Source organism: Moraxella sp. DOX410 (assembly GCF_032248735.1).
Taxonomy (GTDB): Bacteria; Pseudomonadota; Gammaproteobacteria; order Pseudomonadales; family Moraxellaceae; genus Faucicola; species Faucicola tetraodonis.
In genome coordinates, this window is record NZ_CP135138.1 from 2,131,453 (window position 1) to 2,187,755 (window position 56,303).

General features: G+C 43.6%; 61 protein-coding genes and 2 tRNA genes (1 of these 63 running past the window's edge). 33 read left to right on the forward strand and 30 right to left on the reverse strand.

Annotated elements, in window-relative coordinates; all coding sequences use genetic code 11:
- Positions 1–7: 7 nt before the first annotated feature.
- The 3 genes from RNZ41_RS09505 to pilG all read right to left on the reverse strand — a co-directional run bounded on the left by RNZ41_RS09505 (position 8) and on the right by pilG (position 1,545).
- Entirely contained in the window at positions 8–544 is a 537-nt protein-coding gene (locus tag RNZ41_RS09505) for a chemotaxis protein CheW (protein ID WP_065254123.1), read from the reverse strand.
- Between the two features lie 5 nt (positions 545–549).
- Complete coding sequence (locus RNZ41_RS09510) at positions 550–912, reverse strand: response regulator (protein ID WP_050324979.1); 363 nt, start codon at positions 910–912, stop codon at positions 550–552.
- A 246-nt stretch (positions 913–1,158) separates the two neighbouring features.
- Positions 1,159–1,545: a twitching motility response regulator PilG gene (gene pilG, locus RNZ41_RS09515; protein WP_050324978.1), complete on the reverse strand. Its 387-nt coding sequence runs from the start codon at positions 1,543–1,545 to the stop codon at positions 1,159–1,161.
- 488 nt (positions 1,546–2,033) lie between these two features.
- On the opposite strand from pilG, the gene RNZ41_RS09520 reads away from it, so the two are divergent.
- The 7 genes from RNZ41_RS09520 (at position 2,034) to RNZ41_RS09550 (ending at position 12,190) form a co-directional block, all read left to right on the forward strand.
- Positions 2,034–3,284, forward strand: a complete 1,251-nt coding sequence (locus RNZ41_RS09520; protein ID WP_314027171.1) for an efflux RND transporter periplasmic adaptor subunit — start codon at positions 2,034–2,036, stop codon at positions 3,282–3,284.
- Between the two features lie 79 nt (positions 3,285–3,363).
- Positions 3,364–6,546, forward strand: a complete 3,183-nt coding sequence (locus tag RNZ41_RS09525; protein WP_314027172.1) for an efflux RND transporter permease subunit — start codon at positions 3,364–3,366, stop codon at positions 6,544–6,546.
- Positions 6,547–6,848: 302 nt separating this feature from the next.
- Positions 6,849–7,586, forward strand: coding sequence for a response regulator transcription factor (locus RNZ41_RS09530; RefSeq protein WP_062332572.1), 738 nt, complete (start codon positions 6,849–6,851; stop codon positions 7,584–7,586).
- A gap of 112 nt (positions 7,587–7,698) precedes the next feature.
- Positions 7,699–9,378: a sensor histidine kinase gene (locus RNZ41_RS09535; RefSeq protein WP_404932322.1), complete on the forward strand. Its 1,680-nt coding sequence runs from the start codon at positions 7,699–7,701 to the stop codon at positions 9,376–9,378.
- A gap of 178 nt (positions 9,379–9,556) precedes the next feature.
- The gene (locus RNZ41_RS09540) at positions 9,557–10,294 is read left to right on the forward strand and encodes a methionine ABC transporter ATP-binding protein (protein ID WP_076775052.1); all 738 of its coding nucleotides are present in this window, start codon (positions 9,557–9,559) and stop codon (positions 10,292–10,294) included.
- A gap of 67 nt (positions 10,295–10,361) precedes the next feature.
- Complete coding sequence (locus RNZ41_RS09545; RefSeq protein ID WP_314027173.1) at positions 10,362–11,051, forward strand: methionine ABC transporter permease; 690 nt, start codon at positions 10,362–10,364, stop codon at positions 11,049–11,051.
- 161 nt (positions 11,052–11,212) lie between these two features.
- Positions 11,213–12,190, forward strand: coding sequence for a MetQ/NlpA family ABC transporter substrate-binding protein (locus tag RNZ41_RS09550; protein ID WP_314027174.1), 978 nt, complete (start codon positions 11,213–11,215; stop codon positions 12,188–12,190).
- Positions 12,191–12,336: 146 nt separating this feature from the next.
- On the opposite strand, the gene RNZ41_RS09555 is transcribed toward RNZ41_RS09550, so the two are convergent.
- The 5 genes from RNZ41_RS09555 to rpmI all read right to left on the reverse strand — a co-directional run bounded on the left by RNZ41_RS09555 (position 12,337) and on the right by rpmI (position 16,989).
- Entirely contained in the window at positions 12,337–12,654 is a 318-nt protein-coding gene (locus RNZ41_RS09555) for an integration host factor subunit alpha (RefSeq protein ID WP_007117206.1), read from the reverse strand.
- A 123-nt stretch (positions 12,655–12,777) separates the two neighbouring features.
- Positions 12,778–15,192 (reverse strand): phenylalanine--tRNA ligase subunit beta, encoded by a 2,415-nt coding sequence (pheT, locus tag RNZ41_RS09560; protein WP_314027175.1) that lies wholly within the window; start codon positions 15,190–15,192, stop codon positions 12,778–12,780.
- Positions 15,193–15,201: 9 nt separating this feature from the next.
- Entirely contained in the window at positions 15,202–16,272 is a 1,071-nt protein-coding gene (gene pheS / locus RNZ41_RS09565) for a phenylalanine--tRNA ligase subunit alpha (RefSeq protein ID WP_065262705.1), read from the reverse strand.
- Positions 16,273–16,386: 114 nt separating this feature from the next.
- Entirely contained in the window at positions 16,387–16,746 is a 360-nt protein-coding gene (rplT, locus tag RNZ41_RS09570; RefSeq protein ID WP_007117209.1) for a 50S ribosomal protein L20, read from the reverse strand.
- Positions 16,747–16,794: 48 nt separating this feature from the next.
- Entirely contained in the window at positions 16,795–16,989 is a 195-nt protein-coding gene (rpmI, locus tag RNZ41_RS09575) for a 50S ribosomal protein L35 (protein WP_036604595.1), read from the reverse strand.
- 499 nt (positions 16,990–17,488) lie between these two features.
- Between rpmI and RNZ41_RS09580 the strand changes: the two genes are divergently transcribed.
- The 7 genes from RNZ41_RS09580 to RNZ41_RS09610 all read left to right on the forward strand — a co-directional run bounded on the left by RNZ41_RS09580 (position 17,489) and on the right by RNZ41_RS09610 (position 23,581).
- Complete coding sequence (locus RNZ41_RS09580) at positions 17,489–17,932, forward strand: acyl-CoA thioesterase (RefSeq protein ID WP_007117211.1); 444 nt, start codon at positions 17,489–17,491, stop codon at positions 17,930–17,932.
- Between the two features lie 88 nt (positions 17,933–18,020).
- On the forward strand, positions 18,021–18,878 hold the full coding sequence (gene hisI, locus RNZ41_RS09585) for a phosphoribosyl-AMP cyclohydrolase (protein WP_314027176.1): 858 nt from the start codon (positions 18,021–18,023) through the stop codon (positions 18,876–18,878).
- Between the two features lie 202 nt (positions 18,879–19,080).
- The gene (tatA, locus tag RNZ41_RS09590; RefSeq protein ID WP_007117213.1) at positions 19,081–19,311 is read left to right on the forward strand and encodes a Sec-independent protein translocase subunit TatA; all 231 of its coding nucleotides are present in this window, start codon (positions 19,081–19,083) and stop codon (positions 19,309–19,311) included.
- Positions 19,312–19,365: 54 nt separating this feature from the next.
- Positions 19,366–20,088, forward strand: a complete 723-nt coding sequence (gene tatB, locus RNZ41_RS09595; protein ID WP_284034528.1) for a Sec-independent protein translocase protein TatB — start codon at positions 19,366–19,368, stop codon at positions 20,086–20,088.
- 92 nt (positions 20,089–20,180) lie between these two features.
- Positions 20,181–20,906 (forward strand): twin-arginine translocase subunit TatC, encoded by a 726-nt coding sequence (tatC, locus tag RNZ41_RS09600; protein ID WP_081454577.1) that lies wholly within the window; start codon positions 20,181–20,183, stop codon positions 20,904–20,906.
- A gap of 154 nt (positions 20,907–21,060) precedes the next feature.
- Complete coding sequence (locus RNZ41_RS09605) at positions 21,061–22,575, forward strand: UvrD-helicase domain-containing protein (RefSeq protein WP_314027177.1); 1,515 nt, start codon at positions 21,061–21,063, stop codon at positions 22,573–22,575.
- Positions 22,568–23,581, forward strand: a complete 1,014-nt coding sequence (locus tag RNZ41_RS09610; protein WP_096488417.1) for a tRNA dihydrouridine synthase — start codon at positions 22,568–22,570, stop codon at positions 23,579–23,581. The genes RNZ41_RS09605 and RNZ41_RS09610 overlap by 8 nt, the downstream gene beginning before the upstream one ends.
- Positions 23,582–23,585: 4 nt before the next feature.
- Here the strand turns inward: RNZ41_RS09610 and RNZ41_RS09615 are convergent, their stop codons facing one another.
- Entirely contained in the window at positions 23,586–24,008 is a 423-nt protein-coding gene (locus RNZ41_RS09615; protein WP_007117218.1) for an MAPEG family protein, read from the reverse strand.
- 11 nt (positions 24,009–24,019) lie between these two features.
- Positions 24,020–24,466: an OsmC family protein gene (locus RNZ41_RS09620; RefSeq protein WP_096488416.1), complete on the reverse strand. Its 447-nt coding sequence runs from the start codon at positions 24,464–24,466 to the stop codon at positions 24,020–24,022.
- 344 nt (positions 24,467–24,810) lie between these two features.
- On the opposite strand from RNZ41_RS09620, the gene RNZ41_RS09625 reads away from it, so the two are divergent.
- Complete coding sequence (locus RNZ41_RS09625; RefSeq protein WP_036596083.1) at positions 24,811–25,329, forward strand: RNA pyrophosphohydrolase; 519 nt, start codon at positions 24,811–24,813, stop codon at positions 25,327–25,329.
- A 141-nt stretch (positions 25,330–25,470) separates the two neighbouring features.
- Here the strand turns inward: RNZ41_RS09625 and RNZ41_RS09630 are convergent, their stop codons facing one another.
- The 5 genes from RNZ41_RS09630 to RNZ41_RS09650 form a co-directional block, all read right to left on the reverse strand.
- Positions 25,471–25,731: a type B 50S ribosomal protein L31 gene (locus tag RNZ41_RS09630; RefSeq protein WP_007117222.1), complete on the reverse strand. Its 261-nt coding sequence runs from the start codon at positions 25,729–25,731 to the stop codon at positions 25,471–25,473.
- 145 nt (positions 25,732–25,876) lie between these two features.
- Complete coding sequence (locus RNZ41_RS09635; RefSeq protein ID WP_135888601.1) at positions 25,877–26,293, reverse strand: hypothetical protein; 417 nt, start codon at positions 26,291–26,293, stop codon at positions 25,877–25,879.
- A gap of 29 nt (positions 26,294–26,322) precedes the next feature.
- Positions 26,323–28,116: a M61 family metallopeptidase gene (locus tag RNZ41_RS09640; RefSeq protein WP_314027178.1), complete on the reverse strand. Its 1,794-nt coding sequence runs from the start codon at positions 28,114–28,116 to the stop codon at positions 26,323–26,325.
- Between the two features lie 139 nt (positions 28,117–28,255).
- Positions 28,256–28,972, reverse strand: coding sequence for a M48 family metallopeptidase (locus tag RNZ41_RS09645; protein WP_312536295.1), 717 nt, complete (start codon positions 28,970–28,972; stop codon positions 28,256–28,258).
- Between the two features lie 12 nt (positions 28,973–28,984).
- Positions 28,985–29,608, reverse strand: a complete 624-nt coding sequence (locus RNZ41_RS09650; RefSeq protein WP_095356740.1) for a PH domain-containing protein — start codon at positions 29,606–29,608, stop codon at positions 28,985–28,987.
- A 172-nt stretch (positions 29,609–29,780) separates the two neighbouring features.
- Between RNZ41_RS09650 and RNZ41_RS09655 the strand changes: the two genes are divergently transcribed.
- Entirely contained in the window at positions 29,781–30,035 is a 255-nt protein-coding gene (locus RNZ41_RS09655) for a hypothetical protein (protein ID WP_076775026.1), read from the forward strand.
- Positions 30,036–30,188: 153 nt separating this feature from the next.
- Here the strand turns inward: RNZ41_RS09655 and hemH are convergent, their stop codons facing one another.
- On the reverse strand, positions 30,189–31,208 hold the full coding sequence (gene hemH, locus RNZ41_RS09660; protein WP_314027179.1) for a ferrochelatase: 1,020 nt from the start codon (positions 31,206–31,208) through the stop codon (positions 30,189–30,191).
- Positions 31,209–31,333: 125 nt separating this feature from the next.
- Positions 31,334–31,678: a hypothetical protein gene (locus tag RNZ41_RS09665; RefSeq protein ID WP_309596894.1), complete on the reverse strand. Its 345-nt coding sequence runs from the start codon at positions 31,676–31,678 to the stop codon at positions 31,334–31,336.
- Positions 31,679–31,853: 175 nt separating this feature from the next.
- Here RNZ41_RS09665 and metX point away from each other — a divergent pair, with 175 nt between their 5' ends.
- The 4 genes from metX to RNZ41_RS09685 all read left to right on the forward strand — a co-directional run bounded on the left by metX (position 31,854) and on the right by RNZ41_RS09685 (position 36,101).
- Complete coding sequence (gene metX, locus RNZ41_RS09670; RefSeq protein WP_314027844.1) at positions 31,854–33,020, forward strand: homoserine O-succinyltransferase MetX; 1,167 nt, start codon at positions 31,854–31,856, stop codon at positions 33,018–33,020.
- Between the two features lie 45 nt (positions 33,021–33,065).
- The gene (metW, locus tag RNZ41_RS09675) at positions 33,066–33,674 is read left to right on the forward strand and encodes a methionine biosynthesis protein MetW (protein WP_007117232.1); all 609 of its coding nucleotides are present in this window, start codon (positions 33,066–33,068) and stop codon (positions 33,672–33,674) included.
- 358 nt (positions 33,675–34,032) lie between these two features.
- Positions 34,033–34,614, forward strand: a complete 582-nt coding sequence (locus RNZ41_RS09680; protein WP_050324939.1) for a tetratricopeptide repeat protein — start codon at positions 34,033–34,035, stop codon at positions 34,612–34,614.
- A gap of 239 nt (positions 34,615–34,853) precedes the next feature.
- On the forward strand, positions 34,854–36,101 hold the full coding sequence (locus tag RNZ41_RS09685; protein WP_050324938.1) for an MFS transporter: 1,248 nt from the start codon (positions 34,854–34,856) through the stop codon (positions 36,099–36,101).
- On the opposite strand, the gene RNZ41_RS09690 is transcribed toward RNZ41_RS09685, so the two are convergent.
- Together RNZ41_RS09690 and RNZ41_RS09695 are read right to left on the reverse strand one after the other, a co-directional pair.
- A complete protein-coding gene (locus tag RNZ41_RS09690) occupies positions 36,091–36,900 on the reverse strand; it encodes a DNA-methyltransferase (protein ID WP_007117236.1) in 810 nt (269 codons plus the stop codon). The genes RNZ41_RS09685 and RNZ41_RS09690 overlap by 11 nt on opposite strands.
- Positions 36,897–37,112, reverse strand: a complete 216-nt coding sequence (locus RNZ41_RS09695; RefSeq protein ID WP_007117237.1) for a hypothetical protein — start codon at positions 37,110–37,112, stop codon at positions 36,897–36,899. The genes RNZ41_RS09690 and RNZ41_RS09695 overlap by 4 nt, the downstream gene beginning before the upstream one ends.
- Positions 37,113–37,178: 66 nt before the next feature.
- Here RNZ41_RS09695 and RNZ41_RS09700 point away from each other — a divergent pair, with 66 nt between their 5' ends.
- A complete protein-coding gene (locus tag RNZ41_RS09700) occupies positions 37,179–37,391 on the forward strand; it encodes a helix-turn-helix domain-containing protein (protein WP_007117238.1) in 213 nt (70 codons plus the stop codon).
- An 8-nt stretch (positions 37,392–37,399) separates the two neighbouring features.
- Positions 37,400–37,924 carry a hypothetical protein gene (locus RNZ41_RS09705; RefSeq protein WP_007117239.1) on the forward strand — a complete coding sequence of 175 codons (525 nt, stop codon included), beginning with the start codon at positions 37,400–37,402 and terminating at the stop codon, positions 37,922–37,924.
- Here the strand turns inward: RNZ41_RS09705 and RNZ41_RS09710 are convergent.
- Together RNZ41_RS09710 and RNZ41_RS09715 are read right to left on the reverse strand one after the other, a co-directional pair.
- Positions 37,898–38,800, reverse strand: a complete 903-nt coding sequence (locus RNZ41_RS09710; protein ID WP_007117240.1) for a type II restriction endonuclease — start codon at positions 38,798–38,800, stop codon at positions 37,898–37,900. The genes RNZ41_RS09705 and RNZ41_RS09710 overlap by 27 nt on opposite strands.
- 2 nt (positions 38,801–38,802) lie before the next feature.
- Positions 38,803–39,693, reverse strand: coding sequence for a DNA adenine methylase (locus RNZ41_RS09715; protein ID WP_314027180.1), 891 nt, complete (start codon positions 39,691–39,693; stop codon positions 38,803–38,805).
- Positions 39,694–39,822: 129 nt separating this feature from the next.
- On the opposite strand from RNZ41_RS09715, the gene ispE reads away from it, so the two are divergent.
- The 7 genes from ispE to panD all read left to right on the forward strand — a co-directional run bounded on the left by ispE (position 39,823) and on the right by panD (position 44,316).
- Positions 39,823–40,728 carry a 4-(cytidine 5'-diphospho)-2-C-methyl-D-erythritol kinase gene (gene ispE / locus RNZ41_RS09720; RefSeq protein WP_076775009.1) on the forward strand — a complete coding sequence of 302 codons (906 nt, stop codon included), beginning with the start codon at positions 39,823–39,825 and terminating at the stop codon, positions 40,726–40,728.
- 99 nt (positions 40,729–40,827) lie between these two features.
- A tRNA-Gln gene (locus RNZ41_RS09725) sits at positions 40,828–40,903 on the forward strand.
- 123 nt (positions 40,904–41,026) lie between these two features.
- Positions 41,027–41,102 (forward strand) — tRNA-Gln (locus tag RNZ41_RS09730).
- 128 nt (positions 41,103–41,230) lie between these two features.
- A complete protein-coding gene (locus tag RNZ41_RS09735) occupies positions 41,231–42,181 on the forward strand; it encodes a ribose-phosphate pyrophosphokinase (RefSeq protein ID WP_065254102.1) in 951 nt (316 codons plus the stop codon).
- Positions 42,182–42,370: 189 nt separating this feature from the next.
- Positions 42,371–43,096, forward strand: a complete 726-nt coding sequence (locus RNZ41_RS09740; RefSeq protein ID WP_007117245.1) for a 50S ribosomal protein L25/general stress protein Ctc — start codon at positions 42,371–42,373, stop codon at positions 43,094–43,096.
- Between the two features lie 37 nt (positions 43,097–43,133).
- Entirely contained in the window at positions 43,134–43,721 is a 588-nt protein-coding gene (gene pth / locus RNZ41_RS09745) for an aminoacyl-tRNA hydrolase (RefSeq protein WP_314027181.1), read from the forward strand.
- A gap of 214 nt (positions 43,722–43,935) precedes the next feature.
- Positions 43,936–44,316: an aspartate 1-decarboxylase gene (gene panD / locus RNZ41_RS09750; RefSeq protein ID WP_036589204.1), complete on the forward strand. Its 381-nt coding sequence runs from the start codon at positions 43,936–43,938 to the stop codon at positions 44,314–44,316.
- Between the two features lie 315 nt (positions 44,317–44,631).
- Here panD and RNZ41_RS09755 read toward each other — a convergent pair whose 3' ends face one another.
- On the reverse strand, positions 44,632–45,258 hold the full coding sequence (locus RNZ41_RS09755; protein WP_314027182.1) for a superoxide dismutase: 627 nt from the start codon (positions 45,256–45,258) through the stop codon (positions 44,632–44,634).
- A 525-nt stretch (positions 45,259–45,783) separates the two neighbouring features.
- Here RNZ41_RS09755 and rdgB point away from each other — a divergent pair.
- The 4 genes from rdgB (at position 45,784) to clpX (ending at position 50,254) form a co-directional block, all read left to right on the forward strand.
- Positions 45,784–46,434 (forward strand): RdgB/HAM1 family non-canonical purine NTP pyrophosphatase, encoded by a 651-nt coding sequence (gene rdgB / locus RNZ41_RS09760; RefSeq protein ID WP_314027183.1) that lies wholly within the window; start codon positions 45,784–45,786, stop codon positions 46,432–46,434.
- Between the two features lie 303 nt (positions 46,435–46,737).
- A complete protein-coding gene (gene tig, locus RNZ41_RS09765; RefSeq protein WP_065254097.1) occupies positions 46,738–48,102 on the forward strand; it encodes a trigger factor in 1,365 nt (454 codons plus the stop codon).
- Positions 48,103–48,239: 137 nt separating this feature from the next.
- A complete protein-coding gene (gene clpP / locus RNZ41_RS09770) occupies positions 48,240–48,914 on the forward strand; it encodes an ATP-dependent Clp endopeptidase proteolytic subunit ClpP (RefSeq protein WP_256999118.1) in 675 nt (224 codons plus the stop codon).
- Positions 48,915–48,970: 56 nt separating this feature from the next.
- A complete protein-coding gene (gene clpX / locus RNZ41_RS09775) occupies positions 48,971–50,254 on the forward strand; it encodes an ATP-dependent protease ATP-binding subunit ClpX (protein ID WP_096488392.1) in 1,284 nt (427 codons plus the stop codon).
- A gap of 63 nt (positions 50,255–50,317) precedes the next feature.
- Here clpX and RNZ41_RS09780 read toward each other — a convergent pair whose 3' ends face one another.
- The 8 genes from RNZ41_RS09780 to RNZ41_RS09815 all read right to left on the reverse strand — a co-directional run.
- Complete coding sequence (locus RNZ41_RS09780; RefSeq protein WP_096488391.1) at positions 50,318–50,905, reverse strand: HD domain-containing protein; 588 nt, start codon at positions 50,903–50,905, stop codon at positions 50,318–50,320.
- A 36-nt stretch (positions 50,906–50,941) separates the two neighbouring features.
- Entirely contained in the window at positions 50,942–51,517 is a 576-nt protein-coding gene (locus RNZ41_RS09785) for a hydrolase (RefSeq protein ID WP_096488390.1), read from the reverse strand.
- 89 nt (positions 51,518–51,606) lie between these two features.
- Entirely contained in the window at positions 51,607–52,149 is a 543-nt protein-coding gene (locus RNZ41_RS09790) for a hypothetical protein (protein WP_007117255.1), read from the reverse strand.
- A 126-nt stretch (positions 52,150–52,275) separates the two neighbouring features.
- Positions 52,276–52,533, reverse strand: coding sequence for a YfhL family 4Fe-4S dicluster ferredoxin (locus RNZ41_RS09795; protein WP_007117256.1), 258 nt, complete (start codon positions 52,531–52,533; stop codon positions 52,276–52,278).
- Between the two features lie 379 nt (positions 52,534–52,912).
- Positions 52,913–54,358: a prephenate-dependent tRNA uridine(34) hydroxylase TrhP gene (gene trhP / locus RNZ41_RS09800; RefSeq protein ID WP_312116614.1), complete on the reverse strand. Its 1,446-nt coding sequence runs from the start codon at positions 54,356–54,358 to the stop codon at positions 52,913–52,915.
- Positions 54,359–54,468: 110 nt separating this feature from the next.
- The gene (locus RNZ41_RS09805; RefSeq protein ID WP_083106454.1) at positions 54,469–54,939 is read right to left on the reverse strand and encodes a flavodoxin family protein; all 471 of its coding nucleotides are present in this window, start codon (positions 54,937–54,939) and stop codon (positions 54,469–54,471) included.
- Between the two features lie 119 nt (positions 54,940–55,058).
- Positions 55,059–55,931 carry an SPFH domain-containing protein gene (locus RNZ41_RS09810; protein ID WP_065254089.1) on the reverse strand — a complete coding sequence of 291 codons (873 nt, stop codon included), beginning with the start codon at positions 55,929–55,931 and terminating at the stop codon, positions 55,059–55,061.
- Between the two features lie 30 nt (positions 55,932–55,961).
- Positions 55,962–56,303, reverse strand: the 3' portion of a protein-coding gene (locus RNZ41_RS09815; RefSeq protein ID WP_065254088.1) for an NfeD family protein. 117 nt of this gene lie beyond the right edge of the window; the window shows 342 of its 459 coding nt (coding positions 118–459); its start codon lies off the right edge, out of view; its stop codon occupies positions 55,962–55,964.

Below are 56,303 nucleotides of genomic sequence, written 5' to 3' on the forward strand. Positions count from 1 at the left end.
AATTAGGTTATAACGCTGCTTCTAAATAACGCGTGTCTTGCGCCAATAAGCTTGGCATAAACACATACCAAATCTGCTCGTTTTGTCTAAAACGACCATGCGTATACTGCGCGAGCGGCGAATCGTTCGGCATCTCGATAGGCTGATATTGCCCACGACTAAAGGTTTGGATACCCAATACCTCATCAACTTGTAAGCCACTAAACAGCTTGGGTTGATCAATCACCAAAATCTTTTGATTGCCTGATTGGTAATTTAAGCCTGATGGATGTAAACCTAAGAAGTTCGACAAATTGGTAATCGGTAATAACCGTCCCCGAACATTGGCAATCCCTAGCAGCCAAGGTTTTGACAAAGGCACCGAGGTATAGGCAGGCAAAGATAGTACCTCAGCCACATCACCGAGTGGGGCTACCAAGTGATGGCCACCTAACGAAAACGCGACCCCTAGCCACTGATTTCTTTGGTCAAAGTGGGTACCTTTTTGTCGTTTGATACCGCGGTTAGCGAGTCGTAAAAGCTCGATAAAGCCGTTTGAGGACACGAAACCTACTCCATCACGGCGCAGATTACAGTGATTAAGGCTTCTTCTGTAATCGGCTTACTGAGATAATCCCGTGCGCCTTGGCGCTTGCCCCAGACGCGGTCAGCTTCTTGATTTTTAGTACTGATGATGATGACAGGGATATGACTGGTTTTTGGGTCACGGGTAAGTTTGCGGGTTGCTTGGAAGCCATTCATCTCTGGCATGACCACATCCATCAAAATCACATCGGGGAAAAACTCATTGGCTTTTTGAATTCCATCCTCGCCTGTATGCGCTTCAATGACTTCGTGCTGATGACGAGTCAAAATATCTCGAAATTTTGCCATTTCTGATGGTGAATCATCAACTACTAAGATTTTGGCCATACACTTACCCTTTTACCTAATTATTGATTGCATTAATATTTTACTGTTTTGTATGTCGATGGGAATAAAAACCCAACAGCACAACGGTTAAACTAAACACGCATCCCAAATCTACGTCTAGCTAGGTTGCAATCTGGGCTTATATTTCAGTCATATCGAGTGATTGCAGACTTTAGGGGTTAACAACAGTTGCAAGCAATGGCATGCTGTTTAGCTTCAACCCAGCGTATAAAGAAGCACAGCGCATTAAGACGCAGGACGATGACGTTCAATGGTATCAAATAGCTCTTCTTTACTAAATGGTTTGGTCAAGTACTCATCTGAGCCGACGATACGACCGCGCGCTTTATCAAACAAGCCATCTTTTGATGACAGCATAATCACGGGCGTGGCAGCAAAATCTGCGTTGTTTTTGATTAGTGAACAAGTCTGATAACCGTCGAGGCGTGGCATCATGATATCGACAAAAATCAAATCTGGGTTGGTATCCGCAATTTTTGCCAACGCATCAAAGCCATCAACGGCAGTAGTCACCTCACAGCCTGCTTTGGCAAGTAACGTCTCTGCGGTACGACGAATGGTTTTTGAATCGTCAATAATCATGACTTTTAGGCCTTCAAAATTTGCATCCATAATATTTTCCTAATGGTTGTTTCGCTATGATTTTGCTACCCATTGTCCTATAGCGATTGCTCAAAACTTTAAGTTATAGGCGTTGGGGCAACTATCAAATGATGCCTCAACCCTCAAAAGCAACTGGTACAATTTTTGACAACTAAACAAAGCTATTCTAAATAATTTTTATAAGATTTAACAAATATTTCATACAGTATAGTTACAAACCAACTGTATGGTGATATTTTTAAAATACTACCATACTTTTTTGCTGCAAAGTATGCTTAAATCGATGCACTTACCGTTCATTTTTAACATCCTATGATGATTCAGGTTCGATCTATTGACTGTTTTGTAGATTGCCCATACACCCATGTTAATATACACGGATTCCATGAGATAGTGACACATCTTGAGATAAGCTTAGAAAAGTTTATTGCACTGGCTATTTCTACATCGTTTTATATTTTTTTAAGTTGATTGTTTGCGCTGAGGACGTCTCATTCATGATAACATCGAAGTTTATCACCAAAGTTCTACCATTAAGCCTAGCCGTGGCTAGCGCTGTTATTAGTTTGAGCGGTTGCCAAAAACAGCAAAACGATAGCAAAAGCCCGCTGTCAACCCAAAACACTCAAGTTACCACCGCGTCAGCCACCACGCAAATCGCCAATAACGAGATTCAGCTATTAGCCGCCGATGTCATCACCGCCAAAGCAGACCGATTTGAACCGAGCGTCACCGTGACAGGGACACTGCAGCCTTCAGACCACACAGTGGTACAATCAACCGTGAATGCACAAGTGCAGCAAGTGCTGGCCGATGTGGGTAAAACGGTAGCAAAAGGTGAGCCACTGGTGCGACTTGATATCAGTGATAGTAAAAACCAACTCGCTCAAGCGCAAGCCGATGTTGCCGCCGCCCAAGCACAAGCAATCGTCGCCAATAAACTTGCTGAGCGCAACAAAATTTTGCTCGAGCAAGGCTTTGTCTCACAAATAGAGTATGAGCGTAGTGTGGCAGACAGCATTGCCCAGCGTGAAGCCATCAAAGCCAAACAAGCCCAATTAAGTAGCGCACAAAAAATGTTTGGTGATACCACGATTTATGCGCCTACCACTGGGATTGTCAGCAGTCGCAGCGTCAATGTCGGACAGGTAGTCACGCAAAACCAAGCCTTGATGGAAATCATTGACCCCAATAAACTTGAGTTTGCCGCCAATGTCCCTAGCGAAGCACAAACACAGCTACAACTTGGTCAACAAGTGCCTTTTACTATTAGTAATCAAACCAATCAGTACATCGGACAAATTAGCCGCATTTCGCCCCAAGTCGATGCCGCCACTCGCCAGCTGACGATTTATATCGCGGTTAAGCCTTCTCAGCGTAATCGTGGACTTCGCCCGGGCATGTATGCCACAGGCAAGCTTAATTATGGGGTTGCACAAGTTGGGGTCTTGGTGCCGATGTCAGCGGTAATGCTGGAATCTAAAGCACTCGAATCTAGAGCCCTCGAATCTGGGGCAAAAGGCGCAGCCAATAAATCTAGCGACCCATCCGCCACAAGTCCAACTTTAGAAGCAGGCACGATTTTGGTGGTCAGTAAAGACAATGTGATTACCAAACAGCCTATCAAGGTACTCAAACACCTTGACGATACCAGTCAGTATTTAATTACTGGCATCGAGCCTAACACCACAGTGATTGTGGCAAATCTTAATGCCAATGACGTGGGTAAAAAAGTCGTGCTCAAATAACCTACTGATAGTGTTTCATTCACTCATTCTATATTGTTAAAAATTTCACTGTTAAAAATTTTAGTATTAGGAATTTGCTATGTGGCTCACCCGCGTCAGTATCAACAATCCTGTGTTTGCCGCCATGATCATGCTCGCGCTAATGGTCATTGGACTACTAGCAACATTTCGCATGAAAGTTGAGGAATTTCCTAATATTGAATTCCCATTTGTGGTGGTCAATACCGTTTATAGTGGTGCTTCACCTGAAGTCATCGAAACCGACATTACCAAAAAAATTGAAGACCAAGTCAATACCATCGCCGGTGTCAAAGAAGTGACCTCCGTCACCCAACAAGGCCTGTCACAAGTCATCGTGCAGTTTGATTTAAATATCCCTTCCGATGTTGCCGCACAAAATGTGCGTGATAAATTGGCACTGGTGACCCCCACCTTTCGGGATGAAGTCACCACGCCTATCGTTGCGCAGTACAATCCTGCCGATGCGCCTGTGGTGTCCGTCACGTTTCGCTCTGACAAAATGTCGCTTCGGGAGTTATCCACTTACTTAGACAACACGGTCAAAAAACAGCTACAAACAGTCACAGGTGTGGGTCGTGTTGATATATTGGGGGGTCGGCAGCGTCAAATCCGTGTGCTGCTCAATCCCACCCAAATGAATGCCTATAAAGTCTCAGTCAATCAAATTAGCAATGCACTACGCTCAGAGAACGTCGAATTACCTGTCGGTACCATCAACAATCAAAACCAAGAAATGGTGATTCAAGTCAACGGGTTGGTCAAAACACCCAATGAGTTTAACCAAATCATTGTCGCCCAAAATCGCTCAAGTACGGGTGCTATCGTGCCTGTGTACTTATCGCAAGTTGCCGAAGTCATTGATGGGCAAGCCGAGGCTGAGTCAGCGTCGCTACAAAATGGTCAACCTGCGGTGGCAATGGATATTATCAAAATGTCGGATGCCAATGTGATTGATGTGGTTGATAAAACCCAGCAGCGTCTGGCAGAAATCCAATCGACCCTACCCCCAGGTGTCACCATGACGGTGGTGGCTGATAGCTCAAAAAGTATTCGCGGCTCGTTAAATAATGTGGTGCGCACCTTGATTGAAGGAGCGATATTGGCGGTGTTTATTGTTTGGTTGTTCTTAGGGTCGTGGCGTTCGACCATTATCACAGGATTGACGCTACCCATTTCGCTGCTCGGTACTTTAGCGGCGATTTGGACGTTTGGTTTTTCCATCAACATGATGACCCTACTGGCGCTGGCATTATGTATCGGACTATTGATTGATGATGCGATTGTGGTGCGGGAAAATATCGTACGCCATATGGGTATGGGCAAACATCACCGCCAAGCGGCGCTTGATGGCACCCAAGAAATCGGGCTTGCCGTGCTAGCGACGACGCTGGTGATTGTGGCGGTATTTTTACCCGTGGCTTTTATGGGCGGGATTATCGGACGCTTTTTTTATCAGTTTGGTGTGACCGTTTCCACCGCTGTGTTGCTGTCGTTATTCGTTAGCTTCACGCTTGACCCGATGTTGTCTTCGATTTGGCCAGACCCAGATGCCGCGCACCAACATGACCGACTCAATGGGCGGGTATCGTTTCGCAAACGACCAATTGCTTGGCTATTAGCGGGTTTTCAGCGGCTGTTAGATCGGTTGACCAATCTATACAGCCATATTCTTGCGTGGAGTTTACGCCATCGTTTGATAACTGTGCTTATTGCAATTGGCTCACTGGTTGCCGCATTTTTTGCCGTGGGGTTGGTGGGCAAAGAATTTGTCCCGCAAGCGGATATGAATGAAATCAAAGTCAAATTTGAAACACCTGTCAATGCCAATCTTGACTACACCCAACAAAAAGCAGCACAAGTCAACGCGGTATTACAAAGTTTTCCCGAGGTTACCAATACTTATGCCACGGTTAATGCGATGTCCTATAGCGGTAACAATCGGGTACAAGTGAATGTATCGTTAGTACCCAAAGATGAGCGCACGCGCGGACTAGATGCCTTAAACCGTGCCATGCGTGAGCAATTGCAGCAGGTAGGCGGTATTAAAGTTACCTCAGTGGCAGCCGCTGCCATGGCGGTCAGCGGTGGCCTTAAGCCGATTATGATATCCATCAAAGGCAATGATTTAAATGAGCTGCAACGTTTATCCAATGAGTTTATGCAAAAACTCTCAAACGTCAATGGCTTGGTAGATTTGGAAAGCACGCTTAAACAGCCCAAATCAATGGTCAATGTCACCATTAACCGAGAAGCAGCAAATGACGCCGGTCTTTCGATTGGGCAAATCGGACAAGCATTACGCCCGCTGCTGGCCGGTGACAATGTGAGCACCTTTAAAGATGACAACGGCAACAATATCGATGTCAACGTGCGCTTAAATGACGACAACCGCCAGACCATCTCGCAACTACAATCCATGTACTTGTCATCAAGCCGTACGGATCAAAATGGTCAACCAGTGCTAGTGCCGCTATCGCAAGTGGCGAATTTTAGTGAAACCTTAGGTGCACCGCAAATCAACCGGCGTTCGCTGTTTCGTGAGGTGGTAGTCCAAGCCAACACGGACGGCAGACCGGCAGGTGATATCGGCGCGGATATCACAAAAATCCAAAACGAGATGAAACTGCCGCCCGGTTACAGCTTTGCGGTACAAGGCTCTAACAAGGACATGGCAGAATCCATCGGCTACGCAACAACCGCGCTTGGACTGGCAATTGTATTTATCTATATGTTGTTAGGGTCACAGTTTAATAGCTTTTTATACCCTGTGGCGATTATGGCATCGCTGCCGTTATCGCTGATTGGGGTGTTCTTTGCGTTATTTTTATTTGGCTCTAGTCTTAATATGTTTTCTATCATCGGCATTATCATGCTGATGGGATTGGTGTGTAAGAATGCGATTTTACTCATTGATTTTATTAAAGAATCTTTATCAAACGGTTTGAGCCGTAATGAAGCTATTATGCTGGCAGGGCAAACGCGCCTGCGCCCAATTTTGATGACTACCGCTGCCATGGTGATGGGGATGATACCGCTGGCATTGGGCATTGGTGAAGGGTCGGAGCAGCAAGCACCGATGGCACACGCCATTATTGGCGGGGTGATTACTTCAACCTTATTGACCTTGATTGTGGTGCCTGTGATTTATACCTATTTAGATGACGGCAAACAGCGGTTTTTGCGATTATTTGCTAAAAAGAAAGCAACAACCCTTGCCATAGAGCGCCACGACTCATTTTAAGCAATAATTCATTACAATTTTATACAGTGTAAAGAAACTTAAGAATGAGTAGCCCGGTACAATTTTAAATTGGGCTATGCCTTAATTAGATTAATTGGGCTGCGTGATTGATAGCTGTATGATTGGCAGCTAAGAAGTTTTATAAATCTGTGTAAGACACTATCATATTGGCAGTCTCTTGCTTTATGATAATAATCTCTTGCTTATGATTATAGGCTCTTGATTGATGATAGAAGCCTGGCTTTGATGAGCAAAAGCAATAATAACAACTGATTTATTTTAGAGAATTTTTGGAGTTGGTAATGGAAGAAAATAACAGTGGTACTAAAACCGTACTATTAATTGAGGACGATCCAGATTTAGCCGAGTTGATTAGCGAATATTTGGGCATGAACTACTATGAGGTTCAGCATGCGCCAACCGCGACAGAAGGGTTAGAGACGCTATTTAACCCTGCCAAATCCATTGATTTGGTGATTTTAGATTTGATGTTGCCGGATATGGATGGTATGCAAGTGTGTCAACGTATTCGACAGCACAAAGATAGCCGTCTGGCGCAAACGGCGATTATCATGCTTACCGCCAAAGGTGACACTACTGATCGTGTACTGGGCCTTGAGATGGGCGCGGATGATTATGTCTCAAAACCATTTGAACCGCGTGAACTATTGGCGCGTATCCGTGCGGTCATGCGTCGTCACGACCTGCCGCTTCACCAGCAAAAGGAAGATAACTTAGTATTTGGTCGCTTAAAGGTTTATCCAGATAGCCATGAAGTGACGATTGATGATGAGCCGGTACGTTTGACCACCCACCAGTTTCAGTTATTACATTACTTTGCTACTCACTCAGGTAAAGTATTGAGCCGTGAACAGCTCTGGCATGCGATGCCAAACGATGACAGCAGTGATAACATCGACCGTGCCATTGATGTGCATATTTCACGTCTGCGCGCGTTGATTGAAGATAATCCTCGTCAGCCAAAACGCATTATCACGGTGCGTGGTGTCGGTTATCAGTTTGCCACTGACCAAGTGTAAGAATGTAAGATTGCTTGACAAATTTAACACGCAAAAGGTCATCATCCTTGGTTATTTATGCTAGCAAAGCTATTATAATAGCCTGTGATGACCCACAATTTTTGGATTCTGTGTGCGATTGAGCGGCATAAAATTTAACAGTGTATTTAGTAAGTTATTTGCCAGCGTTATGCTGGCATTGGTCATTTTTGCAGGGGCAATGGTAGTTTTAAGCCATTTGGTACACGATACTTCTGCCAACACCCGTCACCAAGTCATTGCCAGCCAAGTCACCCAGCAGCTAGATCCGCTACTAGTTGAGCTGCGTACCGCTCAAGACCAACAAAAAAATCTCGAAACCCGCTATTTACTTGCCCTCGTACGCCGTAGTTTTAATATCTATAGCGATTCACTCAACGCTAAATTTGGTCTATACGATGGCAAAAGTGGCGAAGCAATTATGATTATGCGTGGGCTGCCTGCCACCTTACCGCCAAACCCGCCATTTTTTTTATCCTTGTTTCCTAGAGATGATCCAAAACACCCGACCGAAATTCAAGTCAATAGCCAATCAGGTTATGTACTGCTATACCAATCAAAACTTAGTAACCGCCGTGCGATTTCGCCCGCGATTAATTTACTGACAGGCACCTTGCTACTGCTGCTCATCATGTCGGGCATGTTATGGATGATTGCGCGCACCATGACATGGCGTATCAATCAGCTAAGTCGGCAAATCACCCAACTGGGTGATGGCGATTTCTCTGCCCGTGTCACACCCGTGGGCAACGATGAAATTACCATTTTGGCACGTGGTTTTAACCAAACCGCTGAACGTATCGAAACCTTGATGAATGCCAATAAACTGCTGTTAGCCCATGCCTCGCATGAGATTCGCACACCAATTACCCGTATTCGTCTACAAGTTGAAATGATGACGATGCTGGCAAGTCAGTTTGACAAAACAATACAAGATAAGGTACAAAAACGTGCTGATGCCATCAACCGTGATTTGACGGGTCTTAATGATTTGGTGGAAAGTATTTTGCTCGTCAGTCGTATGGATGCCGGTCATGCGATAGAAAAAGTAGAAGACGTCGATTTATATGAGTTAATTAAAAACGAGATTCAGCACTACCCACAAGCTACATTTGCGGGTGGTCACGTTATCATTCAAGGACAAGCCAAACTTCTCACCCACCTCGTGCGTAATTTGCTCGACAATGCCCATCTTCATGGCGTCCCACCTGTGAGCGTACAGCTGTATGCCATTGATGATGCGGGTAATCAACTGGCAATTGATGCCCTACCTACCATCCAAAAGAGTACAAAAGATACCCATGCAGAAAAACATAACGATGTTCAAAAAGATAAAGTGGCTTTGCCCGCCCCTATAAAAGATACCACCAGTGACCCCAAAAACGGCGATGACATCACCGTTGACCTCGAAATGTCATCGACAAATAGTCTCGCCGCAACGGACACAGCAGATAGCGAGGCAACTTCGAGCAAACTGGCTAACAAACCAAAAAATAAATCGTCTATTTTTTCACGTAAAAAATCTGACATTGTGCACCTGCCAGAATTTCATCAGGTGTGTATTGCGGTTATCGACCAAGGTACAGGCATTCCTGAAGACAAACGCACCGATATTTTCAGTCCATTTGTACGGTTACAACAAGAGAAAAAAGGTTCAGGGCTCGGGCTATCTCTGGTTGCGCAGATTGTCAAAGCCCATGGCGGTAGTATTATCACCGACACAGTGCATGGTCATACCCGCTTTTTGGTCACATTGCCAACCACACAATCATAACCGCTTTTAACTCTGCTCTGCCTATAGTATGGTTTTGTCACAATTTTTTTGGTTTTCCCCTCTATTATTTAATTAAACCCACCATTCGGCATTTATTTATTCGTTAAAGCGACTAAACGCTGACGACGAGCTGTGCTAAAATTACCTTCTTTTAGCCACTGCAAAATTTTTTATTATCATGATTACCATTGATAACGTTACCAAACGCTTCCAAACCCAAGATGGCAACTGGTTTACCGCGGTAGAGCCGACATCGCTCTCAATCCAACAAGGCGAGATTTTTGGCTTGATGGGTTATTCGGGCGCAGGCAAATCTACTTTGCTACGCTTGATTAATTTACTTGAACGCCCAGATAGCGGCACTGTCACCATTGATGGCAAGGAGCTGACCTCGCTGTCCACCCACGATTTGCGCCATGCCCGTCAAAATATCGGTATGATTTTTCAGCAGTTTAATCTGATGGCAAATCGCACGGTGGCACAAAACATTGCCTTTGCCCTAGAAATTGCCGGGTGGGAAAAAGCAGCCATCATGCCGCGGGTGATGGAATGCCTTGAAATTGTTGATTTGGTCAATCGCGCCGACCACTACCCTGCCCAGCTCTCTGGCGGTCAAAAACAGCGGGCAGGTATCGCACGGGCGTTAGCGCCCAAACCTCATGTAATGCTCGCCGATGAGCCTACCTCTGCGCTCGACCCTGCGACCACCAAATCGGTGTTAGCCTGTCTCAAGGATATTAATGACAAGTTTAACGTCACTATTGTGATTGTGACCCATGAAATGTCCGTGATTCGCAAGCTGTGTAACCGCGTTGCTCTGCTTGATAAAGGCAGATTGCTGGAAGTCGCTGACGTACACTCGGGACAAATTCATGCCACCACGCCGATTGGGCAACTGCTGATTAGTGATGATTAACGGCGCACAAACATGGTCGATGGCTGGATAATCTTTTAAGTTTTAAATTGAATCGTTGGGTAATTTCATGGCAAATACATTAACTTGGCAAAGCGCGGTTGATAATCTTTTGGGGATGAAAGCAGAAATTTGGCAAGCTTTTTGGGAAACACTGATTATGGTGGGTATCTCAACGGTTGCGTCAGTCATCTTTGGCACATTGCTCGGCGTCGCGCTATTTTTGACCAGTAAAAATCAGCTCGCCGACAACAAATCGCTGTATGCAGGACTTGGCAACTTTACCAACATTATGCGTGCTTTTCCGTTTGTGATTTTGATGATTGTGATTATTCCTGTAACTCGCCTCATTGTCGGTACCACTATTGGTCCAATCGCGGCATCGCTTGCTTTGAGTGTCGCCGGTATCTTCTACTTTGCTAGGCTCGTTGAGCAAAATCTGCGTGATGTGCCAAAAGGTATCATCGAAGCGGCGTTATCAATGGGTGCAAGCACAGGGACGATTATTCGCAACGTGTTATTGGTCGAGTCACGCTCAAGTTTGATTTTGAGTATTACTACCTTGATGATTAGTTTACTCTCTTACAGTGCGGCAGCGGGTATGATTGGCGGTGGCGGTCTCGGTGATTTGGCGATTCGCTATGGTTATAACCGCTACCAAAATGACGTGATGATTTTTATGGTGATTCTATTGGTGGTAATGGTGATTATCATCCAATCGGTTGGTAATATTTTGGCGCAGCGTCTGGATAAACGTTAATTTTAGACAGTGGGGGTTTAAAAAATTGTTATTGATGGTTTTTCTAGGAATTATGAAAAAATTTCATATCCATAGGTTAACTCTCAATAACATTTTTTTATGAATATGTTAAGGTAAGCTGATTGTTTTGTCCGTTTATTTTTTCATTTTTGGAGGAAGGTATGAAATTAACGCATTTATCAAGCCACATCGCGCAGCTATTAGCAACTGTAGGGGTGGCAGGGATTGCCCTAGTCGGTTGTAGCAAACCAGAAAGCAAAACCGAAACCACGGCACAAGCCAGCACCACCACAACTACAACCACGACTACCGCAAGCTCAACAACTACCAAGGCAGCAGCAAGCACAGGTATCGACCCAAATAAATCTGAAATTGTGATTGGTACTACTGTGGGCGACTTTGGTGACATGGTCAAAAACTCTGTCAAACCCCAGTTAGAAAAACAAGGCTATAAAGTCAGATTGGTTGAATTCTCTGACTATGTGCGCCCAAATAAAGCCTTAGCCGATGGTGATATTGATATCAACGTGTTCCAACACAAACCTTATCTCGACACCTTCAAAAAGGATAACAACCTAGATATCGTTGAAGCATTCCAAGTACCTACCGCACCGCTTGGCATCTATCCAGGTAAATTAAAGGACCTAAAACAAGTCAAAGACGGTACCACCGTGGCTGTACCGAACGATCCAAGCAACTTTGCACGCGCGCTGGTGATGCTCAACGAACTGGGCTGGATAAAACTTAAAGCCAATATCAACCCACTGACCGCATCAAAAAATGATATCGCAGAAAACCCAAAAAATATCAAACTAGTAGAGCTAGAAGCCGCACAATTACCACGTGCGCGCTCAGACGTTGACTTTGCAGTCATCAACGGTAACTATGCGACCAGCTCAGGTATTAAATTGACTGAAGCGCTGTTCCAAGAACCCAGCTATGCGTATGTCAACTGGTCAGCGATTCGCACCAAAGACAAAGACACACAATGGGTAAAAGACGTGACCAATGCGTATAATTCAGAAGAATTTAAACAATACGCCCACAAAACTTTCCCAGGTTATAAATACCCAGCTATCTGGGGTGAAAACCCTGCGACACCAGCAGCTGCCAGTGCAGCCGCCTCTGCTGCTAAATAGAGACATAATTGGTATAAAAAAAAGAAGCATTAAGCTTCTTTTTTTTATGGTTAAAATTTATGGACAGAATGTTTTACGGTCAAAATGCAGCAACTGATTTTAAAACGCCTAAATTAACTGGAAATAATCTAAAAATAATAAAGGCGTTATTCTGTGAACAGTTTATCTTCAATACTGCGACGCATTTTTTGCCCCGCTTTAAAGGTAACAACGCGGCGCGCTGTGACATGAACCATCTCGCCAGTCTTTGGGTTGCGACCTGGACGTTGGCTTTTATCCTTAATCTCAAAGTTACCAAAACCCGATAGCTTGACTTGGTGACCTTTGGTCAACGTCTCTGACAACTCTGAAAAAAAATTCTCCACAAATGCGCGGCTGTCTTGGCGCGTCATGCCCAAATTTTCCATCAAATGATTGATCATTTCTAATTTGGTTAAGGTTTTTCCTTCAACTTGCATATTCATTATCATACCCACCCTACTAAATGCTCCTATTCTAGCGATTCTAGCAAATACAGTCGATAGTTATTTTTACTTTAAAATCAAAGAAAAACATTGTATCGACTGTCATAATTTGCTAGTCCAAGATTACATACGTAGTGTTGCGTGGTACTGTTCATGTAGCGCAGCGATGACAGCTTCCATTTGCGCATTGATACGCTCATCAGAAAGCGTGGCTTCGAGGTCTTGCCAGACCAGTGCAAAAGCAAGCGATTGTTGATTTTCAGGCAAATTACTGCCAGCATATACATCAAACAACCACACCTCTTTTAATAGCTCGCCCCCGGCTTGTTTGATAGTATCTTTCATTGATTGCATAGCAATCGACTTGTCTACCACCACAGCGATATCACGGCGTACTTGTGGGAATTTACTTGGCGTCATAATGGTCAATGCCTGTTGGTGCATGTCAATCACTGCCTGTAAATTCAGCTGCGCCACCCAAGTGGTCGGCAAATCCAAGGCTTTGGCAATCTGTGGGTGCAACTGACCTAACCAGCCAATCACCTTGCCTTGATAGTGTACATCGGCACTTTGACCGGGGTGTAAAAACAGCTGCTGGCTACGTTGATAACGGATAGCGGACTGCGCAAACCGTGGAAAAACCGATTCGACGTCATTTTTTAGGTCATAAAAATCCATCACACGGCTGTCATGATGCTGCTCTGGATGAGTGCTGCCGACTGCCACCATCGCCAAGGTGTCCACTTGGTTTAAGCTTGCGATATCACTGCCATCAAAACGCAGACCCGTCTCAAACAGACGCACGCGGTTTTGTTGACGGTTTAAGTTATATTGCACACAAGGCAACAAACTAGACAGCAGGGTACGACGCATGACCGCTAAGTCACTTGAGATTGGATTGGCAAGCGCGAGTGGTGCAGCAAAATGCGCCCCATCAAACAAAGCTTCGACTTTGGCATCACTAAAACTAAAACTCACTGCTTCAAAATAACCTTGATTGACCAAGCTCATTTTTAAGTTATGCAGATCATTTTGGCGTTTATTGTCAAACAAGTTACTGGTAAACGCGGGCAGTTTGTTGGCAATATTGTTATAGCCATAAATGCGGGCGATTTCTTCAATCAAATCTTCGGGTAAGCTGATATCAAAACGATGGCTCGGCGGCGTGGCAACTAGATTTTCGCCTTGTAACTCGGTGCTGATTTGTAGACTCTCTAAAATCTCAATGGCTTTGTCGGTGGCGATATCCGCGCCTAACAATTTGTTGATACTGACAATCGGTAGCGTCACTGGCGTACGTTTTGGCAGTTCAGCAGTGTTTTCAACCAGCGTGATTTGACCGACCTTAACCTCACTTGAGCCCTTGCCAAATGTTGCCAATAGATTGACCGCGCGGTCGAGTGCCAATTTTGGCAATTCAAAATCAACACCCCGCTCAAAACGCTGTGACGCATCGGTATGCAAGCCAAAACGGCGTGCTTTACCTGCAATCGCCAACTGTTTGAAAAATGCGCTCTCGATTACCACTCGGGTCGTGCTATCGGTCACTGCGGTGCGAAGCCCACCCATAATCCCTGCTAACGCAATGACACCTTGTTCATCGGCAATCACCAGCTCATCACCTTGTAAGGTAATGGTTTGCTCATTTAAAAGCTCAAGGGTTTCGCCTTGTTGGGCATGGCGCACGGTAATTGCGCCCACCAACTTATCGGCATCAAACGCATGCAGCGGCTGACCGAGCTCAAGTAGTACATAATTGGTGACATCCACCAGTAAATTACGTGGTTTGACGCCTGAGGCATTTAGGGCTTGTTTCATCCAATCAGGTGATGGCGTCGTGCCTGTCAGCCCACTGACCAGTTGCGCGTAATAACGTGGGCAGTCCGTGGTCTCTACGCTAACCGCTTGGCTAGCGTTGTCGGTCACAGCTGCTGTGATGTGGTCAAAGGGTAGTTGAAATGCTAAATCATTGAGCACTGCAAGCTCACGGGCGATACCGCGCACACTAAAACAGTCGCCACGGTTTGGGGTGATTGAAATATCTAGCACATGATTATCTAAGCCAAGATACGCTCGGATATCCATGCCAATCGGGGCGTCTTGTGGCAAAATTAACAAGCCATCAACACCATCATCACAGTCAATCTCACTACCACCACACAGCATACCGTGCGATTCTACGCCGCGCAGTTTGCCTTTTTTAATGTTAAAGGGTTCATCCCCTTGGGCAGGCGGCAGTTTGGCGCCCACCAGTGCCACAGGTACACGCACGCCAGCGGCGACATTGGGTGCACCGCAAACGATTTGTAGGGGTGCTTCGCTATGCTCACCGACATTCACTTTGGCAACGCGCAGTTTATCAGCATCGGGGTGTTGGGTGACGTCAATCACTTCACCGACCACCACACCACTAAAGTCTTTGGCGACTTTATCCAAGCTATCAAGCTCTAAGCCTGCCATCGTCAGTTGTTCGCCAATTTGCTCAGCGCTTAAGTTTGGGTTTGCCCATTGGCGTAACCAGTTTTCGCTAATTTTCATTGTTTTCCCCTAAGCAAACTGCTTTAAAAATCTGACATCATTTTGATAGAACAAGCGTAAATCATTCACCCCATAATACAGCATGGCAAAGCGCTCAATCCCCATCCCAAATGCAAAGCCTTGGTACTTGGTCGGGTCAATACCGCTATCGGACAACACTTTTGGATGCACCATACCGCAGCCCATCACTTCTAGCCACTTGCCCCCACCTGCATAAGTATCGGCAAGAATATCCACTTCCGCAGACGGCTCAGTAAATGGAAAATACGATGGGCGAAAACGCACCGTGAGTTTGCGACCAAAAAACGCCTGCAAAAACTCATGAATCAAGCCTTTTAGCTCAGCAAAATTGGTCGATTCGCTGACGTACAAACCTTCAAGCTGATGAAACATCGGTGAGTGCGTTTGGTCGCTGTCGTTGCGATACACACGTCCTGGGCAGATGATACGAATCGGCAGGTTGCCCTTTTCCATCGTGCGAATTTGCACCGAACTGGTATGGGTACGTAGCACATAATTGGCATTAAAATGCTGTTTTTCAAAATAAAAGGTATCGTGCATGGCGCGCGCTGGGTGATGGCTTGGAATATTTAGCGCTTCAAAGTTGTAGTAGTCGCTTTCAACTTCAGGACCTGTTGCGACTTCAAAGCCTGCTTGACGGAAAAACCCTTGCATGCGCTCAGCGGTCATGGTGACAGGGTGCAAATTACCCGCTTGTTGTCCACGTGCTGGCAGGGTGATGTCAATGGATTCGCTGGCAAGTTTGGCAGCCAAGGCTTTAGCTTCTAAATCGCTTTGCGCTTGTTGTAGGCTGTCATTGATTTGGGTGCGTACTTGATGCAGCATACCGCCGATGGTCTTTTTGCCGTCGGCATCGAGTCCGCCAAGCTGTTTCGACCAAGTGGTCAAATGGCTTTTTTTGCCTGTTAGGGTTACGCGGATGTTTTGTAGGTCTTGGGGGTTTTGTGCGGTGCTGATTAAGGCTTTGGCATCTTGAACAAATTGGGTGAATTGGTCTTGGGTGATATCGGTTAAATTTTCAGAATATTGGATAAGTTTGTCAGTCGTTATTTCTGTCATGAGCGTTGCAATCTTGGTTATCAATAGTGATAGGCATTTTAACTAAAATATGGCGATAAAAAAAGCCATTAAGCTTGCACTTAATGGCTTTTTGAAAAATCGCTTTAAAACAAATTAAGCAGCCAGTGCTTGTTTTGCTTTTTCTGCCAACGCCGTAAAACCTTGCGCATCATGCATAGCGATGTCTGCTAATACACGGCGGTCGATTTCGATGCTGGCTTTTTTCAGACCGTTGATCATACGGCTGTAGCTTAAGCCATTTAAGCGCGCACCCGCGTTGATACGTGCAATCCATAAACGACGGAATGAACGTTTTTTGTTACGACGGTCACGATACGCATATTGACCTGCTTTGGTAACTGCTTGTACAGCAACACGGAAAACACGAGAACGCGCACCGTAATAACCTTTTGCACGAGCCAATACTTTTTTATGACGGCGATTTGCCTGTACACCACGTTTTACACGAGCCATAATTTACTCCTAAAGTTTTGTAATATCAGTTGATTGAATACCTATAAATTATAGGTAAGGACACATACGGTAAACACGTTTCTCATCAGACACGTGTACCAATTTGCATCCACGTAATTGACGGATACGCTTAGGAGATTTTTTGGTCAAAATGTGGCGTTTGAATGCTTGTTTGCGTTTGATACCGTTACCAGTTTTTTTGAAACGCTTGGCAGCACCACGGCGAGTTTTTAATTTCATGATAGCCTCTTGTTCGTTTTTGACAAGGATTAAACATCTTTATCAAGTGAAGTTAACCTGTTTGTCAAAAAATCCTCATCACACTGGATTTTTTGCCTTGAGGTGGGAGGCGATATTTTATCAAAAATCATTCGTGAATGCACGCTAATGTTATCACTAATTTTTCTTTGACATCTATTTTATTGATGTTACTTTAATATTTCTCTACTATAATAGATAAATTATTATTAAGGGCTGTTTGTAGAATTTTTAAAAAATAAATGATATCAATTATTTAAAATAATTTATTTGGTAAATCTATCACGGAATTACATTAATTAAGTTAACAACTTAGTTTATGAAAACTGCGGTTAAATTGGCTAAAAGAGATAGATACACCTTATGTTAGACACAGTTTGCGTTAGTTTGTTTGACCTTAAGGTATTTATCGTGCTCTTAAGTTTCTGAAAAGTTTAATGTGTAATACTCTCTTATCAACATCAACATCATGAGGTTAGAATTCTTGTCAACGTTAAGCACAAATATTGAAGTTGCCCATTTCGTGTTTGAGACCGTCATGCGCGTGCGCAATACCGAAATTGGATTAGCACAACATTTAACGGTTGAAAATTTGGTGGCATTGCTTACCGAAGCCCGTTTTCGTTTTTTATATTCAAAAAGTATTAAGGAGGTTAATGCTGAGTACCAAGGCTTGGTCATTAATCATATCGAGACCCAAATCTTTGATCGGGTACGGGCGCGTGAAGAACTGTTGTTTGAAGTCGGCGTGCAGCATTTAACCGATTTGGGTGGTGATTTTGTGTTCAAAGTTTCGCGGATGTTTGATGGGTCATTGGTGGCGTATGCCAAAATGGGCTTTGTGGCGTATGACTATCGTCAAAGCCAAGAAATCCCGTTATCAGCTACCATCAAAGAAGCCTTAGATGTGAAACCCTTTGAGATTTAGGGCTTGATGAATTATGATAAATGCCCGCATCGTTTGATGGGTGCTTTTTTTTGGCTAAGGCTTGCATAGTATGATACAGGGCGTGAATATGGATTGGCTAGATACACTAAAATTTGATGACAATGGGCTCATGCCTGCAGTCGCTCAAGATTTTCATACAGGGCGCATTTTGATGATGGCATGGATGAATCGCGAGTCATTACGTCTGACTGCTGAAAAAATGCAAGCAGTGTATTGGTCACGCTCTCGCGGTAAATTATGGCATAAAGGCGAAAGCTCGGGGCATTTTCAGCAAGTCCATGAAATCCGCCTAGACTGCGATGCTGATGTGATTGTGTTGTCAGTCACCCAAGTGGGTGGGATTGCTTGCCACACGGGTCGGCAGTCCTGTTTTTATCGTCTGCTTGCCGATGACCGCGGACAGCTACAATGGCAAACTACTGATGCGGTCATTAAAGATCCTGATGCGATTTATGGTGACAACGCCAAACCGATTCCTGAACACTCGCCGCTTTCAAGCAGTTCGACACAAACAAGTAATCCAACAAAAACAAGCAATGCGACACAAACCGCTACGACGTCAGCGGATATTTTAACCGCGTTAGATGAAGTATTGATTGGGCGTAAAAATGCCAATCCTGATAGCTCATACGTGGCAAGCTTATACCATAAAGGTATCAACAAAATATTAGAAAAAGTCGGTGAAGAAACCACTGAAGCCATTATCGCGGCCAAAGATATCAACATTGCCAATGATACTCCTTATGAGACCGTCGCCGATGATACCGCGGTGAAAGATTTGGTGTATGAAATTGCTGATGTTTGGTTTCATACAATGGTCACATTAGCATGGTTTAATATACCGTCTTGGGCTGTCACCAATGAATTGGCAAGACGTTTTGGCTTATCGGGTATCGACGAAAAAGCCGCACGTCAAATCTCTTAAGTAATAGCCCTTAAGTGAGCGCTACTAAGTAAATGCCACTAAACAGTCGATAATTCCTGAATATTGCTGGCTAAAAGTGCGAAAAATTCGCCATGTTTCACACAGTTTTTTGCACACTTATGCCAACGCAATGGTTATGTGTTACACTGCAAATTCATATTGTCCTCACCCCTATTGTCAAGGTTAATCAAAGGATATTCTCATGGGTAGTTTCTCAATCACACATTGGTTAATTTTACTGGTTGTTGTTGTGGTCATTTTTGGCACCTCAAAACTGAAAAATGCCGGTAAAGATTTGGGTGGTGCCGTTAAAGGCTTTAAAGATGCGGTCAAAGATGAAAACGAACAGCATCTGAACAAAAACCGTGTCCTTGAACACGAAAAAGCTGAACTCAATACCACGCAGACCCAACAAGATAAACATAACGTTTAAACTCTAGTCGTTACTTTTTCTTTGGTTTTTTAACCCCTAACTGCCACGGTTGTTATGTTTGATATAGGTTTCTCCGAACTACTGTTATTTGGGGCGATTGCACTGATTGTGCTGGGCCCTGAAAAACTCCCCCAAGCGGCGCGTACTGCAGGTCAGTGGTATGCCAAATTCCGCCGTACGGTTGCAACATTGCAATCAGAAATTGAAGCTGAGCTTGACCTTGCCGAAACGCGCAAGCAAATGCAGCTTGAGCTAGAAAAAATCCGCCAAGCTGAAGTAGATATGAAGCGTGAGATGGAAGCCCTTCGCAGCAGTGTGAGCGAACTACAGCAACATGGCAAAGTGCCTTCGATGCAAGCTCACAATACCCAGTCGGCTGATACAACCCCTAATCTTGGTCATGATACTAACGCAGTTAGTCTGCCTACTGAACCACTCAGCCATGAATCTCCCAGTCATGAACCAACTAATCATTTAGCTGAGCCAACAACGGATACTACCGCGCTTTTACTAGACAAACCATCTGACGAATCTTATCTAGCAGAAACCAAAGCAGACGATTATTTGCTGAGTCTAGAGGCTGATGTCGAAGCCGATGCAGTGGCTAAAGACTTACATGAAGCGCTATTTGCTGCCACTGAGCCAATGTATTATCGTTGGTTTTTGCTCAGTGATTATGACCGTGTCAGACGTCTTCCCAATCCACCGTTTTTACCCAATTATCAAGCCGATCCTCTACTGCACCAATTGCCAAGTTTGGGTGGAGTTGCCCAGTGATTAAGCTTATCAAAACCAAAAAAACGCCTGAACAATTAACCATTGAACAAGCTAAAGCTGATAAACCATCGCAAAACAACACTTTAGTAGATATGCCCATCACTGAGCATTTGATTGAACTGCGCCGTCATTTGATTCACGGTTTTGCGGCGGTATTGGTGATTTTTTTGGCATTGGCGGGCTTTTCGCGGGAAATCTACGATATTTTTTCCGCCCCGTTAACGGCGCTATTGCCAGTCAATTCTTCTATGATTGCAACCGATATCACCTCGTCATTTTTGGCACCGATTAAATTGACGCTGTATCTGGCTGTTATCTTGGCGATGCCGTATATTTTGTATCAGATTTGGTCCTTTATCGCACCAGGGCTATATAAGCATGAAAAACGTATCGCCCTACCCGTGCTATTGTCATCGGTGATATTGTTTTATCTGGGGATTGCGTTTGCCTATTATGTCGTGCTCAAAAGCGTGCTGGCTTTTTTTATCAAATTCTCCCCCGACAATGTGCTACCGATGACCGATATCGAAAGCTATCTAAATTTTGTACTCAAGCTGTTTTTGGTGTTCGGGGCGACCTTTGAGATTCCTGTGTTGACGCTGCTACTGGTGCTGGCTGGGGTAGTGACGGTGGATAGCTTGGCGCAAAAACGCCGTTACATCATCGTGGGTTGTTTCGGTATTGCGGCATTGGTGACACCGCCAGATGGGCTATCCATGATTATGCTAGCTATCCCGATGTGGTTATTGTTTGAACTCGGTCTAGTTATGGCACGGGTATTGGTTAAAGAAAAAGCGTTATTACAGAACAACAGCTAATCTGGCTGGATAAAGCTAAAATCGAATCAACCTCTCATTCATCCCCAGAGAGCAAATAAAGGTTTAGTAAATATAGGTTGAGTAAATAAAGGAAACTGAGCAAAACTTGCCAAATTTTGCTAAAATAGCTCACTTTTCTGTTAGCAATGGCCTTATGTCAAACCCCAGCGTTATCCCCACCCAACCCCTTGTCAACAGCCCGACCCAACGCCCAACGGGTGAGCAGCAGCAGGCTGTCGATATGGCACTCACGCGCCAGTCGTTTAAGGTGGTAGCGTATGCCGGCGCTGGCAAAACCACCACGCTTAACCTGATTGGCAATCAGCTACGTGGTCGCGGGATTTATTTGGCATTTAACAAAGCGATTGCTGCAGAAGCGCAGCGCAAATTCCCCCACCATGTCGACTGTCGCACTTTTCACTCATTGGCATTTCGTCATACCGCTCGCGATATCACCGCAAAGCTGCAACTACCGCGTTTTTCCCCCAGTCGCCTCGCCTCAGATTTGGGCTTGACCCCTGTGCAAGTCAAACGCCAAATTGAAGGCAAAAGCCAGTTTGTAACCTTAACACCAGAGCGACAAGCGAGATTTGTGTCCGATGCAGTGAGCACGTTTTGTAGTACCCATGCCAGTTACCCCGCGCCGCGTCATTTGCAGTTTCCTGACTGGTTGGTTGCCAGTGAAGCTGAGCAGCTGCGCGATACCTTATACCCGTATGTAGAGCGCCGCTGGCAGCAGTCGATTGACCCGCGCCACCCTGCGGGGATTGGGCATGATATTTATCTCAAACTCTGGGCGCTATCTAAACCGGTGATTCCTGCGGATTTTATCTTATTTGATGAAGCGCAAGATGCCGACCCCTTGATGATGGGGATTTTGTCCAATCAGCCCAACCAAGTTATCTATGTGGGTGACGCGCATCAGCAAATTTATGAATGGCGCGGCGCTGTCAATGCCATGAAGCGCCTGCCGCTTCCACAAACCTTGCTCACCCAATCGTTTCGATTTGGCGACCAAATTGCCGATGTGGCGAACGGGTTCTTAAAAGCGCTACAAGAAGAGGTGCCACTGCGTGGTAATCCTGCAATGGCGTCTACCTTAGGCAAAAGTATGGTGCATGGTCAAAAAGATGCCATTCTTTGCCGTACCAATGCCAGTGCGATGGTCAATCTGTTATCTGGGCTTAAAATGGGACATAAAGTTGCGCTACAAGCCGATACAGAGCGTTTGCTCAAATTTAGTCAATCTGCCGAACGCCTAAAAAAAGGACAAGCGGCATATGGCGTGCCTGAGCTTGCCTACTTTAACAATTGGCGCGACGTGCAGGATTATAGCGAGACGAACGAAGGCAGCGATTTAAAAACTCTGGTCAAACTGGTGGATGAACATGGCACCGAAACGCTAAACCAAGCAATTAACAGCTTGACTACACTGGATAAAGCCGACTATATCATCTCTACCGCGCATAAAGCCAAAGGGCTAGAATGGTCGCGGGTGCAAATTGACAATGATTTTTATTATGATGTGACTTCTCAGGCGGTAAAAATCTCCCCCGAAGAGCTGCGCTTATTGTATGTCGCCTGTACCCGCGCCAAAGTGAATTTGGATATTTTTAATATTCAAGATTTGATTCACGGACTCAAAGATAAAAAGGTGATTTATGGCTAGTCACTTATCGCAGTTTAGCCCCGATTTTACCCAGCCGCAAATTGTCCTTGCGCCGATGGAAGGACTGACCGACCCATTGATGCGGGATATTTTAACCAGTATCGGACATTACGACTGGACGGTGAGTGAGTTTATTCGCGTCACCCAGCACGTCCTACCCGCGCATGTGTTTTATAAATTCGTACCCGAACTTTTGCATAAAGATGGTTTAAAAGGCAAAACCATTCACGGCACGCCAGTACATGTACAGTTACTGGGCAGTGAGCCCGACCTGATGGCAGGTAATGCCGTCAGGGCGGTCGAGCTTGGTGCGTTAGCCATTGATATTAACTTTGGTTGCCCTGCTAAAACTGTCAATAGTCACCGCGGTGGCTCGGTGTTGCTCACCGAACCTGAAACCTTGTATCAAATCATCCATGCAGTACGCCAAGCCGTGCCATCGGATACGCCTGTATCAGCAAAAATCCGACTCGGCTATGAAGATACCTCTCTAACCCAAGAAATCGGCGATGCGGTGCAATCAGCCAATGCCAGTTGGCTGACTATCCACGCCCGTACCAAAACCCAAGGCTATAAACCCCCTGCCTATTGGGAGTTAATCGCACCCCTGACGCAGCGGTTAAGCTTACCGATTATTGCCAATGGCGAAATTTGGCAGACTGAACAAGCCATGCGTTGCCGCAAACAAGCAAACACCCCACATATCATGCTCGGACGTGGTGCAGTTACTCGTCCTGACTTAGTCAATCAAATCAAAGCGATGGATAAAAATGACACGGTAAAAAACATGGCTTGGCAAGCGCTACTTAAGCTACAAATTGCGTTTTTGCAAGGACATGCCCGTAGCGACAATATGCTGGTGGGACGTTACAAACAATGGCTGGGAATGTTGACCCAAGGCTATGAAGAAGCCAGCGAGCTTTGGCAAAACGTAAAAAGACAAAAACAGCTTGAGACCATTGTTGCGATGTTGCAAGCACAATCCCAAGCTGGCGATTGCTCATAGCAAATTAGCTCAACCGTATCGCTAAATAAAATAACATCAGCGGACAGGCTAGGCTAAGCGACCAAATAATTGAGCGAAAAGTTGCCCAATTGGCAATATATGCCAACCCATAAATAATCCGTAATATCACATACAACCACGCCAACTGTGTCACCACTGACAGCGGTACAAAAAATAGCAACGCCACAATCACCGCTGCCAAGAATACCGGCAAGGTTTCATAGCTATTTTGCTGGGCGGCATTGGCACGCGCTGCTGCGCCCGTTTGTTTACCCAAAAACTCGCGCGGATTGGCATTGTCTTTGCTTTTAAATCCGCCAAAGACCTTTGCCAATATCGCAAACACCAAGGGCAATAAACTGGCAACCATCATTGCCAGCACCACGCTGCTATTGGTGGCAGGGACAGCACTTAGATAGGGAAACATGCCGTTATTCCCTACCCTTTAACCGTTTTATCAGTCATTTCACTAGAGGTATCATCAATGATTTCATAGTCATGGGTGATTTTGACACCGCCATTTTCTAGCATACGACTGGCTGAGCAGTATTTTTCTGCCGATAACTCGATGGCTTTTTTAACCTGCGCTTCTTTGATAGCATTACCTTTGACTACAAAATGTAAATGAATATCAGTAAATACTGCAGGAATCGTGTCGGCACGCTTAGCCGATAACTGACACTCAACATCGCTCACCGCTTGACGGGCTTTTTGCAGGATACTGACCACATCATAACTGGCACAGCCGCCAAGACCCATCAAAACCATTTCCATGGGTTTGGCACCCAATTTTTCGGTTGAATCCATGATGATTTTATTGCCGTTTTCGGTCACAGCTTCAAAATTAATGTCTTCGTTTTTTAACCAATTTACCGTTGCTTTCATACTGCCCCCAGATGCTTATAATTTTTAAAAAAATATTTTGTATAAAATCAAGCGATATTATGCGCTTTTTATGTCCGTGAAACAATTTATAGCAAATAAACATTACACTTTTGACATAAAAACTGGTTTAATAGTGGGTAATAAAGGCAGTGATTACATTGTCCATGTTTTTTAGCAAAAATAATAAAATAAGCGTCTGTTGGTAGAGATGGGTTTATTCCCGATGATTTGATTGACCAAAACTTTAATAATGGTCTGCAAGGATGTGTGTAAACCTTGTGACCCAAAAAACTTGATAATGTGATTGCCTGCCAATTTTAACCATTAAATTGAAGGTAATCGTCATGATTGATGCAGACGGCTTTCGAGCCAACGTAGGTATCATCTTGGCAAATACACACGGACAAGTACTGTGGGCAAAACGCGTGGGTCACGATGCTTGGCAGTTTCCACAAGGCGGCATTGATTTTGGTGAAACGCCGCTTGATGCAATGTATCGAGAATTGTGGGAAGAAGTCGGACTGTATCCTCAGCATGTCAAAGTGTTGTCACAAACCCAAAATTGGCTTCGTTATCGGTTGCCAAAACGTTTTGTACGACAAGGACAATATCCTTTGTGTATTGGACAAAAACAAAAATGGTTTTTGCTCCAGCTAGATGAGAACAATGTAGAACATATCCGTTTTGATACGGCAAAACCTGAATTTGACCGATGGGAATGGGTCAGTTACTGGTATCCACTTAACCAAGTGGTGGCATTTAAACGTAATGTATATCGCCGCGCCTTGTTTGAGTTATCACCGCAGTTGCCACTCAAAAAAGAATTGTTACTACCCAAAAACGTAAAAATTCATTCCTATTAAACCTAAACAAATAAATCCAAAAAAAGCTCACTTCGGTGAGCTTTTTTTGGCGTATTGTTAGTGACTGTCTAGTATGTCCCATTTCATCCAATAAAAAACCCTTCGCGATTGCAAAGGGTTTTTGACAATAAGCGATTAAACTTATTTTTTGTTACGACCTGCAAATGCGCCGAAACGTTTGTTGAAGCTTGCCACACGACCTTCGTTTTGGGTTTTACGTTGTTCACCGGTATAGAATGGGTGTGAGGCACTTGAAATATCGAGTGCGACGTATGGGTATTCTTTACCTTCGTATTCGCGAGTTACTTTTGATTTGATAGTCGAGCGAGTTAAAAAGTAAACGTCAGCGTTGGTGTCGTGGAATAGAACTTCTTGATAAGCTGGATGGATATCTGCGCGCATGGTTAGGTCTCTAGTCATTATCCTGCCCTTTGGTCTGCAGTTAGTATGCGTGGCATGAATCTTTATTTTGCTAAAAATTCACCCAAACACCCAACCGATTAAAGCCAACACAGGATGGATTGATAAAATTGGAAGCCGAATTTTACTAGATTTGCTTTATTTTTGCAAGATTAATTACATCGGGTTGAATAGGTATTGTAATAGTTGTTGAAAAAACACCTTCAAACTTTGGTAATCTATCAGCGATAGATTTTGGTAACGTTGAGATATGACAACTTTTTAATGGGTTGTTGCAAACGCTGTATGTACCTATGCTATTTAAATCAGTATCATATACGAGTAGTCCTGCATCAGTGAAAGACTTTAACTCGCCATTTTCCCAATTAGCCTTTTCATCACAGTTAAACTTGGTATAAAAATAATTATACAGATAGTCATAATACATTAAGGCTTGTGGTAAAACTGCGGTTGTCCCATTACTAAATAAAACCGCAACTTTCCCATTGTTATCATAGCAAAACCAACCTAAATCATAATCACTCAAACAGAATTCTTTATTCATATCCATTAGATTCTAAATAAATTAAGGGTTTAAAAATTTAACCAATTAGCTAGTTTGTCGTTAGCATCACTGGCTAACGTCCATTTTTGCGGTTGTTTAACATGCGCGTCATTCACAGGTGGCACTTCAAGCACCAGCAGCTCATCACGACGAAATACATGACACACGGCAGGGTCTTCACTAATTGTTTGGTTTTTAGCAGTGGCTTTGAGCCATTTTTCGCTCGCCTTTAACCCATCAATTGCCACGATGACGTCATTAGCAGAAATCCCTGCAGCGGCGGCTTGGCTATTTCGCACAACACGTTGCACTTTTAGCCCAGTAGGCTCGCTCATATATTTCATGCCCCAAGTAATATCATCGTCTTTTTGTTCAATACTCACACCCTGTTCTGACAACAGTTCAAATAGCGGTAATTCTGTCGTGCCGTCGATATAATTGGCTCTAAAATCTTGCCAAACCTCTTTGGGTAAGCATTCATTCATGACGTCATCTAGATTGGCGTCCGTCATACCAAAACGGCGATTATCTTGGGCTCTGGCTTTGTCATAAAAAACTTTTATCACATCAAAAATACGTTTGCCGTGGTTTATCAAAGTCAAGTCTAAACATAACGCCACCAGCGCGCCTTTGTTGTAGTAGCTAATCCCGGCGTTGGCGGTGTTCTCATCGCTACGATATAGCTTTATCCACGCATCAAAGCTTGATTCTGCCACGCTTTGCAAGGCGCGTCCGTGGGTTTGATAGTAGCGATTGATTTGTTCAGCAAGCAGTTTAAGATAGCTATGTTGCGAAATAACCCCGCTTTTTTGTAGCATAAAATCATCCACATAACTGGTAAAGCCTTCAAACACCCATAGCAAAGTGGTGTAAGTCTCTTGATTAAAATTGGCGGTTAAAAATACTTCGGGACGCACGGTTTTAACCCACCACGCATGAAAATATTCATGGCTACACAAGCCCAAAAAGCGTTGATAACTCTCGCTTGGCTCAGTTTGTTCAAAAAATGTGGGTAGGTCATCTCGTGGGGTAATCAAACTGGTACTGGCAAGGTGCTCAAGCCCGCCATAGTCGCTTGAAGTTGCCATGGTCATAAACAGATAATCATCAAACGGCGTATCACCGAGCCAATCAACATAGCTTTGACAAATTTTGCTAAGGTCAGTTTCTAGCCGTTCAAGGTCGCTGTGCTGCACGCCAGAAATCACAAATCGGTGGGCAATGGTGTTTTCGCCACTTTTTACATCGAACCAAAATTCATCTTGCTCAGCAATTTCAAACGGGCTGTCAGTAAGTTGCTCGTAGTTGTTGGCAGTTAGCTGATAGATGGTTTGTTTGGCTTGTTGGTGCATTTTTTCCGGTAAGGCGGTGGCTAGGCTGACTTCCACACCGTTTACCTCATAAAAGTCTTGCGGGCAAATGAGTTCGGCTTTAATCGCTTGGTTTTCTTGCCCTTGTACCGCTAATGCTAGAGAGGTGAAGTTGCCGTACAGGCGAGTTTCATCGACATATGCCCCACGCACCGATAAGTCATAAGCATAGACTTCATAAGTGACACTAATGCGGTCGCCTTGTTTGGCGTGGATTTGCCAGTGGTTTTTATCCAATTTTTTAAGGCGTTGATTGTTCTTGGCGTTGGTGTCATGAATGGTGGCGGTGACAGCCGTAATGTGTTTGCTAAATTCTCTAATCATATAACTGCCCGCAATCCAAGCAGGTAGCCAAACGATTGGGTTGTCGTTGTCTGCAGTAAACGTAAGCGTGACATCGACAAGGTGTTCACGAAATTTTTTAAAATCGAATTGGTAATGAATTTGGGACATTTTTTATCAGCTTTTTAGTGATTATATTTAAACATTGAAACAGGGTTACATTTTAGCAGATTGATTTTGGGAATTTGCAACTTTTACGGCTACCAAAAAGCTATCTCATAGCGAGATGGCTTTTTTGTGGCTTTGATAATTACAGCTCGCCAAATTTTAATTGCTGATGCCACAGTTGATAGTCTGGCATGACTCGTGCCACCTGCGCCCAAAATCGTGCCGAATGATTGGGCTCAATCAGATGACAAAGCTCATGCACCAACACATAATCCGCGCAGTCTGGCGGGAATTGCGCCAGCCAAACGGACAAGCGAATGGTTTTGGCTTGGGTGCTACAACTGCCCCAGCGCGTTTTCATGGTGTAGGGCGTGATTCTGCTGGCGGATTTACCCACTTTGTCTTGCCAAAACGCTTGGCGGTTTTGGATAAATTGACCAAGCCAAGCTTTATAAAGACTCGTTAAGGTGCGTGGAATATCCGTTTTTGAAAAATCCGAGTTTTCAAAGTGGCGTTCAAATAAGGCTTGCACTGTCATTTTTTGCCCTTCAAAATAAATGTTGCTTTCAAGGGTCAAATTTGCCAAATCTTTGACATCATTGATATAGGCAGGTTTTTTGGCTTTAAGTTCTTTGAGTTTTCGTTGTTTTTGCTGACAGTCGATTGCCCATGCAAGACGATGTTCAAGCGATTGCATCAGCAGGTGTTGTGGCATACGCATGGGATAAGACACGCTGAGCAAACTGGTAAACGGCGCTTCATCAATCGATTTGATACGAAAGTTGATATGTTTGACCCGTTTGCTTTCAATCGCAAGTTTGATACCTTGCTCAGCGTAGGCGGTGAGTACAGTTTGCATAAATTTTAGCAATTATTGACGCAAGTAATGCTCAAAAATCGCCCCAAAGTCATAATTACGAATGGTCTTTAAACGCTCGCCATAGGCATTTTCTACTTGTGCGACAGTTTGGTTGATGACATCCGGCAAGTTAAGCACCACGTTTTCTGACAGTTCGCGTAAGCTAAACATATTGGTGACGGTATTAAAGGATTTTTCTAGCACCGTTTCTTCATGGGCAATGCGTTTGCATTGCTCGCTAATCGCAGTCAGCGCCTTATAGATGTCGCGGATTTGCTCGATTTGATTTTTGTCGATATCAATCGAAAACGCCATACCGCCCAAGCTAAATTTTAGCTCAGCATCCATATCCATCGTGCCTGCCGTCTCAATCATGATATTGGCGGGCTGAAAATTGCGGTACGGATAGCGTTTTAGCAGGCGTTTTTTACTGGTCGCCGACTGCCCATCAAGGTGGATAAAGGCGACATTGGTAAAGCAATATTCGTCCATTTTTGACTTAATTACAAAATAAATGCGCTCGTTATCTTCGTGAAAAATATAGTCATCAATATCGGTTTGGTTAAACTGACTCGCTGGGATGATTTTACCGATGTCACTTAAACCCAATGCATCTGAGGCAAGATTTTTAAACATAGTCACTTCCTGTTTTATCCATAAAAATTGTTGAAACGCTGTCTGTGCGAAAAACTGTTTTCGATAACATAACACAAATATCACATTGGCAACATAGATGTCATGCTGATTACTGGCTATGATAGCGACATAACACTGATAATAAACAATAAATGAAAATGAAGGAACAAAAATGAAAGCCAAACCAACATCTAGCAATTTGACCGATATTGATTCGGATAGTTTTACTGTGCAATTGGATGATGAATCCTTGTCATCAAGCCATATTGAAGCGGGTGAAAGTGGTTTGACCGCGATTCATCGCCAAAATATTGATGAGCAGCGGATTGATGAATTATTGGTTGAGGATAGCTTTAGCGAAGACGACTATCCGACTATTGGTGATATCGCTGACCCTGATGCCGCAGATGAAAGTTATAAAGACTGATTTTCTGTTCTGAAATTTTTTGTATTTAAATGTCAAAAAGAAACGCCAAAAAGGTTGGTAAGTTACCAACCTTTTTTATCGGCTTGCAGTTAATAAGGCTTGCTATTAATGCGCTTAATAACCTACTTTAAGCCCAAGCTTTAACAATAAATGTTAATACCATCCTTGCAGATTTTGTTGCCACGCTTGCACGTGTGGCAATGCCAATGATTCAAACAAGTCAATATGCGCAGCATCCACATTGAGTGCAGGGATATAATGATAGTCCCCACCGCCATTAGACTGGAATGTCTGTCGATTTTCGACTGCCAACTCTTCTAGCGTCTCTAAGCAATCTGCCGAAAAGGCCGGACTCAGCACCTGCACTGACTTGATCCCTTGCTTGCCCCACTCGGTTAAGGTGACATCCGTATAGGGTTTGACCCATTCTTGCTTGCCAAAGCGTGATTGAAAACTACATTCCCACTCATGACGCTCAAGCCCCAGCACTTGCGCCAAATGCGCTGCCGTACAGCGACAGCGTCTGGCATACGGATCGCCTTTTTGCTCATACGGCTCTGGAATCCCGTGAAAACTCAATAGCAATTTTTCAGGTTTGCCATGTTCAGCTTGGAAGCGTTTGACGCTCTCAGCCAAGGCTTGGATGTATTGCGGATGAGCAAAATAATCTTTGACAAAGCTGATGCTGGGTAAATTACGCTGCTTAAGACCCCATTTGGCGACGACATCAAACACCGCGCCAGTGGTGGAACCGGAAAACTGCGGATAAGCTGGCAATATCACGATTTGCTCTACTTTTTTGGCAGTTAATGCCGATAACACATCCGTTAACGCAGGTTTGCCATAGGTCATGGCAGCATGGACGCTCACTTTGCAAGGCAGTTGATGTTGGTCAAATCGCTGCTGCAACAAGTCCACTTGGGCAAGCGTGATTTTACGCAGTGGGGAATCACCGTCCCACACGCTAGCATAGGCGTGGGCAACCCGTTTGGGGCGACTGCGTAGCACAAACAAGTTTAAGATGATTTGCCAGATAAACTGCGGAATTTCAATCACGCGCGGATCGGACAAAAATTGTTTGAGATAGCGACGCACCGCTGCTTCAGTTGGTGCATCAGGTGTTCCCAAATTCACAAGGACAACGGCAATTTCAGGTGGATTGCTTGGCTTCATAATTTGTCTTTAATCCAAAAAATCATAAAAAAAGTGGGGTTAAGATTAGCATATTTACTAGGGTACGCGTACTGGATAATCACCTGAAATTGCTCAATTATTGCATTTTTTAAGCTATATTTGAATCAATGACAACCTATCCCACCCATCACCAGTAGGGCATCCACTAGGCGAGAATTTTGTTCAGATGATACGGGGCTTTTAGCAGGACTTTTACTTTTAAAGATTGCGTTTTGTGAGGGGCTGCTAGCTGATTCACCGTCTGCTTGGTGGTTATGCTGTTTGGGCTGTTGGCTTTGGTAGCTGTTTGGATGGCTGACCATCGTGTCGCTTGTAACTATACTAGCATTGGCAGCCGAAACCGATGTTGGCTGATGAAACGCCAAATACGTCAATGCCAAAAACCCCGTGAGCGCCAATCCTGTGAGCGATAGGAGTGTATGGTGGGGTGATGATGCTAAATTTGGCATTTGAATTCCAAGTTGTGATAACCCATATAAACCCTTACAATAGCTATACTTTTAATGCGTTATCAATCAAAAATTAGTGAGAAAGCGGGTGAGTACACAGCAACACAAACCACATGCCAAGATTTTACCTGAAGCTGAATTGACTGTCCCCAAAAATTTTGACGACGATCATCCTATTAGTTTTGCCAAATCTGGTGGCAAGTCTGTGGGTATCGTCACACCGCAAAAAATTCATTTTGATACCCCATTGACGCTAGAATGCAATCGCACGCTGCCGTTTTTTGATTTAATGGTGGAAACTTATGGCGAGCTCAACGCCGATAAATCCAATGCGATATTGATTTGTCATGCGCTATCGGGCAGTCATCATGCGGCTGGCTATCATAGCAGCGATGATAAAAAAGCCGGCTGGTGGGATACTTTTATCGGTCCTGGCAAAGCGATTGATACCACGCGTTTTTTTGTGGTGTGTCTTAACAACATTGGTAGCTGCTACGGCTCGACCGGTCCAACCAGTACCAACCCAGAAACCGGCAAGCCGTATGGTCCAGATTTTCCCTTAGTCACCATCAAAGACTGGGTAAAAACCCAAGTCATGCTCTCTGACTATCTCGGCATTGATATCTGGCATGCCATTGTTGGTGGCTCAATGGGTGGTATGCAAGCCATGCAGTGGTCAATTGACTATCCGAGCCGGCTAAAAAAATGTGTGGTCATTGCCAGTACGCCCAAGCTATCTGCGCAAAATATTGCCTTTAACGAAGTGGCACGCCAATCGATTTTATCCGATCCTGATTTTTGCGAAGGACGCTATATCGAGCAAGGCAAAATCCCCAAACGCGGTTTGATTTTGGCGCGTATGGTCGGTCATATCACTTATCTCACTGATGAAGCGATGCGGGTGAAATTTGGACGCGATTTAAAAGCCGGCAAGCTGATGTTCAATTACGATGTAGAGTTTCAAGTGGAAAGTTATTTACGCTATCAAGGTGAGCAGTTTAGTGAACGTTTTGATGCCAATACCTATTTGCTGATGACTAAAGCCTTGGATTATTTTGACCCGGCGCGTGGCGCGATTGCGGATGACAGTCTCAATGATAGCTTGACTGATACCGATGCGCTACGGTTGGCATTGGCAAATACCCAATGTAAGTTTTTAATTATATCCTTTACCACCGATTGGCGGTTTAGCCCAGAGCGCTCACAAGAAATTGTGGATGCGCTAATTGCCAATGGTAAGCCCGTAAGCTATATCAATATCGATGCCGCCTATGGGCATGATTCGTTTTTGTTTGATATTCCAACCTATCGTCAATCGGTATTTAATTTTTTAACCGCTTAATTTAGATTTAATTTTGGATTTAACTTTAGATTTAACGAGAATTGAATGAAAATCGACCATCAACTTGCCGAACGCTGGATCAAACCCAATGCCAAAGTCTTGGATTTAGGCTGTGGTAACGGTGATTTACTCGCGCATTTACAAAACAAATTGGGCGTGTTTGGCTATGGTATCGAAATCGACCAAACTAAAATCAATGACTGTGTTACCAAAGGCGTTAACGTCATTGAGCAAGACTTAAATGATGGATTGGCGCGGTTTGCCGACGCAAGCTTTGACACGGTGGTGATGGCGCGCGCCCTACAAGCGGTCAAAGAGCCCGACCAACTACTTCTCGATATGGTACGTGTTGGCAAAGAAGTGATTGTCACTTTCCCTAATTTTGCGCATTGGCAAAACCGTATTCACTTGGGTATCAAAGGCATGATGCCAATGTCTGAAGCCCTGCCGTTTGCTTGGTACAACACGCCCAATATTCACTTGTGTACCTTTAAAGACTTTGAAAAACTGTGTGATGACAATGACATCCGTATCATCAATCGTTTTGCGGTACAAGAAAGTGAAAAGCCCTACCCTTGGCTACTTGCACAAATTATCCGTAAAAACCCCAACTTACTTGCCGATGTGGCAATCTATCGGGTTACCAAAAACTAAGCTATTTTATCGCTGATTCTATGCCTATGAAGATTTAGTAAGCAGATAAATTACCGCCTAATCTAACAATATGTCACAAAAGTAAAGTCCTATACGACACCAAGTATCGCAAGCCTTGTTTCCCCTGTGAAATATTGTAACAACTGTTTACATTTTCACTTAAATATTTGAAACGCAAAGCAAACAGTGTTAACCTAAAACAATCAAAAGATTGCGTTATCCTATTAAAACATAACGAATGGCTAAATCATTGTAAAATTTAAGATTTTCTGTTAATTCGTTTACCTATTTATTAAGTTTATTTTATCTAAACCTAGGCAAGCTTGCGATGGCTGCAGCTTGATACTCGGAGTTGGTTATGAAATTATTAAAAGTCACCGTATTAACTGCATTTTTAAGCTTATCAGGCGTTGCAAGCGCTGAACTGGTTGCCAATATTCCACTCAATGGCTCACGCTATGACAGCATGGAACCGATGGCATTACTAAGCCAAGCTAAAACTGGCAATCAACAAGCCCAATTCTTCCTAGCCAAACGCTACCAAAAAGGTCTCGGCATTCAGCAAAACTTCCAACAAGCCATCCAGTGGTACACCACCGCCGCCAAACAAGACATTGCACCTGCACAATTAAATCTTGCCATGATGTATATTCGTGGCGAAGGCGTGCAGCCTAATGCTGGGCAAGCGCGTTATTGGTTAGAAAAAGCGGCAAAACTGGGTGATAACCGTGCCAGCTATACCCTAGCCATGCTAGATGAAAAAGAAAAAAAATTGGTCGATGCCTACAAATGGTATGACCTAGCGGCTCGTGACGGCATGCTATCAGACCAAGTACGCACCCGCGCGCAAAGCAAAATCGGTCAATTGGCATTAAACTTGTCATCACAAGATATTGCCACTGCACGTAGCCGTGCGGATTCTTGGTTCCAAAGCAAGTAAATTTAATACAACGAATGTTTGGTTAAGTGTTAACCTAACCATTAAAATCCCTGAGACCCTAGTATTTACTAGGGTTTTTTGTTTTTATGGGTTAAATTAATCAAGATTGCTCGGCGCACATTGATTGTATGAAATCGCGCATTCATGGATTTTTTTGAACAGTTTTATGCGTCAGATACTAGCGCGTTAGCCAAGTAGTTGCCACCCCAGTTTTTGCTACCTTTTTTTGGATATGCCCTATGCCAAACCCTGCCCTACCGTCAAAAAATCAGCTTTGGCTGTTAGTTGCCGCCGCTGCGGTTATTTTATTGATTACGTCTGGGATTCGGCTATCACTTGGGTTATTTATCAAACCGATTGATGCTAGCGCGCATATTGGCATTGTGCCAATCAGTTTTGCCTTAGCGGTGACACAGCTGATGTGGGGCGTGTCACAGCCTGTGACAGGGGCGCTAGCGGATAAGTTTGGCGCATGGCGGGTACTATTGTTCGGCACCTTGCTACTGGCGATTGGCTGTTTTAGTGTACCCTATTTTGTCAGTGCCGGTGGTTTGGTGGTCACGCTTGGGATTTTGGTCGCATTTGGGACAGGTGCGGGTAGTTTTTCAGTGCTGATGGGGCAAGTAGCGAATCAGACCCCACCCCATATGCGCGGCACTGCATCGGGTATTATTAATGCAGGTAGCTCGTTTGGGCAATTTTTATTTGCGCCGATTTTACAAGGGTTAATTGCCCTGCCAGTGGTAGGTTGGACAGGGGCAATGTATTTTATGGCAGGGACAAGTTTGCTGTGTTTGCCGTTGGCCTATTATCTCACGCAGGGTAACAATGTAGGTAAACATGCGCCTGCCGCTTCGTCGGCGGTTGCCAATAACCAAGCCCACGAAACGCTATCACAATGCATTCGACGCGCGCTTAGCGATCGTAACTACTGGCTGCTGCATATCGGCTTTTTTACCTGTGGTTTTCATATTGCGTTTTTGGTCACTCATTTGCCGATGGAAGTGACGTTGGCGGGTCTTGGTAGCAATGTTGCCTCTTGGTCGCTCGCGTTGATTGGCTTGTCTAATGTGGTTGGCAGTTTGTTTGTCGGTTGGTGTGTGGGTCATTTTCGCAGTAAATATATTTTGTTTTGGATGTATTTGAGCCGTACTATCTTGATTGCGATTTTCTTGATGGCACCCAAAACCGCAACGACTTTTTTTATATTTGCGGTTAGCTTAGGTCTAACTTGGCTTGCCACGGTACCCCCGACTGCGGCAACCGTCGGCAAGTTGTATGGGGTCAAATATTTGGCGACCTTGTTTGGATTGGTGTTATTTAGTCACCAAGTTGGTGGGTTTTTGGGCGCCTACTTGGGGGGAATTGTGGTCGATAAATTTGGTAATTATCAGTATATGTGGTATGCCGATATGGCACTGGCTGCCTTAGCTGCTGTGCTCAATCTACCGATTCAAGAGCCGAAAATAATGAAAGCTACAAGCTAATCTGTTGCTTTACTCTCTCTTTAAAATATTGGCGTGATTTTTCATCCAACCCAAGATAGCGATTTTTGCTTAAGGTTAAAAAATTACTATCTTGGTCAACTCCGATAAATTTTCTACCAAATAAATTGGCAGCAATACCTGTTGTCGATGAGCCTGTAAATGGGTCAAGCACGAGATCATTGGCTTTGGTAGACGCCAAAACAATCCTTGACAACAATCCTAACGGTTTTTGCGTAGGATGTTTGCCAAATTGCTTTTCCCAGCTTGATACCGCAGGCAGACGCCAAACATCTTTCATTTGTTTGTCACCATTGAGCGACTTCATTAATTCATAATCAAAGTAATGCGGAATTTTTGGGTTTTTTCTTGCCCAGATTATCCATTCAGTTGAATAGGTGAAATAGCGACAAGAAAAATTTGGCGGTGGATTGGGTTTTTCCCAAGTTATCATGTTTAAGATTTTAAAATTGAGTTGTGATAATACTCGCCCTAGCGTAAAAATATTGTGGTGGGTTCCACTCATCCAAATCGTGCCATTATCTGCCAACATTCGCTTTGCTTGGCTTAGCCAATCATAAGTAAAAATATAGACTTCATTATCATCACTAAATTTATCCCATTCGCCCTTATTAACAGATTGCACCATGCCATTTTTTACCGTTAATCCGTCATTGGATAAAAAATAAGGCGGATCGGCAAAAATCATATTGATAGATTTATCATCGATTGTCGGCAAAATGTGTAAGCAATCACCTTGCAGCAGCGTGAAATCTTGTAGTTCTGATTGATAAAAAATCATTCCATCATATCCGCAATAAAGTGCAACATTGACGCGATATCATAACTCCCTTCTAAAAACCCCATTTCTTCACAACCATCAGGAATGAAAACCGTCTGGTTTTCTAACCGACTATCCAAGCTAAGCATTCGCAAGGTATTCACAATTTTGCCTTTGATGCCTTCATCCGCTAGCCATTCACAATCATCATTGAACTTGTAAGCAACATGCATGTCAATAATTCCAAAATAACACTTATTGTGTGTAGTTAATTTTAATCAATCAGTGAGAATAACGCAATGGAAAATGACATTTTAATCAAGTTTGGGCAAAAAATTCGCCAACTGCGCAAAGCTAAAAATCTCAGTCAAGAGCAGTTAGCAGAACTGACAGGGTTTCATCGTAACTATATTGGCATGGTCGAACGTGGCGAGCGAAATCCTGCGTTAGTCAATATTGAGATTTTTGCTAACGCGTTTGATTTGTCGTTAAGTGAATTATTTGATTTTTAGGATAAATAATGGCAAGACAGCCTAATAGTTTTGGCGGTGGGGCACAAACCAATATTAATGGTCTAACCTTTGAAAGAAACATGGATCTTTTGACAGTGATTGATGCTCTACCTAATTTTCATACGGTAAATAATAAAATTTATTTGAAAAATATTTTGGTCGCTGAACATTTTTCTAAGTATGGCTTGTACAAAAATTACTTATTGCTTAATCAAATAAATTGGCAAGATTTTATTAGCTCTCAATTATTGCCTGATGATGTATTAATTACCCAAAAGTCATGTTATATCATAGAGAAAAAGTTTCAAAATACAGGCGGGTCAGTTGATGAGAAACTGACAACTTTTCCTTTTAAAACCCAGCAATATCAGAAAATGTTTACCCCTTTAGAAAAACAAGTTCATTTTTATTACTTACTAAGCGAATGGTTTGATAAGCCTAAATATAAAGACCCATTACAATATATTCGAGATAATCAATCGGACTACTTTTTTAATGTTGCTGACTTACTTAATAAGATTGTTTGGGAATAAAATTTTACCCAAATAATCATCTTTTAACATTTCAATATTGAGCAAAATATTGTTGCGTTCAAAATAGTCTTGTAATGGATTTTTAGTTGTCAGCCAACCTTTCCCATCGGTCACCCAAATAAAAGTAACCTCCTGAGCCTCCCAAAATCGGCTCATTTCGATATATTCAGTTGCGGTGGATTTTAACTTTGAGCCACCACCGCCATAAAAATTGCACTCGATAAAAAATAACTGCCCATCTTTTTTGATTACAAAATCGATGATTCTCGAAGATTTGTCGACAGCAATATCCATGTCCCAAACGTCTTTAATTTTCTTAGCATTGGCTTGAGCCAAATAAGCTAAATTGTGTTCATGACAAAATATGGCGACAAAGGATTCAACGAGTTTTTCCATCGATGTACCACCACGATTTTTTCGACCGTTGGAATCAAGTCCAACTTCTACACCAATACAATAGTCAGGGATACTTTTAATTTGCTTGGTTTTGATCAATTCCGCAAAACCACTTTCGACCAAGAGATTTACCACATCGTGAATTTTTTCATCTGTGACTTCTTTTAAATTAAAATCAAAATTTTTATAAATAAAAGCCGTGCTATCAATCAAAACTTCAATTGATTTGTCTCGAATTGCCAAAAGAGTGGGTACTGTCTTAATTGTCTTCGGATAAGTCTTAAGAATATCGAACAATGCCGCTTCGATATCTTCTTTACCAATGGCAGTGTTTAACAAATTCAGCTCTTTTTCGATTGGGGTAATATTTTTAAACACCTTTCCCCAGTTCACAAAATAATCAAACTGAGTGATACCTTTTAAATTTAGTGTCTCAATGAACTTTTTAAAATGTTCATCTGCAAACAATTGACTATCCATAACTAATAATTCCGTATTAATAATTCATTGACGGCTTGGCGACTGGTTGATTTTGCCCCAATAGCACGATTAGCCGTTACTCGCTCGATATTAAAATCTTGATAGAGTATGTCGAAGAAATCATCATACTCGCTGTGCGTCGTTGGGTCAGAATTACTTAATAAAAACTGATGCCCCAATTTATCAATTTTTTGGCAAAATTCATGTAGCCGACGTTGCTCACTATCATCAAAAACTTGATGAGAATACGCAGTAAAACTTGCTGTTTCGCTAATCGGGCGATAAGGTGGATCAAGATAAAACCAGCAAGGTAAGTTGTTTGGTAGCGCTTTAATCGTTTGCTCGTAGTCACCCTGTAAAATCACGACTTTTTGCAACGCGTCAGAGACTGCAAGTAATAATGCTTTATCCAAAAAAATCGGTCTTTTATAACTACCTATTGGCACATTAAACTGATTTTTTTTATTAACTCGATATAGCCCATTAAAACTGGCTTTATTCAAAAATATAAATAAACTGGCTTGCTTCACTGGATCAAGATTTCTTTGATTGAAACTTGCACGTTTAGCATAAAAATAAGGCGTTTTTGCATCTTTATCTAACAACTTATCATAATCTCTTTGCAAGTTATCTAACTCAATCATTAATTGTTGAACATCTGCCTTGATAACCTGATAGACATTTATTAGATCTTCATTAAAGTCATTAATAATAAGTTTTTTTAAATATTTTAAGTTAGATAATGCCCAAAAACTGACCGCACCCCCACCCAGAAATGGCTCAATCATGCAGAAATCTTGATTGGCTGTATAATTTGGCAAACGTGCTTGTATATCACCGATGAGTTGTGATTTACCGCCAGCCCATTTTAGAAAAGGTTTAAGTTGAGACATTTTTTAAATTTGAACATCGAATCAAAAAGGATAGGCATTATAGCACAGCCGATTTTTATCCTTTCAATGAACTTCAATGCAAATTGATGTGTTAGAATTTTAAGCAAACCTGTCACTCATTATAAAAATATGCCGACCCTTACCCAACAATCCCCTGCCAAAATCAATTTATTTTTACATATTACCGGTAAACGCCCCGACGGCTATCACAATCTACAAACCGTATTTCGGCTGATAGATTTGTACGATACGCTCACTTTTAGTCATACGGATACAACCATTGGCGACAACTTGCCCGTCACCCTGTCCAATGCCGAGCACGTCACCGACAACCCTGCCGACAATCTGATTATTAAAGCGGCCATTGCCTTATTAGCTTTTGCCAAGAATCATCAAATCTTGAATGACTCGCAAATCGCCCAATTACCGATTGTTGATATTCACCTCGATAAACACATTCCGATGGGGGCAGGCTTGGGCGGGGGTTCGTCTAATTGTGCGACAGCCCTGATGACGCTAAATACCCTATGGCAGCTGGGATTGAGCAATGAGCAGCTACGCCTCATTGGCGCAAAACTGGGCGCGGATGTACCAATATTTATTTTTGGCAAAGATGCCATTGCTGAAGGCATTGGCGATATTTTAACGCCGATTGACTTGCCTGCGCAGCAATTTTTATTGTTAAAACCCGATGCCCATATCAGCACGGCTAAACTGTTCGCCCATCCGCTGCTAAAACGGGACTGTGCAAGCCTTTCTCATGGCTATTTGCAAAGCCATTGTCATGCCTTTACCAATGAGTTAACCGATGACTTTACCAATGTTTTTGAACCTGTGGTATGTGCCTTATCTGCAGACGTCAATGCCGCAATGAAGTTTTTAAGGACGCTTGCCGCCACCACCCACACCACACCGCGCATGACGGGCTCAGGAAGCTGTGTGTTTTTACCAGTACCTAGCGATTTTGATAAAAATAGCATTAAACACTGGCTACAATCCTTACCTTTTCAAGCATATTGGGTGCATACGCTGTAACAAAATTTTGAGAAATCAACAATTGCAAAAATTTTGATGTTTATGCCCAAAAAAAGCTTGCAATTTTATGTTTTTTGGTTAAAATATCGCTTCCAATATAGGGGTATCGCCAAGTTGGTAAGGCACCAGGTTTTGATCCTGGCATCCGTTGGTTCGAGTCCAGCTACCCCTGCCATATTCAAAGATGTACAGATTTTTTTGTGCATCACGTAGTAAAAATTTTGTCATAAAATCTGCGCTGTTCAAGACATTTTACATTGACAAAATTGCCTAAAATCGGTATAGTTCGCACCGTCACAGGGGTATCGCCAAGTTGGTAAGGCACCAGGTTTTGATCCTGGCATTCGTTGGTTCGAGTCCAGCTACCCCTGCCATTTTCTTTACTAACCCATTTTTAGTAGTTGACGTAATGACGTTTTTCTCATCCTAATTGTAAAAGTTAGTTGATGGGTTTTTTTTGTTTGATGAAACCGTCGTTTGTCTAGAAAAATAGGACTCGCATATGCCTTATTTGGCAATTTTTACCGGAAATGCCCATCCAGAATTAGCAAAAAATGTCACCAATCACTTACATATTCCGCTAGGACGTGCCGATGTGACGCGTTTTTCGGATGGTGAAGTCGCGGTTGAAATCCAAGAGAATGTACGTGGTAAAGACGTCTTTATCCTACAATCAACTTGCTCACCGACCAATGACAATTTGATGGAAATCATGGTAATGGCAGATGCCTTGCGCCGTGCGAGTGCAGGTCGCATTACGGCAGTGATGCCCTATTTTGGTTATGCACGTCAAGACCGTCGTCCTCGCTCAGCGCGTGTCCCTATCTCAGCAAAAGTGGTCGCTGATATGCTCAATATTGTGAGCATTGACCGTGTCGTTACGGTGGATTTGCACTCAGACCAGATTCAAGGTTTTTTTGATATCCCTGTAGACAATATTTACGGTACGCCGGTTTTATTTAAAGATTTACGTGAGCAAAAATACGATAACTTGATGGTGGTATCCCCTGACGTGGGCGGTGTAGTGCGTGCCCGTGCGATGGCAAAACAGTTAGGCGATGCCGACATGGCAATTATCGATAAACGCCGTGCCAAAGCCAATGAATCAGAAGTCATGCATATCATCGGCGATGTTAAAGACCGCGATTGCGTGATTATCGATGATATGGTGGATACCGCAGGTACCCTGTGTAAAGCCGCTGCCGCATTAAAAGACCGAGGCGCGCGCCGGGTGGTGGGTTACATCACTCACCCAGTATTGTCAGGTAAAGCAATCCAAACAATTGCAGCGTCAGTGCTTGATGAGCTTGTCGTAACCGATACCATTCCACTGTCAGATGCCGCAAAAAACACGGGCAAAATTCGCCAAGTGACCATTGCCCCTATGCTGGCTGAAGCGCTACGTCGTATCAACAATGAAGAATCATTGAGTGCGATGTTTGATATTATATAAGTTTTGCCATTTTTTAAAAAAGTGGCGCATAACGCATAAATTGGTCGCAAATTTATGCTTTTTTTCACTCGCTAGTCACTTGCCAATCTTTTTAACTAAAGCTTTGTAAGTAGAGCTTTGTAAGTAAAGGCAAAAAGCCAAGTCATACTGACAAGGCACCCATGACTAGCCTAACCCAAGGAAACTCCCATGAGTAACCAAACTTTTGAATTAAACGCTGTTGTACGTGGCGACGAGTTACAAGGTAAAGGTGCGAGCCGCCGCCTTCGTAAACAAAACCTAGTACCAGCAATCGTATACGGTGCGGACAAAGAGCCAGCCTCTATTGCTATCCGTTACAATGAATTGATTAAATCACTTGAAACAGAAAGTTTCTTCTCTCACATTTTGACCATCAACGTAGAAGGTCAAGGTACGGAAGAAGTGGTGATTAAAGCACTACAACGTCATCCAGCTAAAAACACCCCAATGCACGCTGACTTCCAACGTATCGTCCGTGGTCAAGCGATGCACATCACTGTTCCTGTACACTATGTAGGCGCTGAAGATGCACCAGGTCATAAAGCAGGCGGTATCTTTGTATCGAATGCCACTGAACTTGAAATCACTGCCATTCCTTCAAAAATCCCAGAATACTTGACAGTAGATGTATCTGGCATGAACGTCGGTGATTCGATTCACTTGTTAGATATCCAGTTACCTGAAGGCGTTGCCATTCGTGAGCTTGAAGTGACTGAACCGTTTAACCGTACTGTGGCTACTATGCAAGCGCCAACGGTGGAAGTTGAAGAGCCAATCGAGCCAGAAGCAAATGAAGAAGCTGCCGGTACTCGTGATCCTGAAGGTGACGAAGAAGCACGTAAGCTTCAAGCACAAGATGATACCCATGATGCCCCAAAATCTGATGATGAATAATCATTTATCATTTGCCGCTTAAGTTGGAATAATCAGCGTGTCAAAACTGAAACTGATTGTCGGACTTGGCAACCCAGGTCAGCAGTATGCCCAAACACGGCATAATGCTGGCTTTTGGTTTGTGGAGCGTCTAAGCGAGACGTTTAACATCACCATGACGTTGGATAAAAAATTTCATGGTTTGGTTGGGCGTGGCTTAGTGTATGGCATGGATATACGCTTATTGTTACCGCATACTTTTATGAATAAATCAGGGGAAGCGGCGGTGCCGATGGTGAATTTTTATGGCATCCACAATGACGAACTGCTGATTGTTCATGATGAGCTTGACCTTGATGTGGGTCGTATGCGCTTAAAAACAGGCGGTGGTCATGGCGGTCATAATGGACTGCGTGATATCGTGCCACATATCGGCGCGGATTTTCACCGTTTACGTTTGGGGATTGGTCATCCAGGACATAAGTCCAAAGTATCGGGTTATGTGCTTGGCAAACCGACCGCTGATGAGCAAATCGCATTTGACAGTATGCTAGACGCTGCCATGCGTACCCTGCCCGATTTGGTGACAGGTGACTTAGCCAAAGCCCAGCAAGCCATCAATAGTTTTAAACTACCTAATGCCTAACGTTAACCAAAGGACAAGATTGATAAATCTTAGGGTCTATCCTTGAACTTTTATTTTCCTTCCATATATTGATTGCAAGATGGATGAATTTCTCACCTGATATTTCAATCATGTTTAACTTTTATCGAGTTGGTTAATAGCCTCTCATGACTAGCCTGCTCACTTTTACCACAATGACGCGCATCGCGTTAACCTGACAAGGTAAGGAACGATCATGTTATTAACCCTATTAAAAGCCAAACTTCACCGCGCGCGTGTGACCCATTGTGAACTTCACTACGAAGGCTCATGTGGCATTGATAGCGAGTTACTCGACTTGGCGGGCATCCGTGAGAACGAATCAATCGACATTTACAATGTCAACAATGGTAAACGTTTTCGCACCTATGCGATTCGTGCAGAAGCAGGCTCAAAAATGATTTCGCTCAACGGGGCAGCCGCTCACATGGCGGATTTAGGCGATGTGGTGATTATCGCTGCTTACGCGCAAATGGATGAGAAAGAAGCCGACAACCATCATCCACGCTTGGTTTACCTTGATGAAGGTAATATCGTTAAAGACACTGCCAACGTGATTCCTGTACAAGTTTCTTAACACTGCTTTATCTTTACCACAAATGTGCAAATAAATTAGGCGAGTCATTGAATACTCGCCTTTTTGTTGTCTACATTTTTTATCTTTAGACAATGCGTTTGGCTGATAGGTAGATTGATAGGTGGGTTTAAGCGTAAATTTTAACTTACCCGTTTGCTGGCGATAGGTCAGATAGATAGTACCAATGTGGCAGATAACGAAAGTCTTACTCGGCAATTAACAAAGTTTTACTTTTAGTGTCTGTTAATGAAAAAAGCCGAAATTGATTCGGCTTTTTTAAAAAATTAAAGGGCTTAAACAAGCAAAGATAGGCGATTATTTTTCTACGCCAGCTTCTTGACCTTTGTATTTGGCGTTTGCGTAATCCCAGTTGACCAGTTTGTCTAGGAAAGTGTCAACGTAATCTGGACGACGATTACGATAGTCGATGTAGTAAGCATGCTCCCACACGTCACATGTTAATACTGCAACTTGGTTATGGGCTAATGGGGTGTCTGCGTTTGCAGTCTTAATGATTGATAATTTACCACCAACGCTGTCAGCCACTAACCATGCCCAACCTGAACCAAATTGGCTTACAGCCGCGTTTTTGAATTCTTCACGGAATTTTGCATACGAGCCAAATGCTTCTTCGATTTTGGCTTTTAGATCGCCTGTTGGCTCACCGCCACCATTGGCAGTTAGGCAGTTCCAGTAAAAAGTATGGTTCCAAACTTGTGCCGCTTGGTTAAAGATGGTGGCTTTGCTACTATCACCTGCGGTGGCTTTGATGATTTCATCAAGCTCTTTACCTTCAAGACCTGAACCTGGTAGTAGCTCATTTAGTTTGTTGACATACGCCGCATGGTGTTTGTCATGGTGGAATTCTAGGGTTTCTGCACTGATATGTGGCTTAAGCGCGTTTTTGGCGTATGGTAAATCTGGTAATGTAATGTGTGACATGTTATTTTCCTTTTTCCTTCGCTATTGTTGTGATGACTTTATGATAAAAGTAACCACATGCCATTTGTGTGATAAAAGCTTTGTATTAAAAGCGCATATATCAAAACCATATCCAAAATGGCAAGTTGGCTGGGTTTAAGTTATTTATCTATGCTTCATCAAGCTTTATCAAGGGTTAAAAACGCTCACCAATTTTACTATCGTTAGCTTTGTTTATCAACCTTGCTATCATTAGCCTTGATAATATCCTCATAACACATGGGTTATTTTGCCATAAAAATTGGCAGAATTTAACCGTTTCTATAGTGGGGATTTATTATCTTGTGGGGTAAAAATCAATGAGTGCATGCTAATAAGCTGATTTTTAACCCGTTACTTGCTATTTGATGATAGCAAATTATTCAAAAAAAACTGTAGTGGTTTGGTATAAGGCTTTTACAATGTGAGTATTTGCAGCGCGAGCCACTGTTAACTATGCTATGATAAGGTCAAGTTTTTTATGCAAAATACACACAGTGGGTCTGTATGTCAGTTTCTATCCTTAATCAACTATTTCCTACCCGCCAGTTAGTCCTCGCCAGTAATAACCAAGGCAAACTCGCGGAATTCAAGCAATTATTTGAACAAGCCAATCTTGAGATTACAGTCACCCCGCAAGGGCAATTGGGCATCGAGGACGCAGTCGAAGATGGACTGAGCTTTATTGAAAATGCGCTGATTAAAGCCCGGCATGCCAGCCGTATTAGCGGACTGCCTGCGATTGCTGATGATTCGGGTTTATGTGTACCCATACTAGGCGGTCAACCTGGGATTTATTCTGCGCGTTTTGCCCAAGATGAAGCCAGCTTTAGCGAGCATAAAGACTTAGCCAATAACCAAAAATTATTGCGGCTGCTTGAACCCCACAGACACGCGAATGAACCGATTATCGGGCAGTTTGTTTGCGTGTTGGCACTCGTGCGCCATGCCGATGACCCACTACCCATCATTGCACAAGGGATTTGGCAAGGTGAAATCTTGCCCGCCCCGCAAGGTGAGCTTGGTTTTGGTTATGACCCGCTATTTTGGGTGCCAAGCGTACAAAAAAGCGCTGCCGAGATGCAAAAGAGCGATAAAAACCGCATTAGTCATCGCGGGCAAGCGATGCAGCAACTGCTAATGCAATTGATGAAGTAAAAGTGCAATTGGTAAAGTAAAGGTTTTCAACTCACACTCTTGCAGATAGACAGGGTGTGACTGCTAAGGTAGCCGATACAGAGATTTTACAGCAACAATTTTTTTACTTTACTAGATGATTAATTTATACTATACCACTTTCGGTTAATTTTTGCCTTTTAGCATGCGTTAACCAACAGATTTTGGATTGCGTATTTTATAGGCTTTTTTCAATCACCTTAAAAGCCTGATAACTTATCGCTATTTACCCTTATGAGTGGCACCCACGCTGCTCTTTTTTGATATTTTATGGAAGGTTTTGTTATGTCAAATTCAAATGTGTCAGATTCAACAGTTACTAACTTAGAAGTAACTACCAACAAAAAATCAAATCTTGAAACCCAAATCACGGTTAAAGTACCTGTGTCAACCATTCAAGGTCGCGTGGAAAAACGCATCAACCAAGTGGCAAAAACCGCTAAAATCGACGGTTTCCGTAAAGGTAAAGTGCCCGTATCACACATTCGCGCCCAATATGGCGCAGGTATCCAACAAGAAGTCATCAACGATGTGATTCGCGATACCGTATTTGATGCGATTCGTCAAGAAAACATCCGCGCTGTGGGTATGCCAAACATTGATGACGTGAAACTTGAAAACGACTTTTTGGTTTATCAAGCAACGGTTGAAGTATTCCCAGAAGTAGAAGTGCAAGGGTTATCAGACATCGAAGTTGAGCGTCAAGTTGCCAACGTGAGCGACGCAGATGTTGACACTATGATTGAAAACCTACAAAAACAACGCCAAACTTACGTTGCCAAAGATGATGCCGCAGATGAAGGCGACCAAGTCAAGTTTGACTTTGAAGGTTCAATCGACGGTGAAAAATTTGAAGGTGGTAGCGCACAAGACTTTAGCCTAGTCTTAGGCAGTGGTCGTATGATTCCAGGCTTTGAAGATGGTATCAAAGGCATGAAAGCAGGCGAAGAAAAAACCATCGACGTGACGTTCCCAGAAGATTACCAAGCTGAAAACCTACAAGGCAAACAAGCACAGTTCAAAATCAACGTCAAATCAGTTGAGCAATCACAATTACCAGAATTAAACGATGAGTTCCTTGAAGCATTTGGGGTAACAGAAGGCGGCTTAGACAAACTTAAAGCAGACGTGCGTAAAAACATGGAGCGCGAAGTAAAAAGCGCTGCCCGTAACCAAGTGAAAGAAGCGGCATTTAACGCCCTACTTGAAAAAAATGAAATCGACGTACCTGCATCGATGCTTGAGCAAGAAATCGATCGCCAACGCAGCATGATGTTAAACCGTTTTGCCCAGCAATTTGGTGCAGATCCTAAAACTTTTAACAAAGATATGCTACCAAACGAATTGTTTGAAGAGCAAGCCCTGCGCGCTGCCCGCCTTGGTATCATCGTCTCAAGCCTGATTGAGTCAAACAAACTTGAAGTTGACCAAGAACGTGTGACCACATACATCAACGAAATGGCAGAAAACTACGAAGATCCAAACGAAGTTATCGACTATTACACCAACAATGCGCAAGAACGTGCCAACATCGAAGCGGTAGTGTTAGAAGATCAAGTGGTCGATCATATCTTGTCTCAAGGTAAAGTGACTGATACTGAAGTATCTTACCAAGATTTACTGGCTAGCCAACAACAAGCGATGATGTAATAATTGGCTTAATCCATTCTTAAGCATTTAAGCTTAAGCATTTAAGAATGTATTTTTAGTCAGCTTAGTAACTTGTTTTTATGCCAATTGCCCTTATAAACGATAAGGGCTTTTGCATATTTAAAAAGGACAATAACATGTTAGAAAAATTCTTGGACTCGCCTTTCGCGACGAGTCAAATCCAAAATACCGTAACCCGTGACGTGTTGTCACCACAAAGTGCTTTAGTACCTATGGTGGTCGAGCAATCGGCTCGCGGTGAGCGCTCATTTGACATCTATTCTCGCTTATTGCGTGAGCGTGTGGTGTTCTTAGCCGGTCAAGTTGAAGACCACATGGCGAATTTAATTGTCGCCCAGTTGTTGTTCCTAGAAGCGGAAAATCCAGAAAAAGACATTAACTTGTACATCAATTCACCAGGTGGCTCTGTGAGTGCGGGTCTTGCGGTGTTTGACACCATGAACTTTATCCAGCCACAAGTGTCAACGATTTGTATGGGCGGTGCTTATAGTATGGGTTCATTCTTATTGGCTGCGGGTGAAAAAGGTAAACGCTATGCCTTAGCCAATGCGCGTGTGATGATTCACCAACCGTCAGGTGGGGCACAAGGTCAAGCGACCGATATTGAAATCAATGCGCGTGAAATCCTAAAAATCCGTGAACGCTTAAATAGAATCTTGGCAGAACGTACCGGTCAGCCACTTGAAAAAATCGCCCGTGATGTCGAGCGTGACTATTGGCTAGATGCCCAAGAAGCCAAAGAATACGGTCTGATTGATGAAGTATTAGAAAAACGTCCAAGCATTGCTTAATAGGTTACACAATCACAAAGCAATTAAAACAAGCATAATTTTAGGAGCGTTTTTTTATGTCAAAAAATGACATTGAGCCACACTGCTCGTTTTGTGGTAAAGCCAAACACGAAGTCAAAAAGCTAATTGCAGGTCAAGACGCCAATATCTGTAATGAGTGTATTGAACTGTGCGATGATTTAATCGCCGAATCAAAGTCATCGGGCAGCGACGGTAGTGATACCAATGAGCGTGAAAACTGGGCAGCGCGCAAATTGCCAACGCCCAAAGAAATCCGCAGCCACTTAGATGAGTATGTCATCGGTCAAGATAAAGCCAAAAAAACTTTGGCAGTAGCGGTTTACAACCATTACAAACGCTTAAAGGTCAGTGAAAAGCTGAGTGAAGATAAGGCGCTGACGACACTTGGCGCTGAAGATGCGATGGTTGAGCTATCAAAAAGTAATATTTTGCTGATTGGTCCAACGGGCTCGGGCAAAACCTTACTGGCGCAGACCCTGGCACGCCTACTTGATGTCCCATTTGCGCTCGCCGATGCCACTACCTTGACCGAAGCGGGTTATGTCGGTGAAGACGTGGAAAACATCGTACAAAAACTGTTACAAGCGGCAGAGTTTGATGTCGAGAGAGCGCAAAAAGGCATTATTTATATCGATGAAATTGATAAAATCAGCCGTAAAAGCGAAAACCCTTCGATTACCCGTGATGTGTCGGGTGAAGGCGTACAGCAAGCGCTGTTGAAATTGATTGAAGGTACGGTTGCCAATATCCCACCGCAAGGTGGTCGTAAGCACCCAAACCAAGAGATGATTCAGGTCGATACCAGTAATATCTTGGTGATTTGTGGCGGTGCGTTTGCTGGTCTAGACAATGTCATTCAACAGCGTACCGAAAAAACCGGTATCGGTTTTAACGCTGAGGTAAAAGCCAAAGACAGCGGCAAGAAAACCGGTGAATTATTCAAGCAAGTCGAGCCAGAAGATTTGATTAAATTTGGTCTGATTCCAGAGTTAATTGGTCGTCTGCCTGTGGTCGCGACACTGGAAGAACTGGACGAAGAAGCATTGGTACAAATCTTAACCGAGCCAAAAAATGCGCTGGTCAAACAATACGAATACTTGTTTGAGATGGAAAATGCGACGTTATCGTTTACCGATGATGCGCTAGTTGCGATTGCCAAACAAGCCTTAAAGCGTCGTACCGGCGCGCGTGGCCTACGCTCCATTATTGAAAATGCCCTGCTCGATACCATGTATGAATTACCCTCGATGACACCCGGCAAAACCGTCACAGTCAATGAGGCGGTTATTGATAATAACCAATCGCCAGAGATTGTTTAACTGTTAGTGATTTTAAAAATAGCGAGTTAAAAAAACGTGCCTATGTCGCACGTTTTTTTATGTTTAATCTTCAATCAACCAACCCTGTTGTACCGCAATGGCAATTTGCTCGGTTATCCAGTCGTGAATGATGGGAAAATCCTGTCTGATAAAGGCTTGGGCGGCTTCGACTTGGGAGCGCTTGACCTGATGGTCTGTCCACGCACCGCCATCTGTCACCATATTAAGCATAAAGGGCAATAGCCTATCCACTACTTTAAGTAGTTTGCTTTCAGCACTATGACCTATTTCTTGCTCATCCCACAGCGTTAACAATTCTGAAACGGGGTTGCCCATCATCGCTGCCATTTTTTCAACGCCGATACGCTCATCAACATGCGCCTGCGAGCGTTTATCAGCATATAAGAATGTGTCACCCGCCTCAATTTCGCCCAAGTCATGAACCAATGCCAGTTTAAGCAGTTTTTCATGATTGACATCCAGTTTGAAATGCTGCGCGACTGCCCAACACGCCATCGCCAAATGCCATGAATGCTCGGCTGAATTTTCAAGACGGCGTGGCGTGTCTTTAGACAGTTGGGTGGTATAGTTACGGCGGTTGACTGATTTTAAGGCATCCAATGCCAACAGATAATCAATAAGTGGTTGCATCAAATACCTCTTAATCATGCATGGTCTGAGTCGTATTTACTTGACTAGCGCTGAAATCGTCTTAAACGCTGGGTCTTCTGAGCTACGACACAGCTCAAATAAAATTGCTTCAGTGGTGGTGACGACGGCACCGGCACGGCGCATACGACGAATCGCAATTTTACGGTCATACAGGTCTCGCGAGCCCACCGCATCGGTGATAATGATGGGCTGCATACCGTTATCGAGTAAGTCTAACGCCGTCTGCATGACACAGACATGAGTTTCTGTGCCAAATAAAATCACATTGTTGCGATTTTGCTGGGCGATATGATGCCAAGAAGTTGGCGTATCACAGGCGCTAAAGGTTGTTTTTTCAAACACTGGCGTATTTTTTTCAGATAGTAACTGCGTCAACTCTGGCAAAGTATGCCCCAGTCCTTTGGGATATTGCTCATTAACCATAATAGGCACATTGAGCGCTTGTAGACCTTGAATCAAAATCGCTGTTTTCTTGAGTAATTTTTGATGGTCGGCAATATGGGGCGCAAGTTTTTCTTGTATATCAATCAGCATGGCTTGGCAGTCATTGCGCTCGATACGATAGGGTTTTGGGATAAATTTTGTTGTCATCTTCAGCTCCTTTGATGATGGTTCAACTTGGATGGTTACAATCATTCGTATGTCACGAATGCTATACTATACTGTATTAAAAAACGCCATTAAAAATTCATGGCATCATCTGCGGTGTCGACCACAGTTAACTGATAGTCCAAATGCCCTAAATAGCCATAATGTCCTTTTTCACTGAGTTCCGCAACAATGGTAACGTCATCACAATGTACCAAATCCATAAGCTTGGTTTGATGACTGGCTTGATTGTCAGTAGGTGTTTTATTGGACTGATACAGTGATTGGATACGCAGTAATGGGTCATTGAGCGCATAGGTAGCGCCATCGGTGACAAAGGTTAAATACTCACCGACCTTGTGCACCTTACCTTTAAAATGCTGATTGGTGACAACCCCGCTAAATGCAGGGGTATATAAGCGGCGCGCCCTATACTGCTGCTTGGCATATTGCCATGCGCCATAACTGCCTAGGACAGCAGTTGCGCCCGTTGCCGCTGTGGCTGTCAGACCGACGCCAATGAGTTTCGCGACAACGTGACGCTTTTTAGCTTTGTTTTTTTGTTTGCGAGGCTGTGGTGAGCGCTTCGATTGGTGTGCTTGAGGGTCAGTCGCTTTGTTATTTTTTTTAAACATGAATGTCACTTTAAATGTCAATTTGAATGTTGTTTTTGATAAAAAATGCCAGTAATCACTTCAAAAAAAATTGATTAACTTATAGTAAAATGTTTTGGCGACATTTACCGCAACTTTTTGTTAGTATTATTTTTGCCAAATTTGCTTATATTTTGCAAGCAGCTGTTCGGGCGATTCAGGGCGCTCATCGTCTTTAATGATGCAATCAATCGGACAGACTTTATCGCAGGTTGGCTCATCATAAAACCCGATGCATTCGGTGCACAAGTCAGGATTGATGACGTAGGTTTTTTGTACTTTATTGTCATAGCTAATGGCTTCATTTGGGCATTCGGGCTCACAAATGTCGCAATTAATACAGTCGGAAGTGATTTTTAGTGCCATGTCTTGTAGTCTGTTTTTACCTTAGCAATTAACACCTTTAGCGATTAACGATTGACACCGCACTTAGGCGCCATACCTCATATACCATATACTGTCATCTTGCATCCACAATTCCTGCCTGACATTTGCCGTCGGTTCATGCTTATAATACAAAGTGATCATACATTCAGTGAGTGAGAAAAAGTGATAGCGAACACGCTCAGGCAATAGCGGTTGAGACTGCCAGTCTCGATATTGCCATAAGCCGTGTAAAATCTCATGGCAGCCGTCGCGAGTGTGAATTGCTTTACCGTTAACAAACCGAAAATTGTCCGCTAAATTCCCGCCAAAGTCGTCTCAATGGCTTTAAAATCCCGCCTGATACCGCGACAACGCTATCTTAGGTAAAAATCGGCTCGCTGACGCTTTTCATGATTAATGCAAATTGCAACACATCATCTTGCATCTCTTTAAAGGGATTGGCGATTTGACACACCCAGCCAGAGCCTAAAGCGCCATCAATCGGCTCACCTTGTTTATTCCACATTTCTTTGAGTGGGTAGCTCAAATTACCCTGTGGCGTCATGATTTCGATGGTATCACCCACCATCAATTTGTTCTTAATTACCAAGGTTAAGCGCGTTGGGGTAATGTCGCTAATCTCGGCAACAAACTGCTGATGATCGGTTTTTGATGACCCATATTCATAGTTTTGGTAATCACTATGCACGTGGCGACGTAAAAAGCCTTCGGTATAGCCGCGATTGGCGAGCCCATCGAGTGCGGTGATTAAGCCTGTATCAAATGGCTTACCAGCGGCGGCATCATCAATCGCTTGGCGGTACACTTGTGCAGTGCGCGCCACATAATAATGCGACTTGGTACGACCTTCGATTTTGAGTGAGTGTACGCCCATGTGGGTCAGCTCAGGGACTAGCTCGACGGCACGTAAGTCTTTAGAATTCATAATATAAGTGCCATGTTCATCTTCAAACATCGCCATCAATTCGCCTGGGCGACCTTGTTCTTCAATCAGTACCACTTCATCCGATGGTTGCTGTACATAGTCATCGCCCATCACCACATCACCATTTAGATTGACAGTTTGAATGGCGTCTTCTTGCGTGGCTTGAGTAGGAACAAAAACTTCGGGGCTATTGATAGGTTGGCTGATAGGTTGGCTGATAGGCTGTGTTGGCACGATATCGCCTGTTTCGTTTTCTTCTGCTTTATAGGTGTTGTATGACCAGCGACAGGCATTGGTACAAGTGCCTTGGTTGGCATCACGTTTATTGATATAGCCAGAGAGCAAGCAACGACCCGAATAGGCCATACAAAGTGCCCCATGCACAAATACCTCAATTTCCATATCAGGCACTTCAGCGATGATTTGCTCGATTTCTTTGAGTGACAACTCGCGACTCAAAATCACGCGGCTGACGCCCATTTGTTTCCAAAACTTGACCGTTGCCCAGTTTACCGCATTCGCCTGCACCGATAGGTGAATTACCTGCTCTGGAAAGGCTTCACGCACCATCATAATCATCCCAGCATCTGACATAATCAGCGCATCGGGTTTCATCTCAATCACAGGGCGGATGTCTTCGATAAAGGTTTTAAGTTTGGCATTATGCGCTTGGATATTGACCACGACATAAAACTGCTTGCCGAGTGAATGGGCGTAGGCAATTCCTTTGGCAAGATTTTCCTCATCAAAATCATTATTGCGCACCCGCAAGCTATAGCGTGCTTGTCCCGCATATACGGCATCTGCGCCATAGGCAAACGCATATTGCATATTACGAAAAGTGCCAGCAGGGCATAAAAGTTCAGGCTTACGGGTCATAACTATCCTTACAGCGTGTCATACAATGTGAAATTGTTGATATTATAACAAATTTGCTAATCACGCGGAAAAAAACTTGAGTAATTTACTCGGAAATCATGTTAAAGCGGTCATAAAATATTCAATGATAAACCTGCACAGACTGCCATGGTAAGCTCAGCGACTTGCTCATCAAATGCGCCTGACCATTCACCTTTTAATACTAAAGGCGGTTGTATCCAGCGCCAACGCAATCCCGTAATGATACTCTCTACCGCGCGTTTGCTACCTGTACCGTCGAGCCCTGCACGGATATAACATGCCACAGGCAGTCCTTGTTTTTGCTCAAGCACAGGGTAATAAATTCGCTCAAAAAAATCCTTGGTCAGCCCCGCCATATAACCAAAATTTTCGGTTGTGCCAATGATAATGGCATCCGCTTTTAACACATCTTCCACTTGGGTTTGTAACGGTGTTTTAACAATCACAGTGACGTTGTCAATATCCGCTAGCTGTGTGGCGGTTTTTGCAACTTCTGCTAATCGCTGGGTATTATCTGATGGGGTATGTAATACCAATAGTAAATTTTTCATTTCACGCATATTGTATATCCTAAAATTTTATGATTACCCAATTTTGGCGAATAAAAAACCGCAAGGTGATGCGGTTTCAGTCAGCGCCTTCAGTCAGCTCTTTAATCAGCAGGTGAGTCACGCCAAATTTAAGGACGGTGGATTTTATTGCCCACTTCCCCCATCATACCGCGCACCGTATTTAAGATATCAGCCGGCAGTACCACGGTTTTGGCATTCGGTGATTTTGACATATCAGTCATGGCTTTGATGTACTGCTCACCTAGTAGATATAGCAGCGGAATTTCGCGCTCGCCCACCGCTTCACTAATCAAGCGAATTGATTGCTCACTGCCTCGCGCCAGCACCACTTGCGCTTCGGCATCACGCCGTGACGCCTCAAGACGTCCATCAGCTTCTGCAATCGCCGCTTGGCGCTGACCATCCGCTTTGGTCACCGTAGCACGGCGTTGACGCTCCGCAGCCGCCTGTTCTTCCATCGCCATTTGCATGGTGGTTGATGGGCTAATATCTTGAATTTCCACGGTTTTTAGGGTAATTCCCCAATCGGCAATATCATCAGAAATTGACATTTTTAGCGCGGCTTTGATTTGGTCACGCGATGATAACGCACTGTCAAAATCCATATCACCAATGATAGAACGCAGTGAGGTTTGTACCAAATTACGGATGCCTTGCTCGTAATTCTCAATACCATATACAGCGCGCTCTGGATGCACGATATTGATATACGCCACCGCATTGGCGATAATCACAACGTTATCACGGGTGATTACCTCTTGCGAGGGAATATCTAGCACTATGTCTTTGGTGGTTACTTTATATGCCACGTTATCGACATAAGGAATGATAAAATTCAACCCAGGCTCTAAGGTTTGATGGTATTTTCCCAAACGCTGTACAATCCATTTAAACCCTTGCGGTACGATTTTCACCCCTTTATAAAGGGTAAATAGTACAAAGGCGACCAAAAAAATACCAATACCGCTCAACGCTTCCATGACAATTCCTTTATTGATGCTTACTAATGCTTATTGATGCTTGGTGGATTCTACAAGCAACTCATTTCCAATGACATCCACGACAATGGCTCTATCGCCAACTGCCAGCGGTGCGCTTTGGTAGCTACGACACACCCATTCATCCGCCCCAAAAATTGGCACACTAAAACGAATCTTGCCCAGTTTATCTGCTTGCGGACTTTGAATAATCATGCCTGTTTCCCCGATGATAACCCCCGAACCCAATCCTGCTGTGGTACGATTTTGCATATACGGCTTGATAAATTTAAAGCCAATGATAGTAAAAATCACCGACAGCATCAGCCATACCATCAGCCAAAAAAACCAGCTAAACGGTAATAGCCATGACAA

What these genes read in the sequence shown, in the direction of transcription:
- RNZ41_RS09700 (WP_007117238.1), top strand. Translation starts at nt 37,179, where the DNA reads ATGGAAAATGACATTTTAATCAAGTTTGGGCAAAAAATTCGCCAACTG.
- RNZ41_RS09545 (WP_314027173.1), top strand. Translation starts at nt 10,362, where the DNA reads ATGGCAAATACATTAACTTGGCAAAGCGCGGTTGATAATCTTTTGGGG.
- RNZ41_RS09795 (WP_007117256.1), bottom strand. Translation starts at nt 52,533, where the DNA reads ATGGCACTAAAAATCACTTCCGACTGTATTAATTGCGACATTTGTGAG.
- pheS (WP_065262705.1), bottom strand. Translation starts at nt 16,272, where the DNA reads ATGACAGAAATAACGACTGACAAACTTATCCAATATTCTGAAAATTTA.
- RNZ41_RS09550 (WP_314027174.1), top strand. Translation starts at nt 11,213, where the DNA reads ATGAAATTAACGCATTTATCAAGCCACATCGCGCAGCTATTAGCAACT.
- RNZ41_RS09540 (WP_076775052.1), top strand. Translation starts at nt 9,557, where the DNA reads ATGATTACCATTGATAACGTTACCAAACGCTTCCAAACCCAAGATGGC.
- RNZ41_RS09555 (WP_007117206.1), bottom strand. Translation starts at nt 12,654, where the DNA reads ATGAATATGCAAGTTGAAGGAAAAACCTTAACCAAATTAGAAATGATC.
- RNZ41_RS09680 (WP_050324939.1), top strand. Translation starts at nt 34,033, where the DNA reads ATGAAATTATTAAAAGTCACCGTATTAACTGCATTTTTAAGCTTATCA.
- clpX (WP_096488392.1), top strand. Translation starts at nt 48,971, where the DNA reads ATGTCAAAAAATGACATTGAGCCACACTGCTCGTTTTGTGGTAAAGCC.
- RNZ41_RS09530 (WP_062332572.1), top strand. Translation starts at nt 6,849, where the DNA reads ATGGAAGAAAATAACAGTGGTACTAAAACCGTACTATTAATTGAGGAC.
- RNZ41_RS09735 (WP_065254102.1), top strand. Translation starts at nt 41,231, where the DNA reads ATGCCTTATTTGGCAATTTTTACCGGAAATGCCCATCCAGAATTAGCA.
- metW (WP_007117232.1), top strand. Translation starts at nt 33,066, where the DNA reads ATGAAAATCGACCATCAACTTGCCGAACGCTGGATCAAACCCAATGCC.
- RNZ41_RS09780 (WP_096488391.1), bottom strand. Translation starts at nt 50,905, where the DNA reads ATGCAACCACTTATTGATTATCTGTTGGCATTGGATGCCTTAAAATCA.
- tatA (WP_007117213.1), top strand. Translation starts at nt 19,081, where the DNA reads ATGGGTAGTTTCTCAATCACACATTGGTTAATTTTACTGGTTGTTGTT.
- RNZ41_RS09710 (WP_007117240.1), bottom strand. Translation starts at nt 38,800, where the DNA reads ATGGATAGTCAATTGTTTGCAGATGAACATTTTAAAAAGTTCATTGAG.
- tatB (WP_284034528.1), top strand. Translation starts at nt 19,366, where the DNA reads ATGTTTGATATAGGTTTCTCCGAACTACTGTTATTTGGGGCGATTGCA.
- RNZ41_RS09645 (WP_312536295.1), bottom strand. Translation starts at nt 28,972, where the DNA reads ATGCAAACTGTACTCACCGCCTACGCTGAGCAAGGTATCAAACTTGCG.
- RNZ41_RS09635 (WP_135888601.1), bottom strand. Translation starts at nt 26,293, where the DNA reads ATGAATAAAGAATTCTGTTTGAGTGATTATGATTTAGGTTGGTTTTGC.
- RNZ41_RS09690 (WP_007117236.1), bottom strand. Translation starts at nt 36,900, where the DNA reads ATGATTTTTTATCAATCAGAACTACAAGATTTCACGCTGCTGCAAGGT.
- RNZ41_RS09685 (WP_050324938.1), top strand. Translation starts at nt 34,854, where the DNA reads ATGCCAAACCCTGCCCTACCGTCAAAAAATCAGCTTTGGCTGTTAGTT.
- RNZ41_RS09650 (WP_095356740.1), bottom strand. Translation starts at nt 29,608, where the DNA reads ATGTTTAAAAATCTTGCCTCAGATGCATTGGGTTTAAGTGACATCGGT.
- pheT (WP_314027175.1), bottom strand. Translation starts at nt 15,192, where the DNA reads ATGAAAATTAGCGAAAACTGGTTACGCCAATGGGCAAACCCAAACTTA.
- RNZ41_RS09625 (WP_036596083.1), top strand. Translation starts at nt 24,811, where the DNA reads ATGATTGATGCAGACGGCTTTCGAGCCAACGTAGGTATCATCTTGGCA.
- hemH (WP_314027179.1), bottom strand. Translation starts at nt 31,208, where the DNA reads ATGAAGCCAAGCAATCCACCTGAAATTGCCGTTGTCCTTGTGAATTTG.
- RNZ41_RS09610 (WP_096488417.1), top strand. Translation starts at nt 22,568, where the DNA reads ATGGCTAGTCACTTATCGCAGTTTAGCCCCGATTTTACCCAGCCGCAA.
- RNZ41_RS09790 (WP_007117255.1), bottom strand. Translation starts at nt 52,149, where the DNA reads ATGTTTAAAAAAAATAACAAAGCGACTGACCCTCAAGCACACCAATCG.
- trhP (WP_312116614.1), bottom strand. Translation starts at nt 54,358, where the DNA reads ATGACCCGTAAGCCTGAACTTTTATGCCCTGCTGGCACTTTTCGTAAT.
- RNZ41_RS09805 (WP_083106454.1), bottom strand. Translation starts at nt 54,939, where the DNA reads ATGCGTGAAATGAAAAATTTACTATTGGTATTACATACCCCATCAGAT.
- RNZ41_RS09520 (WP_314027171.1), top strand. Translation starts at nt 2,034, where the DNA reads ATGATAACATCGAAGTTTATCACCAAAGTTCTACCATTAAGCCTAGCC.
- RNZ41_RS09755 (WP_314027182.1), bottom strand. Translation starts at nt 45,258, where the DNA reads ATGTCACACATTACATTACCAGATTTACCATACGCCAAAAACGCGCTT.
- pilG (WP_050324978.1), bottom strand. Translation starts at nt 1,545, where the DNA reads ATGGATGCAAATTTTGAAGGCCTAAAAGTCATGATTATTGACGATTCA.
- rdgB (WP_314027183.1), top strand. Translation starts at nt 45,784, where the DNA reads ATGTCAGTTTCTATCCTTAATCAACTATTTCCTACCCGCCAGTTAGTC.
- tig (WP_065254097.1), top strand. Translation starts at nt 46,738, where the DNA reads ATGTCAAATTCAAATGTGTCAGATTCAACAGTTACTAACTTAGAAGTA.
- RNZ41_RS09630 (WP_007117222.1), bottom strand. Translation starts at nt 25,731, where the DNA reads ATGCGCGCAGATATCCATCCAGCTTATCAAGAAGTTCTATTCCACGAC.
- RNZ41_RS09785 (WP_096488390.1), bottom strand. Translation starts at nt 51,517, where the DNA reads ATGACAACAAAATTTATCCCAAAACCCTATCGTATCGAGCGCAATGAC.
- ispE (WP_076775009.1), top strand. Translation starts at nt 39,823, where the DNA reads ATGCCGACCCTTACCCAACAATCCCCTGCCAAAATCAATTTATTTTTA.
- RNZ41_RS09705 (WP_007117239.1), top strand. Translation starts at nt 37,400, where the DNA reads ATGGCAAGACAGCCTAATAGTTTTGGCGGTGGGGCACAAACCAATATT.
- RNZ41_RS09605 (WP_314027177.1), top strand. Translation starts at nt 21,061, where the DNA reads ATGTCAAACCCCAGCGTTATCCCCACCCAACCCCTTGTCAACAGCCCG.
- panD (WP_036589204.1), top strand. Translation starts at nt 43,936, where the DNA reads ATGTTATTAACCCTATTAAAAGCCAAACTTCACCGCGCGCGTGTGACC.
- RNZ41_RS09810 (WP_065254089.1), bottom strand. Translation starts at nt 55,931, where the DNA reads ATGGAAGCGTTGAGCGGTATTGGTATTTTTTTGGTCGCCTTTGTACTA.
- RNZ41_RS09640 (WP_314027178.1), bottom strand. Translation starts at nt 28,116, where the DNA reads ATGTCCCAAATTCATTACCAATTCGATTTTAAAAAATTTCGTGAACAC.
- RNZ41_RS09665 (WP_309596894.1), bottom strand. Translation starts at nt 31,678, where the DNA reads ATGCCAAATTTAGCATCATCACCCCACCATACACTCCTATCGCTCACA.
- RNZ41_RS09510 (WP_050324979.1), bottom strand. Translation starts at nt 912, where the DNA reads ATGGCCAAAATCTTAGTAGTTGATGATTCACCATCAGAAATGGCAAAA.
- RNZ41_RS09620 (WP_096488416.1), bottom strand. Translation starts at nt 24,466, where the DNA reads ATGAAAGCAACGGTAAATTGGTTAAAAAACGAAGACATTAATTTTGAA.
- RNZ41_RS09715 (WP_314027180.1), bottom strand. Translation starts at nt 39,693, where the DNA reads ATGTCTCAACTTAAACCTTTTCTAAAATGGGCTGGCGGTAAATCACAA.
- hisI (WP_314027176.1), top strand. Translation starts at nt 18,021, where the DNA reads ATGGATTGGCTAGATACACTAAAATTTGATGACAATGGGCTCATGCCT.
- RNZ41_RS09525 (WP_314027172.1), top strand. Translation starts at nt 3,364, where the DNA reads ATGTGGCTCACCCGCGTCAGTATCAACAATCCTGTGTTTGCCGCCATG.
- RNZ41_RS09740 (WP_007117245.1), top strand. Translation starts at nt 42,371, where the DNA reads ATGAGTAACCAAACTTTTGAATTAAACGCTGTTGTACGTGGCGACGAG.
- clpP (WP_256999118.1), top strand. Translation starts at nt 48,240, where the DNA reads ATGTTAGAAAAATTCTTGGACTCGCCTTTCGCGACGAGTCAAATCCAA.
- RNZ41_RS09615 (WP_007117218.1), bottom strand. Translation starts at nt 24,008, where the DNA reads ATGTTTCCCTATCTAAGTGCTGTCCCTGCCACCAATAGCAGCGTGGTG.
- tatC (WP_081454577.1), top strand. Translation starts at nt 20,181, where the DNA reads ATGCCCATCACTGAGCATTTGATTGAACTGCGCCGTCATTTGATTCAC.
- RNZ41_RS09655 (WP_076775026.1), top strand. Translation starts at nt 29,781, where the DNA reads ATGAAAGCCAAACCAACATCTAGCAATTTGACCGATATTGATTCGGAT.
- rplT (WP_007117209.1), bottom strand. Translation starts at nt 16,746, where the DNA reads ATGGCTCGTGTAAAACGTGGTGTACAGGCAAATCGCCGTCATAAAAAA.
- RNZ41_RS09695 (WP_007117237.1), bottom strand. Translation starts at nt 37,112, where the DNA reads ATGCATGTTGCTTACAAGTTCAATGATGATTGTGAATGGCTAGCGGAT.